Source organism: Marinobacter litoralis (assembly GCF_016427555.1).
Classification (GTDB): domain Bacteria; phylum Pseudomonadota; class Gammaproteobacteria; order Pseudomonadales; family Oleiphilaceae; genus Marinobacter; species Marinobacter litoralis_A.
Genome location: NZ_JAELVS010000002.1, coordinates 230,687 through 288,357, shown reverse-complemented (window position 1 = coordinate 288,357; position 57,671 = coordinate 230,687). Strand labels below are relative to the sequence as shown.

At 54.5% G+C, this 57,671-nt stretch carries 58 protein-coding genes (2 of these 58 running past the window's edge); 26 read left to right on the top strand and 32 right to left on the bottom strand.

Annotation, left to right across the window (positions count from 1 at the left end; translation table 11 throughout):
* From tolB to aspS, 9 genes are all read right to left on the bottom strand, one after another.
* On the bottom strand, positions 1-343 hold the 5' portion of the coding sequence (gene tolB, locus JAO79_RS08945; protein WP_265091658.1) for a Tol-Pal system beta propeller repeat protein TolB. Its footprint begins 914 nt before the window's first position; 343 of the gene's 1,257 nt are visible here — the first part of the coding sequence; the start codon lies at positions 341-343; its stop codon lies off the left edge, out of view.
* 80 nt (positions 344-423) lie between these two features.
* Positions 424-1,404, bottom strand: a complete 981-nt coding sequence (gene tolA, locus JAO79_RS08940) for a cell envelope integrity protein TolA (protein ID WP_199007145.1) — start codon at positions 1,402-1,404, stop codon at positions 424-426.
* A gap of 75 nt (positions 1,405-1,479) precedes the next feature.
* Entirely contained in the window at positions 1,480-1,926 is a 447-nt protein-coding gene (gene tolR, locus JAO79_RS08935; RefSeq protein WP_199006911.1) for a protein TolR, read from the bottom strand.
* A 31-nt stretch (positions 1,927-1,957) separates the two neighbouring features.
* On the bottom strand, positions 1,958-2,647 hold the full coding sequence (gene tolQ / locus JAO79_RS08930) for a protein TolQ (RefSeq protein ID WP_199006910.1): 690 nt from the start codon (positions 2,645-2,647) through the stop codon (positions 1,958-1,960).
* Between the two features lie 35 nt (positions 2,648-2,682).
* Positions 2,683-3,108: a tol-pal system-associated acyl-CoA thioesterase gene (gene ybgC / locus JAO79_RS08925; RefSeq protein WP_199006909.1), complete on the bottom strand. Its 426-nt coding sequence runs from the start codon at positions 3,106-3,108 to the stop codon at positions 2,683-2,685.
* Positions 3,101-4,132 (bottom strand): Holliday junction branch migration DNA helicase RuvB, encoded by a 1,032-nt coding sequence (ruvB, locus tag JAO79_RS08920; RefSeq protein WP_199006908.1) that lies wholly within the window; start codon positions 4,130-4,132, stop codon positions 3,101-3,103. The genes ybgC and ruvB overlap by 8 nt, the downstream gene beginning before the upstream one ends.
* A gap of 143 nt (positions 4,133-4,275) precedes the next feature.
* Positions 4,276-4,905 (bottom strand): Holliday junction branch migration protein RuvA, encoded by a 630-nt coding sequence (gene ruvA, locus JAO79_RS08915; protein ID WP_199006907.1) that lies wholly within the window; start codon positions 4,903-4,905, stop codon positions 4,276-4,278.
* A gap of 33 nt (positions 4,906-4,938) precedes the next feature.
* Positions 4,939-5,466: a crossover junction endodeoxyribonuclease RuvC gene (gene ruvC / locus JAO79_RS08910; protein ID WP_199006906.1), complete on the bottom strand. Its 528-nt coding sequence runs from the start codon at positions 5,464-5,466 to the stop codon at positions 4,939-4,941.
* Positions 5,467-5,539: 73 nt separating this feature from the next.
* The gene (gene aspS / locus JAO79_RS08905) at positions 5,540-7,339 is read right to left on the bottom strand and encodes an aspartate--tRNA ligase (RefSeq protein ID WP_199006905.1); all 1,800 of its coding nucleotides are present in this window, start codon (positions 7,337-7,339) and stop codon (positions 5,540-5,542) included.
* Between the two features lie 333 nt (positions 7,340-7,672).
* On the opposite strand from aspS, the gene fabR reads away from it, so the two are divergent.
* Complete coding sequence (fabR, locus tag JAO79_RS08900) at positions 7,673-8,299, top strand: HTH-type transcriptional repressor FabR (RefSeq protein WP_199006904.1); 627 nt, start codon at positions 7,673-7,675, stop codon at positions 8,297-8,299.
* Here the strand turns inward: fabR and JAO79_RS08895 are convergent, their stop codons facing one another.
* The 7 genes from JAO79_RS08895 to guaB form a co-directional block, all read right to left on the bottom strand.
* Entirely contained in the window at positions 8,300-8,722 is a 423-nt protein-coding gene (locus JAO79_RS08895) for an HIT domain-containing protein (protein ID WP_199006903.1), read from the bottom strand. It abuts the gene before it with no gap.
* A gap of 14 nt (positions 8,723-8,736) precedes the next feature.
* Positions 8,737-10,083 carry a UDP-glucose dehydrogenase family protein gene (locus JAO79_RS08890; protein WP_199006902.1) on the bottom strand — a complete coding sequence of 449 codons (1,347 nt, stop codon included), beginning with the start codon at positions 10,081-10,083 and terminating at the stop codon, positions 8,737-8,739.
* Between the two features lie 32 nt (positions 10,084-10,115).
* Entirely contained in the window at positions 10,116-11,105 is a 990-nt protein-coding gene (galE, locus tag JAO79_RS08885; RefSeq protein WP_199006901.1) for a UDP-glucose 4-epimerase GalE, read from the bottom strand.
* Between the two features lie 6 nt (positions 11,106-11,111).
* Entirely contained in the window at positions 11,112-11,615 is a 504-nt protein-coding gene (gene tadA, locus JAO79_RS08880; RefSeq protein ID WP_199006900.1) for a tRNA adenosine(34) deaminase TadA, read from the bottom strand.
* 114 nt (positions 11,616-11,729) lie between these two features.
* Positions 11,730-13,793, bottom strand: coding sequence for a bifunctional diguanylate cyclase/phosphodiesterase (locus tag JAO79_RS08875; protein ID WP_199006899.1), 2,064 nt, complete (start codon positions 13,791-13,793; stop codon positions 11,730-11,732).
* 165 nt (positions 13,794-13,958) lie between these two features.
* Positions 13,959-15,536, bottom strand: a complete 1,578-nt coding sequence (gene guaA / locus JAO79_RS08870) for a glutamine-hydrolyzing GMP synthase (protein ID WP_199006898.1) — start codon at positions 15,534-15,536, stop codon at positions 13,959-13,961.
* Between the two features lie 65 nt (positions 15,537-15,601).
* Positions 15,602-17,065, bottom strand: a complete 1,464-nt coding sequence (guaB, locus tag JAO79_RS08865) for an IMP dehydrogenase (protein ID WP_199007144.1) — start codon at positions 17,063-17,065, stop codon at positions 15,602-15,604.
* Between the two features lie 214 nt (positions 17,066-17,279).
* Here guaB and xseA point away from each other — a divergent pair, with 214 nt between their 5' ends.
* From xseA to JAO79_RS08850, 3 genes are all read left to right on the top strand, one after another.
* A complete protein-coding gene (gene xseA / locus JAO79_RS08860) occupies positions 17,280-18,629 on the top strand; it encodes an exodeoxyribonuclease VII large subunit (RefSeq protein ID WP_199006897.1) in 1,350 nt (449 codons plus the stop codon).
* Positions 18,630-18,737: 108 nt separating this feature from the next.
* Complete coding sequence (locus JAO79_RS08855; RefSeq protein ID WP_199006896.1) at positions 18,738-20,612, top strand: propionyl-CoA synthetase; 1,875 nt, start codon at positions 18,738-18,740, stop codon at positions 20,610-20,612.
* A 310-nt stretch (positions 20,613-20,922) separates the two neighbouring features.
* The gene (locus JAO79_RS08850) at positions 20,923-21,132 is read left to right on the top strand and encodes a cold-shock protein (protein WP_199006895.1); all 210 of its coding nucleotides are present in this window, start codon (positions 20,923-20,925) and stop codon (positions 21,130-21,132) included.
* Positions 21,133-21,235: 103 nt separating this feature from the next.
* Here JAO79_RS08850 and leuA read toward each other — a convergent pair whose 3' ends face one another.
* Positions 21,236-22,930, bottom strand: coding sequence for a 2-isopropylmalate synthase (gene leuA, locus JAO79_RS08845; RefSeq protein WP_199006894.1), 1,695 nt, complete (start codon positions 22,928-22,930; stop codon positions 21,236-21,238).
* A gap of 137 nt (positions 22,931-23,067) precedes the next feature.
* Here leuA and JAO79_RS08840 point away from each other — a divergent pair, with 137 nt between their 5' ends.
* A complete protein-coding gene (locus JAO79_RS08840) occupies positions 23,068-23,565 on the top strand; it encodes an Lrp/AsnC family transcriptional regulator (RefSeq protein ID WP_199006893.1) in 498 nt (165 codons plus the stop codon).
* Here JAO79_RS08840 and JAO79_RS08835 read toward each other — a convergent pair.
* Positions 23,553-24,176 carry a TetR/AcrR family transcriptional regulator gene (locus JAO79_RS08835; protein ID WP_199006892.1) on the bottom strand — a complete coding sequence of 208 codons (624 nt, stop codon included), beginning with the start codon at positions 24,174-24,176 and terminating at the stop codon, positions 23,553-23,555. The two genes, JAO79_RS08840 and JAO79_RS08835, sit on opposite strands and share 13 nt — an antisense overlap.
* A 125-nt stretch (positions 24,177-24,301) precedes the next feature.
* Between JAO79_RS08835 and JAO79_RS08830 the strand changes: the two genes are divergently transcribed.
* Positions 24,302-26,035 carry a proline--tRNA ligase gene (locus JAO79_RS08830; RefSeq protein WP_199006891.1) on the top strand — a complete coding sequence of 578 codons (1,734 nt, stop codon included), beginning with the start codon at positions 24,302-24,304 and terminating at the stop codon, positions 26,033-26,035.
* Positions 26,036-26,089: 54 nt separating this feature from the next.
* Here JAO79_RS08830 and murB read toward each other — a convergent pair whose 3' ends face one another.
* The 9 genes from murB to JAO79_RS08785 all read right to left on the bottom strand — a co-directional run bounded on the left by murB (position 26,090) and on the right by JAO79_RS08785 (position 34,920).
* Positions 26,090-27,121 carry a UDP-N-acetylmuramate dehydrogenase gene (murB, locus tag JAO79_RS08825; protein ID WP_199006890.1) on the bottom strand — a complete coding sequence of 344 codons (1,032 nt, stop codon included), beginning with the start codon at positions 27,119-27,121 and terminating at the stop codon, positions 26,090-26,092.
* The gene (locus tag JAO79_RS08820; RefSeq protein ID WP_199006889.1) at positions 27,118-27,597 is read right to left on the bottom strand and encodes a low molecular weight protein-tyrosine-phosphatase; all 480 of its coding nucleotides are present in this window, start codon (positions 27,595-27,597) and stop codon (positions 27,118-27,120) included. The genes murB and JAO79_RS08820 overlap by 4 nt, the downstream gene beginning before the upstream one ends.
* The gene (kdsB, locus tag JAO79_RS08815) at positions 27,590-28,375 is read right to left on the bottom strand and encodes a 3-deoxy-manno-octulosonate cytidylyltransferase (protein ID WP_199006888.1); all 786 of its coding nucleotides are present in this window, start codon (positions 28,373-28,375) and stop codon (positions 27,590-27,592) included. The genes JAO79_RS08820 and kdsB overlap by 8 nt, the downstream gene beginning before the upstream one ends.
* Positions 28,376-28,400: 25 nt before the next feature.
* A complete protein-coding gene (locus tag JAO79_RS08810) occupies positions 28,401-28,589 on the bottom strand; it encodes a Trm112 family protein (protein ID WP_199006887.1) in 189 nt (62 codons plus the stop codon).
* Complete coding sequence (gene lpxK / locus JAO79_RS08805; RefSeq protein WP_199006886.1) at positions 28,582-29,640, bottom strand: tetraacyldisaccharide 4'-kinase; 1,059 nt, start codon at positions 29,638-29,640, stop codon at positions 28,582-28,584. The genes JAO79_RS08810 and lpxK overlap by 8 nt, the downstream gene beginning before the upstream one ends.
* On the bottom strand, positions 29,637-31,409 hold the full coding sequence (msbA, locus tag JAO79_RS08800; RefSeq protein ID WP_199006885.1) for a lipid A export permease/ATP-binding protein MsbA: 1,773 nt from the start codon (positions 31,407-31,409) through the stop codon (positions 29,637-29,639). Before msbA ends, lpxK begins: the two co-directional genes overlap by 4 nt.
* A complete protein-coding gene (locus JAO79_RS08795) occupies positions 31,406-31,831 on the bottom strand; it encodes an ExbD/TolR family protein (RefSeq protein ID WP_199006884.1) in 426 nt (141 codons plus the stop codon). Before JAO79_RS08795 ends, msbA begins: the two co-directional genes overlap by 4 nt.
* Positions 31,832-31,836: 5 nt before the next feature.
* Positions 31,837-32,463: a MotA/TolQ/ExbB proton channel family protein gene (locus JAO79_RS08790; protein ID WP_199006883.1), complete on the bottom strand. Its 627-nt coding sequence runs from the start codon at positions 32,461-32,463 to the stop codon at positions 31,837-31,839.
* Between the two features lie 72 nt (positions 32,464-32,535).
* Entirely contained in the window at positions 32,536-34,920 is a 2,385-nt protein-coding gene (locus JAO79_RS08785) for a DNA internalization-related competence protein ComEC/Rec2 (protein WP_199007143.1), read from the bottom strand.
* 137 nt (positions 34,921-35,057) lie between these two features.
* Between JAO79_RS08785 and JAO79_RS08780 the strand changes: the two genes are divergently transcribed.
* On the top strand, positions 35,058-35,603 hold the full coding sequence (locus JAO79_RS08780; RefSeq protein ID WP_199006882.1) for a DUF2062 domain-containing protein: 546 nt from the start codon (positions 35,058-35,060) through the stop codon (positions 35,601-35,603).
* On the opposite strand, the gene lolD is transcribed toward JAO79_RS08780, so the two are convergent.
* On the bottom strand, positions 35,591-36,301 hold the full coding sequence (lolD, locus tag JAO79_RS08775; protein WP_227664476.1) for a lipoprotein-releasing ABC transporter ATP-binding protein LolD: 711 nt from the start codon (positions 36,299-36,301) through the stop codon (positions 35,591-35,593). The genes JAO79_RS08780 and lolD overlap by 13 nt on opposite strands.
* The gene (locus tag JAO79_RS08770; protein WP_199006881.1) at positions 36,294-37,538 is read right to left on the bottom strand and encodes a lipoprotein-releasing ABC transporter permease subunit; all 1,245 of its coding nucleotides are present in this window, start codon (positions 37,536-37,538) and stop codon (positions 36,294-36,296) included. Before JAO79_RS08770 ends, lolD begins: the two co-directional genes overlap by 8 nt.
* 96 nt (positions 37,539-37,634) lie before the next feature.
* On the opposite strand from JAO79_RS08770, the gene JAO79_RS08765 reads away from it, so the two are divergent.
* From JAO79_RS08765 to infA, 9 genes are all read left to right on the top strand, one after another.
* On the top strand, positions 37,635-38,222 hold the full coding sequence (locus JAO79_RS08765) for a PilZ domain-containing protein (RefSeq protein ID WP_199006880.1): 588 nt from the start codon (positions 37,635-37,637) through the stop codon (positions 38,220-38,222).
* 90 nt (positions 38,223-38,312) lie between these two features.
* Positions 38,313-38,618, top strand: a complete 306-nt coding sequence (locus JAO79_RS08760; RefSeq protein WP_199006879.1) for a hypothetical protein — start codon at positions 38,313-38,315, stop codon at positions 38,616-38,618.
* 100 nt (positions 38,619-38,718) lie between these two features.
* On the top strand, positions 38,719-39,771 hold the full coding sequence (locus JAO79_RS08755; RefSeq protein ID WP_199006878.1) for an agmatine/peptidylarginine deiminase: 1,053 nt from the start codon (positions 38,719-38,721) through the stop codon (positions 39,769-39,771).
* Positions 39,768-40,691 carry a carbon-nitrogen hydrolase gene (locus JAO79_RS08750; protein WP_199006877.1) on the top strand — a complete coding sequence of 308 codons (924 nt, stop codon included), beginning with the start codon at positions 39,768-39,770 and terminating at the stop codon, positions 40,689-40,691. Before JAO79_RS08755 ends, JAO79_RS08750 begins: the two co-directional genes overlap by 4 nt.
* A gap of 7 nt (positions 40,692-40,698) precedes the next feature.
* Positions 40,699-41,607: an AAA family ATPase gene (locus JAO79_RS08745; RefSeq protein WP_199006876.1), complete on the top strand. Its 909-nt coding sequence runs from the start codon at positions 40,699-40,701 to the stop codon at positions 41,605-41,607.
* Between the two features lie 151 nt (positions 41,608-41,758).
* The gene (trxB, locus tag JAO79_RS08740; RefSeq protein ID WP_199006875.1) at positions 41,759-42,712 is read left to right on the top strand and encodes a thioredoxin-disulfide reductase; all 954 of its coding nucleotides are present in this window, start codon (positions 41,759-41,761) and stop codon (positions 42,710-42,712) included.
* 15 nt (positions 42,713-42,727) lie between these two features.
* Positions 42,728-43,432, top strand: coding sequence for a leucyl/phenylalanyl-tRNA--protein transferase (gene aat / locus JAO79_RS08735; RefSeq protein ID WP_199006874.1), 705 nt, complete (start codon positions 42,728-42,730; stop codon positions 43,430-43,432).
* A gap of 9 nt (positions 43,433-43,441) precedes the next feature.
* Positions 43,442-44,155 (top strand): arginyltransferase, encoded by a 714-nt coding sequence (locus JAO79_RS08730; RefSeq protein WP_199006873.1) that lies wholly within the window; start codon positions 43,442-43,444, stop codon positions 44,153-44,155.
* A gap of 80 nt (positions 44,156-44,235) precedes the next feature.
* Positions 44,236-44,454, top strand: coding sequence for a translation initiation factor IF-1 (infA, locus tag JAO79_RS08725; RefSeq protein WP_044386042.1), 219 nt, complete (start codon positions 44,236-44,238; stop codon positions 44,452-44,454).
* Between the two features lie 51 nt (positions 44,455-44,505).
* On the opposite strand, the gene clpA is transcribed toward infA, so the two are convergent.
* On the bottom strand, positions 44,506-46,776 hold the full coding sequence (gene clpA / locus JAO79_RS08720; protein WP_199006872.1) for an ATP-dependent Clp protease ATP-binding subunit ClpA: 2,271 nt from the start codon (positions 46,774-46,776) through the stop codon (positions 44,506-44,508).
* An 18-nt stretch (positions 46,777-46,794) separates the two neighbouring features.
* Positions 46,795-47,154, bottom strand: coding sequence for an ATP-dependent Clp protease adapter ClpS (gene clpS, locus JAO79_RS08715; protein WP_114333516.1), 360 nt, complete (start codon positions 47,152-47,154; stop codon positions 46,795-46,797).
* A gap of 288 nt (positions 47,155-47,442) precedes the next feature.
* On the opposite strand from clpS, the gene JAO79_RS16410 reads away from it, so the two are divergent.
* The 8 genes from JAO79_RS16410 to JAO79_RS16405 all read left to right on the top strand — a co-directional run bounded on the left by JAO79_RS16410 (position 47,443) and on the right by JAO79_RS16405 (position 54,383).
* On the top strand, positions 47,443-47,730 hold the full coding sequence (locus tag JAO79_RS16410; protein WP_199006871.1) for a cold shock domain-containing protein: 288 nt from the start codon (positions 47,443-47,445) through the stop codon (positions 47,728-47,730).
* 133 nt (positions 47,731-47,863) lie between these two features.
* On the top strand, positions 47,864-48,511 hold the full coding sequence (locus tag JAO79_RS08705; RefSeq protein WP_199006870.1) for a pseudouridine synthase: 648 nt from the start codon (positions 47,864-47,866) through the stop codon (positions 48,509-48,511).
* Positions 48,508-48,957, top strand: coding sequence for an NUDIX hydrolase (locus JAO79_RS08700; RefSeq protein ID WP_199006869.1), 450 nt, complete (start codon positions 48,508-48,510; stop codon positions 48,955-48,957). The genes JAO79_RS08705 and JAO79_RS08700 overlap by 4 nt, the downstream gene beginning before the upstream one ends.
* A gap of 51 nt (positions 48,958-49,008) precedes the next feature.
* Positions 49,009-50,187 carry a tRNA 2-thiouridine(34) synthase MnmA gene (gene mnmA / locus JAO79_RS08695; RefSeq protein ID WP_199006868.1) on the top strand — a complete coding sequence of 393 codons (1,179 nt, stop codon included), beginning with the start codon at positions 49,009-49,011 and terminating at the stop codon, positions 50,185-50,187.
* The gene (hflD, locus tag JAO79_RS08690) at positions 50,184-50,804 is read left to right on the top strand and encodes a high frequency lysogenization protein HflD (protein WP_199006867.1); all 621 of its coding nucleotides are present in this window, start codon (positions 50,184-50,186) and stop codon (positions 50,802-50,804) included. The genes mnmA and hflD overlap by 4 nt, the downstream gene beginning before the upstream one ends.
* 75 nt (positions 50,805-50,879) lie before the next feature.
* Positions 50,880-52,247, top strand: a complete 1,368-nt coding sequence (purB, locus tag JAO79_RS08685; protein ID WP_199006866.1) for an adenylosuccinate lyase — start codon at positions 50,880-50,882, stop codon at positions 52,245-52,247.
* 15 nt (positions 52,248-52,262) lie between these two features.
* On the top strand, positions 52,263-53,414 hold the full coding sequence (locus JAO79_RS08680; RefSeq protein WP_199006865.1) for a cupin domain-containing protein: 1,152 nt from the start codon (positions 52,263-52,265) through the stop codon (positions 53,412-53,414).
* Positions 53,415-53,417: 3 nt separating this feature from the next.
* On the top strand, positions 53,418-54,383 hold the full coding sequence (locus JAO79_RS16405; RefSeq protein WP_199006864.1) for a GNAT family N-acetyltransferase: 966 nt from the start codon (positions 53,418-53,420) through the stop codon (positions 54,381-54,383).
* On the opposite strand, the gene JAO79_RS08670 is transcribed toward JAO79_RS16405, so the two are convergent.
* Positions 54,372-55,373: a LysR family transcriptional regulator gene (locus JAO79_RS08670; RefSeq protein ID WP_199006863.1), complete on the bottom strand. Its 1,002-nt coding sequence runs from the start codon at positions 55,371-55,373 to the stop codon at positions 54,372-54,374. The two genes, JAO79_RS16405 and JAO79_RS08670, sit on opposite strands and share 12 nt — an antisense overlap.
* A 229-nt stretch (positions 55,374-55,602) precedes the next feature.
* On the opposite strand from JAO79_RS08670, the gene JAO79_RS08665 reads away from it, so the two are divergent.
* Entirely contained in the window at positions 55,603-56,373 is a 771-nt protein-coding gene (locus JAO79_RS08665) for a hypothetical protein (protein WP_199006862.1), read from the top strand.
* A 38-nt stretch (positions 56,374-56,411) separates the two neighbouring features.
* Positions 56,412-57,671: the 5' portion of an ATP-binding protein gene (locus JAO79_RS16245; protein ID WP_199006861.1), read on the top strand. It continues 732 nt past the right edge of the window; the window shows 1,260 of its 1,992 coding nt (coding positions 1-1,260); its start codon is at positions 56,412-56,414; its stop codon lies beyond the right edge, outside the window.

The window sequence follows — 57,671 nt, the reverse complement described above, 5'->3', positions numbered from 1 at the left end:
TCCGCTGCTCCCGATTCACATCAAAAAGCTCGTAACGTGCCTCAACCCGACCGCCATTGTTCGACAACTGGCCAACCAATACATATCGCTGACCCAGCATCCGCCAGTCTCGGAAGTACACTTCCGAACGCTCAGATGGAAGGCTCAGCATTTTCGAAGGATCTAACGGCTTGAACTCGCCACTCATCGTTAAGTCGGCTTGCACGATGCTGCTGACCTTGTCACCAGCTGGCATGGCGCCACTCTCTGCGAATGGAACAACCGCCACCGGAATAGCGGAGTTTGCGCCCTCAGTGATTCGAATCAGCAACTCTGCACGGGCACTCGATGCAACAAAACACATAACCAGCAACCAGCCAATCGCGGTTAGATGTCGTTTTGCCAGTCCATGTCTCGAATTATTGCTCTTATGCATGTTTTGCCTCACCGCCACCGTTTGGGGTTGAATTCAATCGTAAATTGCCGGAAATATCGTTCAAACGTATCCCTGTCGCCCGGCACCGGGTATCGATTCAAAGACCGCACAGCGCTCAGTGCCGAGTTATCGAACGCGGTATTACCACTGCTGCTGACCAAACTGACACTTTGCAATTCGCCGGTCGGCAGTAACGTAATTTGCAGTCGCGCTACCATGTTTTCAGTGGCCGAAGCCGGCGGATACCAAGCCTGAGCCAACCGGTCACGGATCAGCGCCTGATACTTCTCGCTGTCGGTCAGCATTTGCGCTTCCCGGGCCCGGGCTGCTGCCGCCTCACGTTTGCGACGCGCTTCGCTTTCGCGGGCTTTCTCAGCTTCTTCTGCCAGCGCATTGAGCTGTTGCTCTCTCAACTTGCGCTCGGCTTCCTTACGCTTTCGTTCTGCTTCTTTGCGGGCCTGCTCTTCTTTGCGCTTACGCTCAGCCTCTTCCTTCCGGCGCTGTTCTTCCTGCCGCTTTTTCTCTTCTTCGGCTTTGCGCTTTGCTTCTTCCTTACGTTTTCGTTCCTGCTCAGCCTTCTGGCGTTCACGTTCTTTGGCTTCAGCTTCCGCCTTTTTCCTGGCAGCTTCTTTGGCGCGTGCCTGTTGCTCGGCTTTTTCGCGAGCCTTGGCTTCTTGCTCTTTGCGCTGCTGTTCTAGCTTTCGTGCTTTTTCCTGCGCAGCTTTTTCAGCGGCTTTTTTTTCAGCCTCACGCTGAGCTTGTTTACGTTCTTCCTCTGCCTTCTTGCGCTGTTGCTCTGCCGCTTGTTCGCGCTTCCGAGCCTCATCCCGCTGATCTTCTTCATCCACCACCGGGCTCGGCTTCGGTTCCGGGCTAATCAATCTAGCCGAGATACTGCGCGGCTCAGGTTCCTGAACAGGGCTGGACCACGACCAACCAGCCAACGCCACCACAACAATCAACAGGTGCAAACCAAGAGACATCGCCACAGGCGATTTCAATGAGGTGCTGTCTTTATTTACGGTTTCCCGTTCGTGACCCTTCACAACAATCCTGCCATCCGATTAAGGCTGATTTTGGGGTGCATCGGTGATCAGGCCGATACCAGAGGCACCCGCCGCCTGAAGCTCTGCCATCAAGCGCACAACCACGCCATAATCGACAAACTCGTCTCCGCGAACCAGCACCTCGCTGTTAGCGCGCTGAGACAAGATTTTCGAAACCTGTGCCCGCACCTTTTCCAGCGACATAGGTTCGCTGCTGTCATCGCCTACTTCCAGGTAATAAGCGCCATTACTGTCAACAGAAACGGTAATGGTTTCTACGTCTTTGTCCTGAGTGATCGGGTCAGACGTTGTTTCCGGCAAATCTACCTTCACGCCTTGGGTGAGCATGGGTGCAGTTACCATAAAGATCACAAGCAGAACCAGCATGACGTCAATGTACGGCACCACGTTAATTTCCGACATCGACTTGCGCGGTTCACGAGACATCATCCCCATGCCTTTCATCGGTCTAGCCTCCCCTTACCGTCAAAAACCATTACGAGCCGGCCTTTTCAGAGTTGTGAACCCGACGATGGAGAATGCTGGAGAACTCGTCTGCAAAGGTTTCATAGTTCTTCAGCAGCGCATCAGACATGGTCGAGAACCGGTTGTAGGCGATAACAGCGGGGATCGCTGCGAACAAGCCCATTGCTGTCGCAATCAATGCTTCCGAGATACCTGGAGCAACGGTGGCCAAAGTAGCCTGTTGCACCTGAGCCAGCCCGCGGAAAGAGTTCATGATGCCCCATACGGTGCCGAACAAACCTACATAAGGGCTGGTAGAACCCACCGTCGCGAGAAATGGCAGGTGCAGATCCAGGCGTTCATGCTCTCGGGAAAAGGCAACACGCATCGCACGCTGGGTGCCTTCCATAACGGCATCTGCATCACGACTTTGTTGGCGAAGTCTGGAAAACTCTTTGAAGCCTGCCCGAAACAGCGATTCCATACCCGAATTCGGCGTAGGGTTAGCATTGACATCTTTGTACAGCTGACCGAGATCCATGCCAGACCAGAAGCGCTCTTCAAACGCCAACTGGGCCTGTTTCGCCTGGCGATACACCTTCACCCTTTGAAAGATCAGCGCCCAAGACACCACAGAAGCCAAAACCAGCAACAGCATGACAAGCTGCACCAGAAGCCCTGCGTTCGCAATCAGATGCCAGACTGATAGTTCGGATCCCACTGTACACTCCCAAAAGTTTCTATGTTTTCAGCTAATTAAAGCACGTTCTTTAGAATCACACTCATATTTTCTGGCAAACGCCGTGGCTTGCCGGTATCCAGAGCAACGCAAGCCACCCTCACCTCAGCCTCGCACAACAAGACGCGGCTATCGGCCTTCAAAACCTGCTGGCGAAAGGTCATCCATACCCGGGATGACGCAATCGGTTCCGCGGTTACCAACAGTTGATCGTCCAGCCTGGCCGGCGCTGCGTAGTGCAATGACATTTTCTGCACCACGTAACTGACGTTTTGCTCGAGCCCGGCCCGCAATTCCACACCCTGACTGCGAACCCATTCCGTGCGTGCCCGCTCCATGTAGTGAAGGTACTTGGCATGAAACACAATGCCGCCGGCGTCGGTGTCTTCTATATAAACCCGAATCGGCAACTCCAGAACAGGGGCTCTAGCCTTCTCACTCAAAACTACTATTCTCTTTTTCGGAGTTGGGCGGCACCACGCCGAAATGCTGGTAGGCACTCGATGTGACCATACGCCCTCTTTGTGTCCGCACCATGTACCCTTGCTGAATCAAAAACGGCTCAAGCACGTCTTCAATGGTGCCTCTCTCTTCACTGATCGCTGCCGCCAGACTTTCTACACCGACCGGGCCGCCATCAAACTTCTCGATCATGGCTAACAGCAGCCGGCGATCCATGTGGTCGAAGCCTTGGCTATCCACCTTCAACATATTCAACGCCTGATCAGCAATCTCGGCGGTAATCCGGCCGTCTGACCGCACTTCGGCGAAATCGCGCACCCGGCGCAACAAACGGTTGGCAATTCTCGGAGTGCCACGAGAACGGCGAGCGATTTCAAAAGCGCCGCCATCATCAAGGGTTACCGAAGACAATCGGGCTGACCGGGAAATAATGTGAGTCAAATCGGCGTTATTGTAGAACTCAAGGCGTTGAACAATGCCAAAACGGTCCCGCAACGGCGATGTGAGCAATCCAGCTCGCGTTGTGGCTCCAACCAGCGTAAACGGCGGCAAATCCAGCTTGATTGAACGTGCAGCCGGACCTTCGCCAATCATGATGTCCAGCTGATAGTCTTCCATTGCCGGATACAAGACCTCTTCAACGGCTGCACTGAGGCGATGGATTTCATCGATGAAGAGAACGTCGCCTTCTTCAAGGTTGGTCAACATCGCGGCCAGGTCACCTGCTTTTTCAAGCACCGGCCCCGAAGTGGTTTTGATGGCAACACCCATCTCATTGGCAATGATATTTGCCAATGTGGTCTTTCCAAGGCCTGGCGGGCCAAATATCAAGGTGTGATCCAAAGCTTCCTGACGGGCCCTCGCAGCAGAGATAAAGATCTCCATTTGCTCGCGCACCGTCGGCTGACCAACGTACTCAGACAACAGCGTCGGGCGGATGGCGCGATCATGCACCTCTTCATATTCTCCGGCTTTGGCCGTTATCAGTCGGTCCGATTCAATCATGGCATTATCCGCTTACTGGGAATATACAACGTGCCTGCTGGTCGCCCTTGGCAATAACTGCCCTAATTGTACAAAGGGCACGGGCTGAGTCACGTTAAGCTCTATACACATTAGTGTCATCATACGACACAAAAAAGCCGGGCTTACCCGGCTGGAATCATGTTTCTCAGTGCAAGCCTGATCAACTGCTCGCTGTTCATATCCGGCTCAGCCACCCTGCTGATGGCTTTCGCGGCTTCCTGGGGCTTATAACCTAGTGCAATCAGTGCGGCTTCCGCCTCTTCTCTGGGGTCAGACCCCGCTGCGGGTCCGCTACTGGCCGCCCCGGCTGCCAATTGTTCCGGCGCCGAGGGCACAAACTGGCCTTCCAGCTGCTTGATTCGATCAGCCATATCAATCAGCAAACGCTCGGCAGTTTTCTTGCCTACGCCGGGCAGCTTCACCAACGCATTGACATCCCGAGCTTCCACACACTGAATAAACTGCTGCGCATCCAGCCCCGACAATATGCCAATGGCCATTTTAGGCCCCACGCCGTTCACCTTAATCAGCAATCTAAACAGATTACGATCAAGCAAAGAAGCAAAGCCAAACAGGCTTTGTGCGTCTTCACGCACAGCAAAATGGGTATGGAGCGTCACCTCGTGGCCGGTTTCCGGCAGGTGAAAGAACGTGGTGTAGGGAATATCGACTTCATAGCCAAGCCCGGCACATTCCACCAGCGCCTGACCCGGCGTCTTCTCAACCAGCAAACCTCGAATACGACCTATCAAAGCCCGTCTCCTTTGGCTTTCATCAATCTTTGTTTATTGTCGGCGGGCGCGGCCGCCTCGAACTTTGCCGCCAACACCGGCAAGCTTTAATGTACTTTGATTCATATGGGCATGACACAGCGCTATGGCGAGTGCATCCGCCGCATCTTCCTGGGGCCTGCGGGACAATCCCAACAATGCCTGAACCATATGCTGCACCTGTGATTTATCGGCACCTCCGGTGCCCACCACAGCCTGCTTCACCTGCCTTGCCGAGTACTCATGAACGGCCAGCCCACTGTTAGCCGCGCTGACGATTGCCGCTCCTCTGGCTTGCCCTAACTTCAGTGCAGAGTCAGGGTTACGAGCCATGAACACTTGCTCGATGGCAAATTCTTCCGGACGGTACTCACCAATCAACAACGCAAGACTTTGAAAAATGGTCTGTAAACGCTCGGCCATAGGCTTCTGCCCAACCCGAATACAGCCACTGTCGAGATACTCGGTTTGGCGACCTTCCACGCGGATGATGCCGTAACCGGTAATTCTGGAACCGGGGTCTACACCCAGAATGATTGGCATCCGCCTACCTTCAATTCCGTCAGAGGATCACCAAAACAAAGAGGCGGCCGAAGCCGCCTCTCGTCGCTTCCACTTACGCTTTGTCTTCAGCTTTACCGCCATCAGCGGCTTTGGCTGACCGGCGCAAGCGGATGTGCAGCTCTTTCAATTGCTTCTCGTCTACTTCCCCTGGCGCCTGAGTCATCAAGCAAGTGGCGCTCTGGGTTTTCGGGAACGCGATTACGTCACGGATAGACGCTGAGCCGGTCATCAACATCACCAGTCGATCCAGACCAAAGGCCAGACCGCCGTGCGGCGGGCAACCGAACTTCAGTGCATCCAGCAAGAAGCCAAACTTCGCACGGGCTTCTTCCTCACCGATACCCAGAATGCGGAATACCGTGTCTTGCATCGCGCCGTCGTGGATACGGATGGAACCACCGCCCAGCTCAGTGCCATTCAACACCATATCGTAGGCACGGGAAAGAGCATTCGCCGGGTCAGCTGCCAGCTCTTCCGGTGTGCACGATGGTGCGGTGAACGGGTGATGGATGGCAGTCAGGCCGCCGTCGGAGGTTTCCTCGAACATCGGGAAATCAACCACCCACATCGGAGCCCATTCGCAGGTCAGCATGTTCAGATCGTGGCCCACCTTAATGCGCAGCGCGCCCAAGGCTTCGTTCACAACGGTGGTTTTGTCTGCACCGAAGAATACGATATCGCCATCTTCCGCACCTACGCGCTCCATAATCGCCATGGCAACGTCGTCACCCAGGAACTTAACGATCGGAGACTGCAAGCCCTCAACGCCCTTGGCCAACTCGTTAACCTTGATGTAAGCCAGACCTTTGGCACCGTAGATACCCACGAACTTGGTGTACTCGTCAATCTGCTTACGGCTCAGCTCGCCACCTTTCGGTACACGCAGCGCGGCAACACGGCCCTTTGGATCTTTTGCGGGGCCGGCGAAAACTTTGAAGTCAACGCTCTCAACCAGATCGTTCACGTCCTGCAGTTCCAGCGGGATACGCAGATCCGGCTTGTCGCTGCCGTAGCGCTGCATCGCTTCTGCGTATGGCATGCGCGGGAATTCAGGAAGCTCCACGTCCAGCACGTCTTTGAACAGAGCGCGGATCATGTCTTCGTTCAGGTTCATCAGGCTTTCTTCATCGACGAAAGAAGCCTCGATGTCTACCTGAGTAAATTCCGGCTGACGGTCTGCACGAAGGTCTTCGTCACGGAAGCACTTGGCGATCTGGTAGTAACGATCAACACCCGACACCATCAACATCTGCTTGAACAGCTGCGGGGACTGAGGCAATGCGAAGAAGGAACCATCGTGAGTACGGCTAGGTACCAAGTAGTCGCGGGCACCTTCCGGCGTTGCACGGGTCAGGATGGGCGTTTCCACATCCATAAAGCCCCGGCTGTCCAGGAAGTTGCGAATGTAACTGGTTACCCGAGAACGGAAACGCAGGCGGTTGATCATTTCCGGACGACGAAGGTCAACAAAACGGTAGCGCAGACGAACGTCTTCACCAACGTCGACGTGCTCATCCAGCGGGAACGGAGGCGTAGCGGCGGCATTCAGAATAACCAGATCTTTACCCAGCAGCTCGACCTGACCGGTAGGCATATTAGCGTTTTCAGTGCCGGCAGGGCGACGACGCACGCGACCGGTTACTTTGACAACGTATTCGCTGCGAACTTTTTCCGCCAGCGCAAAACTTTCTTCGGTATCCGGGTCAACAACGACCTGAGAAATACCATCCCGGTCCCGCAGATCCAGGAATATAACCCCACCGTGGTCACGGCGGCGATGTACCCATCCGCAGAGTGTAACTTCCTGATCAATGTGAGATTCGTTGATCCCACCGCAATAATGACTGCGCATACCGGTTCCCGTAGTTTCTGAATGTGTGCGTTAAATCGTTAAGTCTGGGCAAGCAGGTGGAGATGGCTTTCCGAAACCGTGCGTAGCCATGGATGGCGGAGCCGAGCGTACACGGACGTATTCACAGCGTGTTTCGGAAAGCCATCTCCACCTGCTTGCTTGCAACAAATCTTGGCCGCTGGAAATTTTTGCGACCTTACTGGAAAAGCCGCCCATTATAAACACAATGACGCTGAAAATCAGGCGTACAACAACGCATTTAAGCCACGCTGATGACTCTGTGTAGACAGGCGGCTAGAATGGCGGTCTTTAGCCGCAATTGGAGCAGCCGTTTTGGCCACCAGAGCAGAACAAAAACTTAAAACCCGGCGGGCATTGATGGACGCTGCCTTGGCCCAGCTAAGTGCAGACCGGGGCTTCGGCAGTTTGAGTTTGCGCGAAGTGGCCCGGGAAGCCGGCATCGCCCCCACCTCTTTTTATCGGCATTTTTCTGAACTGGACGAGCTAGGCTTGGCCCTTGTCGATGAAGGCGGCGTTGCCCTGCGACAACTGATGCGTCAGGCCCGAAAGCGGATTGTTCGAGACGGCAGCGCCATCTCGACTTCTGTGGACACCTTTATGGAGTATCTTGGCAACAACGCCAATTTGTTCCGTTTGATGTTGCGCGAACGCACCGGCGTCTCCAAACCGTTCCGCACTGCCGTAAGAGCTGAAATCGAGCACTTCGTCACCGAATTGGCCGCCGACCTGCGCCGTTTCGCCGAAGAACAAAACAAGCCCATCTCCGACGCCCGGATTGTCGCGGAAGCCATGGTCACTCTGGTATTCAATCAAGGCGCCGAAGCACTGGATGCCACACCCAAAGAGCGGGAAGAGCTTAAAGCAAAACTAAAAATTGAACTGCGGATGATACTGGTGGGGTCCCAAACCCTGGCTCAATGGCAACAGGGCCGGGAGTAGTCAAATAGAGGGTAACGCCAACAACTCGAGAACTGGCTGGAGCTTTTCAATGACAAGCTCCAGTTCTTCATCACTGTACGGAACAGGCGCCTGCGTACCCCAGACCGGCCCCGGCCATGCCGGATCGTCCTGAAACCGGACAATATGGTGAAGATGCAGTTGCGGCACCATATTACCCAGCGCCGCCACGTTCATCTTGTCACCCTCAAAGAGCTCCATCATTCCTTTGCTCAGTGCTGACGACTCTTTCAATAACTGCGCCTGCTGATCAGCGGTAAGCTGATAGATTTCCCGAATGCCACACACTGCCGGCACCAGAATAATCCATGGCCAGGTGCGATCGTTCATAAGCCGCACTTCGCACAGCGCCGAACGACCCAGGCTATGGGTGTCGGCGGCAAGTCGTTCGTGAAGCTCAAACATACAACACCCCCGGGTCAACCCGCTGAATGAAACTGATTTTGCCCGCGACCGATGGCGTAGTACGTCAAGCCGAAGCGCTCCAGCATTTCCGGCTCGTAGAGATTACGGCCGTCAAACACCGCAGGCTCTTTCAGGGCTCCCGAAATGGCATCAAAGTCCGGAGAACGGAATTCCTTCCACTCGGTGCAGATCACCAGCACATCCGCGCCTTTCAATGCCTGCTCTTTGGTGCCACACAAGGTGAGCCCGTCATGGTCGCCGTAAATGCGCTGTGTTTCGTTCATCGCTTCCGGATCAAAGGCCTGAACCTTCGCTCCCGCTTTCCACAAACTTTCCATCAAGGTTCTGGATGAAGCTTCACGCATGTCATCTGTGTTCGGTTTGAACGCCAAACCCCAGAGGGCGACTACTTTGCCTTCCAGATTCCCCTGGAAGTAGTGACTGATCTTGTCGAACAGCACATGCTTCTGAGCGTAATTGACCGCTTCAACCGCGTTCAACAGCTTGGCGTCGTAATCGCAATCACGAGCGGTTCGGGCCAGCGCCTGGACATCTTTCGGGAAACAGGAGCCGCCGTAGCCACAGCCGGGGTATATGAAGTGGTAGCCGATGCGGGGATCCGAACCAATTCCGCGACGGACGGCCTCAATATCGGCCCCCAACCGCTCCGCGAGATTCGACATCTCGTTCATGAAGCTGATTTTGGTCGCCAACATGGAGTTGGCGGCATACTTGGTCAATTCCGCTGATCGAATGTCCATGAAGATCATGCGATCCCGGTTTCGATTAAACGGGTAATAGACCTCACGAAGCAAGTCCGCCGCTTGCTCGCTATCAGTTCCAATCACAATGCGGTCCGGCTTCATGAAATCGTTAATGGCCGCACCTTCTTTCAGGAATTCAGGATTGGAGACAACATCGAACTCAAGCTCAAGCCCGCGCTTGTCCAGTTGAGCACGAACGGCCGCCTTCACCTTGTCACCAGTGCCTACGGGTACGGTGGACTTATCGACGACAACTTTGTATTCATCCATGTATTGGCCGATCGATTTTGCCACGGCCAGCACGTATTGGAGATCCGCCGAACCATCTTCATCCGGAGGCGTTCCAACCGCGATAAACTGCAAAGAACCGTGCTTGACGGCCTCCTCTACATTCGTGGTAAAGGACAAGCGACCGGCTTCATAGGTGTGCGCAACAATCGACTCCAGGCCCGGCTCATAGATCGGAATCTGTCCGTTCTTGAGCTTGCCAATCTTGCCCTCATCAACGTCCATGCACAGCACATCATGCCCGACATCTGCCAGGCAGGCACCTGTCACCAGACCGACATACCCCGTCCCGAAAATCGTAATCTTCATGAAGTCTTTCCCGAAACCAATAGATTAAAGCGTTATTTCGCTGATTTTTTCTGAAGCCAGATCTTTTCCCAAGCCAGCGCAGTGCGCACGATTGTGTTGAGATCATCGTAATCGGGCTGCCAACCTAACACTTCCTTGATTCTGGCATTATCGGCCATAAGCGCTGCCGGGTCGCCCGGGCGCCGGCCCGTAGTTTCAACCGGGAAATCAATTCCAGATTCTTCTTTGACTACATCGATCACTTCGTTAACCGTAAAGCCGCTGCCATAGCCACAGTTAAGCACCTGCGACTCACCGCCTTCTGCCATGTAACTCAGCGCCATCACGTGAGCTTTAGCCAAATCTTCTACGTGAATGTAGTCGCGAACACAGGTGCCATCACGGGTTTCGTAGTCTGTTCCGAAAACGCTCATGCCTTCTCGTTGGCCGGTCACACACTCACAAGCCACTTTGATAAGGTGAGTGGCTTCGGGTGTCGCCTGCCCCAGAAGACCATCCGGATTGGCGCCGGCAACGTTGAAGTAGCGCAAAACCACGTAATTGAGGCCGGAAGCGGCGGCCAGATCCATAATCATCCGCTCGCTCATCATTTTCGATGCGCCATAGGGATTGATCGGTGCCAGCGGCATATCCTCAGTCAGTACCGTCTGCTCAGGCATGCCATAGACCGCCGCTGTGGACGAAAACACCATGTAAGGTATTTTATGGCGCTCAATTGCCTTGAGCAGATTCAGAGTATTGCGTGTGTTATTGCTGTAGTACTTCAGCGGGTTGCTGACCGACTCGGGCACCACAATGTTCGCTGCAAAGTGCAAAACAGCCTCAAAGTCGTGAGCTGCGAACAACGCTTCGATCGCATCCTCATCGCAAAGATCGCCTACTACCAACTCACCCGCCGTCACCGCCCATCGGTATCCGGTGGACAGGTTATCAAACACCACGATGTCATGGCCTGCCGCGGCCAACTGACGGACAACGTGACTACCGATATAGCCGGCACCGCCGGTCACAAGTACTTTCACGTGGGATTACTCCTTCCCTGAATTTTGTTTGCGCTTCCGGCGTATTTCATCACGCCGGCGGCTGAAAAAATCGCTGATCATTTGACCGCATTCGTCCGCCAGAACCCCTCCAAGAGCGTCCACCTGCCAGTTAAGGAACGGCTCGTCCAATGTGCGCCGTGCGGATTCAACGGCCCCGGCCTTGGGCTCTTTCGCCCCATAAACAATGCGGCTAACACGGCTGTGCACTATCGCCCCCACGCACATGGTACAGGGCTCCAAAGTTACGTAAAGCGTTGCCCCGCTCAGCCGGTAATTACCAGCCCTTGCGGCCGCATCACGCAATGCGCGAACTTCCGCATGGGCCGTCGGGTCGCAGCCGGTGATAGGCGCATTATAGCCTACCCCCAACTCCCGACCATCACGAACGACCACAGCCCCTACGGGTACTTCATCTTTCGCAGCGGCATGAGCCGCCAGCGACAGCGCCCGCGCCATCCAGTATTCGTCATTGGCTTGTAAATCTGACATATAAAGAGGGTCGTCTGATAGGAACTTGAACCAGCGCGGTAGCAGGCAATCCGGAAGTTCGACAAAAATACCACTATTCAGCATCTTAACCAAACAAAGGAGCTTCGCCTTTGTTTAGCCGCCGGGTATACAAGTATCGACTAACCGGAAATCCATCAAATCATTCGCCGGAATCGGCTTACTGAAATGGTACCCCTGCGCCACATCACATCCCAGCTTATGCAAAAGATCAAGCTGATCGCCGGTTTCCACGCCCTCAGCAACCACCTGCAAGTTCAGACTATGGGCCATGGCAATCGTTGCCGTAACAAGGTCACGGTCTTCTTTAATGGTAGTGATACCCGCGACAAAACTCCGGTCAATTTTGAGGAGGTCAAAATCGTACTGCCGCAGATAACTTAATGATGAATACCCGGTTCCGAAGTCATCCATTGACAGCTTCACGCCTAAACCATGCAACCCTTTCAAAATATCATCGACGCACCCCTGGCCTATCAGCAACACGCCTTCGGTAATTTCGAACTCCAATCGATCTGGCGCGACGCCAGACGCATTGAGCGATGTTTTTACAAACTCGATAAAATCCGGGTCCCTGAACTGTCGAGGAGAAAGATTTACCGCCATCGTATAGTCTTGGCCATCGCCCCAACTTTTCAGACACGCCAATGACTGGGCGAGCACATACTTTCCAATCGGAACGATCAACCCTGTTTGTTCAGCAATGGGTATAAATTCATCCGGCGCGATAGTCCCCATCACCGAACTGTGCCATCGAAGCAAAGCCTCAGCACCCATAATTTGCCCGCTGCGCAAATTGATCTTAGGCTGGAAGCAAACCTCAAATTCGCCACGCTCTAGCGCGCCGTACAGCTGCTCTTCAATCTCCAAGCGGTGCAAAATCATGGCGTTCATTTGCTTCGTGAAAAACGAATAGGTGTTACGCCCCGCTTCTTTTGACTGATACATCGCCGCGTCAGCATTGCGCAATAAATCGGTGGCACACTCGCCGTTATCCGGAAATACGGCAACCCCAATACTGGTCGTCAGGATCAGCTCTCGACCATCAATCGTGAACGGTTCTCTGAATGCACCCAACAATTTCTCTACCGTGCCGACGGCATCAAAACTTTCAGCCAACGCCCCCAGCAACACGATAAATTCATCTCCCCCCAATCGCCCCACGGTATCCGAGTCCCGCACCACCGAACTCAGGCGATTGGCCGCTTCAACGAGAACCTTGTCACCTACCTCATGACCAAGCGAATCATTAATCTTTTTAAAATCATCAATATCAAGAAACACAACGGCCGCTTTCTCGCCACTGCGATCCATCTCTTTAACCATCTGCGATAGGCGATCAAGTGACAGGAGGCGATTGGGTATCGAAGTCAAAGAGTCGAAATAAGCCTGCTTTCGGATAAGCTCTGCGGCTTCGTGGGCCTCTGTAATATCGCGTGCGATAACGACGATCTGCTTCTGGCCAGACAAATGGCTGAGCCTCGCTTCAAAATAGATCCTGCCAATCGGTAGATCTAAATAATATTCAAGGCTCAGGACACCGCCTTCTGCTATTGCTTTTGCAATGGAAACCTTGAACTTGGCCGACACCTCTTCCGGCAGAAAATCGACCATATGTTTGCCAACGATTTTCTCATACTGCACGTAGAGCTTCTGACTATCCCCTGCGTGGCAGTCAATAATTCTCCCGTCTTCCGTCAACAAAAAAAACAGATCCGGGATAGACTGGAAAACGCTGTTCAGCAATTCGTCTTTTGAAACCGCCTGGCGCTGAGCTTTTTTTACATCGCCCAGGTAAACGTCGATGCAATACATTTCGTATTCATCGCTCGCATTCCGGAACATGACGTGACTTGAATAGACGCTTACATCCTCGCCATTTCTATTTCTCAGGGTAAGCTCGGAGGCGGGTATTTCAACACCGCTGATCACCCAGTTCCGGTGCGCCGTAACAACATCCTCGCGCATGTGTTCAGGAATGATCAATTCATCCAAGGTTCGCCCTACCGCCTCATCGGCGGTATAGCCGTAGAGTTTCTCGCTGCCTATATTCCAGTAAACAACTTTCAGCTCCTGATCGTATCCCTGGACAGAAATCGCATCGACCGTATCAAACAACTGGCGTACAGCATCCCTTGTATCCGCGTGATGATTTTCCATATCTCACTCTTTCTCTATCGCACGACTAACATTAGCTAAGCTTAGGAAAAACCGCAGAAATCACCAGTTTTTTCTTCACGATTGTGAAAAACCAAAAAGCCCACAACACGGTGGGCTTTTCAGTTACTTAGATTTCACTGTCCATTAGACTCGGGGGTGTACTTATCACTCCCACTCAATCGTCGCCGGGGGCTTGGATGAAACATCATAAGTCACCCGGGAAATGCCGCTGATCTCGTTAATAATTCGGTTGGAAACCGTTTCCAACAGCTCGTATGGCAAATGAGCCCAACGAGCGGTCATGAAGTCGATGGTTTCTACCGCACGCAGTGCCACAACCCACTCATAGCGACGCGCATCGCCGACCACACCCACGGATCTCACCGGCAAGAAAACTGCAAATGCCTGACTGGTTTTGTGGTACAAATCGGCACGATGAAGCTCTTCCAGGAAGATAGCATCGGCATGGCGCAGAATATCAGCGTACTCTTTTTTCACCTCGCCCAGAATCCGGACACCAAGACCCGGTCCCGGGAACGGATGGCGATACACCATGTCGTAAGGCAGACCCAGCTCAAGCCCGATTCGGCGAACTTCGTCCTTGAACAATTCACGCAAGGGCTCAACCAGCTTCAGCTTCATGGTTTCTGGCAAACCGCCTACGTTGTGATGCGACTTGATCACATGAGCCTTGCCGGTCTTGGAGGCCGCTGATTCGATCACATCTGGATAGATCGTGCCCTGAGCCAGCCAGTTCACGTCTTTGATCTTCGCGGCTTCCTCGTCGAATACCTCGATAAAGGTGTTACCGATGACTTTTCGCTTCTGCTCGGGATCGCTGACGCCCTTCAGCTTGGACAGGAAAAGATCTTCGGCATCCGCGCGAATGACCTTTACACCCATGCTGCTACCGAACATATCCATAACCTGGTCGCCCTCGTTCAGGCGCAGCAGGCCGTTATCAACGAACACGCAGGTCAGCTGATCACCAATAGCTTTGTGCAACAAAGCAGCCGTAACCGACGAATCAACACCGCCAGACAGGCCCAGCAGCACTTTATCGTTACCTACCTGCTCGCGAATCTGACGCACGGCATCGTCTACGATTTTGGCCGGGGTCCATAAAGCTTCGCACTCACAGATATTCAGAACAAAGTGCTCAAGAATCCGCTTGCCCTGCAGCGTATGAGTGACCTCCGGATGGAACTGAACGCCGAACAAATTGCGCGACAAGTCCTGCATTGCCGCAATCGGTGCGCTTTCGGTCGATGCGAGAAGTTCAAAGCCTTCAGGCATGGCAACTACTTTGTCGCCATGACTCATCCAAACATCCAGTAAAGAATCGCCGGCGGGTGTCAGGTGATCAGTTATGTCGTTCAGCAACGGCCCTTTTGCGCGCACTTTTACTTGTGCATAGCCAAATTCGCGCTTCTCCGAACTGGCAACCCGGCCGCCCAACTGCTCGGCCATGGTCTGCATGCCGTAGCAAATGCCGAGCACCGGAATACCTTTTTCGAACAGGCCCTCGGGCGCACGCGGCCCGCCCAGTTCGGTAACCGATTCAGGCCCACCGGCCAGAATGATGCCTTTGGGGTTGAAGTCGCTGAGTTCATCTTCGGTGATATCAAAGGCTTTCACCTCGCAGTACACGCCAATCTCCCGAACACGGCGAGCAATGAGTTGGGTGTACTGGGAGCCGAAATCGAGAATCAGGATACGGTGATCGTGAATGTTCTGAGCCATGGAGTCCTCGGGCTGAAAAGAAACAACACAGCCCGGAAACCGGGCTGTGTCAAATCAAGCAATAATTAACCGATGCGGTAGTTTGGAGCTTCTTTAGTGATGGTCACATCGTGCACGTGACTCTCACGCATACCCGCATTGGTAATACGGACAAATTCCGGTTTGGTGCGCATCTCGTCGATGTTCGCGCTGCCGGTATACCCCATCGAGGCACGCAAGCCGCCGATCAACTGGTGAATAATGTTGCGCATCGGGCCTTTGCAAGCAACGCGACCCTCAATACCTTCCGGCACCAGCTTTTCAATACCCTTGCTGGCATCCTGGAAATAGCGGTCACTGGAGCCTTGCCCCATAGCACCAAGAGAGCCCATGCCACGGTAGGCCTTATAGCTACGACCCTGGAACAATTCGATCTCGCCCGGCGCTTCGTCAGTACCCGCCAACAGGCTACCGATCATGACGCAGTTCGCGCCCGCTGCGACTGCTTTGGCGATGTCGCCGGAGAAACGTACACCACCATCCGCGATCAGCGGAACGCCGCGATCTTTCAGAGCAGCCGCAACATTGGACACCGCTGAAATCTGGGGAACACCAATACCCGCCACGATCCGCGTGGTACAGATTGAACCCGGGCCAATCCCAACTTTCACCGCATCGGCGCCGGCATCTGCCAGGGCAATGGCCGCGTCTGCAGTGGCGATGTTGCCGCCAATCACCTGCACCTGCGGATAGTTTTCTTTAACCCAGCGCACGCGATCGATAACGCCTTTCGAGTGGCCATGGGCGGTGTCTACTACAATCACATCAACGCCAGCTTCAACCAGCGCCTGTACACGGGCTTCTGTATCGCCACCGGTGCCAACCGCAGCACCTACCCGCAAGCGGCCCTGATCATCCTTACAAGCCATTGGGTAATCTTTGGCTTTCTGGATATCCTTTACGGTAATCAGGCCACGCAGCTCGTAGTTATCGTTAACAACCAGAATCTTCTCGATGCGGTGCTTGTGCAGAAGCTCTTTGACCTCAACCAGATCGGCACCCTCTTTCACGGTTACCAGATCTTCTTTTCTGGTCATGATATCCCGTACCGGTGTATCCATCCGGCTTTCAAAGCGGATGTCACGGCCAGTCACGATGCCAACCAGGTCATTGCCATCTACAACAGGCAGCCCTGAGATGTTGTTCGCCATGGTAATATCAACCAGCTCACGAACGGTGGTGTCCGGCGTTACAGTAATAGGGTCTTTAACGACACCGCTTTCGTGCTTCTTGACCCGGCGCACTTCTGCGGCCTGCTGCTCTACCGTCATGTTTTTATGCATGATACCGATACCGCCTTCCTGGGCCATCGCGACCGCCAGTTCAGCGTCAGTCACCGTATCCATGGCGGCAGAAATCAACGGAATATTCAGAGTAATCCCTTTGGTCAGCTGAGTTTTCAGGTCAACCTGATGGGGAAGCACTTCGGAAAATCCGGGCACAAGCAGAACGTCGTCAAACGTGAGGGCTTCTTCGGCAATACGCAGCATTTGGGTCCGCCTTTTGATCATGCTAAGTTGGGTGCTCCTGAGCCACACCAGACGCGGTGTGGCAGAGCGAAATCCTTAATCGATCTATTATAAAGTGGTGACAGAACACAGTAAACCACGGGGTTCTTACCATCAGGTTGCATCTTTCTGAATTTCCGTTATTTTTACCCGTCACCTTCTCGGCTATTGCGTATAAATTCCACGGAGCCCGACATTGACCCCCGCCTATCCGGACACCCGCCCCCACGCTCTGAGCGTCAGTGAACTGAACCGTCAGGCTCGTCGCCTGTTGGAAACCAGCTTTATGCAGGTATGGGTCGAAGGCGAAATTTCGGGGCTGTCGCGACCATCTTCCGGGCACTGGTATTTCTCGCTAAAAGACCAAAAATGCCAGATTCGCTGCGCTATGTTTCGAGGCGCCAACCAACGCATTCGCACCCTGCCCCGCGAAGGCGACCAAATTCGCATTCGCGGCAAGGTCACCCTCTACGAAAACCGGGGCGATTTCCAGATCATTGTCGAGCACATGGAACCGGCTGGCCTGGGCGCGCTGCAGCAAGCGTTCGAAGCACTTAAAGTAAAGCTTCAAGCAGAAGGCTTGTTTGAGCCAACCGGTAAAAAACCACTACCGCCGACGCCAAGACACATTGGCGTGATCACCTCGCCCACGGGCGCGGCAATTCACGACATCCTGACCGTACTTGCGCGACGCTGTCCTGCCATTCCCGTGACACTTTATCCAACTGCCGTTCAGGGCCAGGCGGCTACCGCTGAAATTGTCAACGCCATCGAGCGCGCGCAAAGGCACAATGTCGCAGATGTTCTGATCATCGGTCGGGGCGGTGGTTCTCTCGAAGATTTGTGGTGTTTCAATGAGGAAGCGGTAGCCAGGGCAATTGCCAACTGCCCTATCCCCACGGTCAGCGCTGTTGGTCACGAAGTTGATGTCACCATTGCCGACTTCGTTGCCGATTTGCGGGCTCCGACCCCGTCAGCCGCCGCCGAGAAAATCTCTCCGGACCAACAAGACTGGCTTCGCCGCCTGAATGAACAACAGGTGCGCTTGGGTCACTCGGCACAACGCTTGTTTAAACGACTGGAAAACCAACTGGGACACCTTAGCGCTCGCCTTCGGGACCCTCGCCGGGAACTGCAGGACAAAGCACAACGCATGGACGAGCTCGACATGCGCCTGAACAAGGCCATGCGGCAAAAAATGGAACACCAGTCGCTTGCAACCAGCCACCTGGCCCAGCGGCTGAAAACCCAATCTCCCCAGAAACTCCTCTTCAGCACACAAGAGCAAGTGGTCAGACTGAGTGAACGCATGCATGCGGCGATACAGCACAACCTGAGACTGCAACAAGACAAGCTCCAGCTGCAGGCGCAAACTCTGAATGTTGTCAGCCCCCTCGCCACGCTCGGCCGAGGTTACGCCATTGTCAAAAACGAATCCGGCGACATCGTCCGAAACGCAAACCAACTCTCAACAGGCGACACCATTCGCACCCAATTCGGCCAAGGGCATGTTTCGGCGAGCGTTACAGAGATTGAGCCACGGTAAACTAATCGCCCCTTACTACGCCTATGGTCTACTAGCTCAGCCCCTCAAAACTCCTACAGTTGACGGAACCAAACATAAAATAAAAACCGCTCAACTAAGGTGGAGCTTATGAGCTACAACTCCGCATTTCGCCATTCCATCGATCAACGTGACGACTTCTGGCGCGAACAAGCCCGCCACATCGATTGGACCTCGGCACCCAACACCATCTGGCGGCCGCTCGAAAACGGTCACGGCGAATGGTTTCCAGACGGAACACTGAACACCAGCGATGTTGCGCTGGATGCCAACATTCGCGCTGGCCGTGGCGACCAGGCCGCCCTTATTTACGATTCGCCGGTCACCAACACCCAGAAAACCTACACATACAACGAGCTGCGCGACGAGGTCGCAATTTTCGCAGGCGCATTGAAAGCGCAAGGCATACAAAAAGGCGACCGGGTCATTATCTATATGCCGATGATCCCCCAAGCCGCCATTGCCATGCTGGCCTGCGCACGTCTTGGCGCTATCCACTCGGTGGTATTTGGCGGGTTTGCGGCTCATGAACTGGCTGTGCGAATTGATGATGCCACTCCAAAAGCTGTCATCACCGCCTCTTGCGGTATCGAAATCAGCACCGTAATTGAATACAAGCCGCTAGTAGATAAAGCCATCGAGCAATCGAGCCATAAGCCCGAGATCTGCGTGGTGTTCCAACGCTCTCAAGCAAAAGCCAGCATGGAAGCCAGCCGGGACCGGGACTGGTACGATCTATGCGCAAGCGCCACGCCCGCTGACCCCGTGCCAGTGAACGCCACCGATCCGCTCTACATCCTCTACACCTCGGGGACCACGGGCAAACCCAAGGGCGTAGTTCGGGATAACGGCGGCCATGCTGTTGCACTCAAGTACAGCATGGGCCTGGTCTACGATGCGAACCCCGGGGATGTGTATTGGGCAGCCTCCGACGTTGGCTGGGTTGTTGGGCACAGCTACATTGTTTACGGTCCGCTGTTCGCCGGCTGCACCACGGTGCTTTACGAAGGCAAACCCATTAAAACGCCCGATGCGGGGGCCTTCTGGCGAGTCATCCAGGACCACAAGGTAGACATACTGTTTACCGCCCCCACGGCCTTTCGCGCGGTTCGAAAGGAAGACCCCGAAGCCACACAGCTCAGCAAATACGACACCTCGTCACTGAAGCGGATTTATCTGGCCGGCGAACGCTTGGACCCGCCTACCTACGAATGGCTGAAAGAGAACACCAACCTTCCAATTCTGGATCATTGGTGGCAAACCGAAACCGGATGGGCAATCTGCTGCAACCCGGCCGGAATCGAAATGATGGCCACCAAACCCGGCTCTTCAACCGTACCGTCACCGGGCTACGATGTGCGCGTGGTCAACGTGGATGGCTCTGTCGTTCCCGATGGTGAGCAAGGCCAGATCGCCGTAAAACTTCCGCTGCCCCCCGGCTGCCTGATGACCGTTTGGGGCGACGACGAACGCTTCCTGAACAGTTATCTCCGCCCGATTCCGGGCTACTACAGTTCAGGCGATGGCGGCTACATTGACGAAGATGGTTACGTTTTCATCATGGGTCGAACCGACGATGTCATTAACGTGGCAGGCCATCGCCTCTCAACCGGTGAAATGGAAGAAGTGGTCGCCTCTCATCCGGCAATCGCTGAGTGTTGCGTTGTTGGCGCCCACGACGACCTCAAAGGCCAGTTACCCATTGGCTTGGTGCTCATTAAAGACGGCGCGACCATCGACCCGGATGAGCTCGAAGAAGAGCTTGTAGAGATGGTGCGAGAAAAAATTGGCGCGATAGCCTGTTTCCGGCGCGCGATCGTGGTTGAGCGTCTGCCCAAAACGCGATCAGGCAAAATTCTGAGGAGAGTCATTCGTCAGATTGCCGATCAGGAAGAATACAGCGTACCAAGTACGATAGATGATCCGGCCATTCTGGAAGAAATCAGCGAAGCACTCAGGCACTGACCTGCCAAACGCACCTTCGCAGAAACGATTCGAGACTACCTCCATTGCGGAGGTGGTCTTGTGCTTCCCAAGAAGTCACAATCAATTGTTTTTTATGACAAAAAAACTTTCGAATGCGACAAATAAAAAATTGACGGACGGTAAAGTCGGTCTATACTGAAATTGCTGTGTAATTCTGCAGCGGTATTTGGCGAATGTGCACCAACGTCCTGCCCCGGCTTTTCGTTGCCCCTTTCATCAGTACGCCCCGAATTATTCAGCATGCATGGTCCCGTGAGGGCAAACCTTTTAGTAAGTACAGGAAAGATCAATGTCTGATACAAAAACTGGCCAGGTCAAATGGTTCAACGAAGCAAAAGGCTTTGGCTTTATTGAGCAGGAAGGCGGCAGTGACGTTTTCGTTCACTACAGCGCAATCAACTCAGGTGGCTTCCGCACTCTGACCGAAGGTCAGCAGGTGCAGTTCACCGTTACTCAGGGCCCGAAAGGCCCGCAGGCAGAGAACGTAACGCCGCTGTAATCGGCTTATGTTGATTGCCTGATGCCCCTCACGGGCAGACGGAACAAAACAGCCGGCAATATCGCCGGCTGTTTTGGTTTTGGTTCAAACTTACAGACAAGCCTCAAGCCGAAACCGACTCCTCGCTGACTATTACTTCCGGCATTTCTGCGCCAACTTCCTGAGCCACCGCTGAGAACAATGCCTGCAAGGTCGCCGAAGTTGTATCTTCAGCCAGTGCGGCCGCACTACAAAGCCTGCCGTTGGCATTCAAACGAATACACGCCAAAGCATTCGCTTTCGTCCCCTCACCCAACGCAAACTCATCGTAGGCCTCAACCGCGATGGATACGCCGAATCGACGAGCCAGCGCATCCGAAACTGCTTCGACAGCGCCCAGACCTCGACCTTCCAAGGCAACAGACGATTCACCTGCGCCAACGACCACATCGGCTCGAACGCCTTCATCGTCACGATGCAGGTTGTAAGTGCGCAACGCCCAGTCTTTCGCTACCTTCAGGTACCGCTCTTCGAAGAGGCGATGAATGGTGTTTGAGTCAATCTCGCCACCGTTGGTCTCGGCTTCCGACTGGACCACCTTGCTGAACTCAATCTGCAACCATCTAGGCAAGCTGATATCGTAATCCCGCTCCAACACGTAGGCCACGCCACCTTTACCCGACTGGCTATTAATCCGTACCACCTCTTCATAGCGCCGGCCCAGATCCGAGGGATCAATTGGCAAGTAGGCAACGTTCCACACATCCCCGTCTTTGCGGCGTGCCAGACATTTTCGGATCGCGTCCTGATGGCTGCCCGAAAATGCGGTGAAAACCAATTCTCCGGCGTAGGGATGACGCGGATGAGTCGAGATCTCGGTGCAGGCTTCCACCACCTCGGTTATCTCGGCCATGCCCGACAAATCCAATTTTGGATCAACACCTTGCGAGTACAAGTTCATGGCCATGGTGACCAGATCCATATTGCCCGTACGTTCGCCATTACCCATCAGGGTGCCTTCAACCCGGTCCGCACCAGCCATTACGGCCAACTCGGCTGCCGCCACGCCGCAGCCGCGATCGTTGTGGGTGTGAACGCTGATGCTCACCGAATCCCGGCGTTGAATGTTTTCGCAAATCCACTCTATCTGATCGGCGAATACGTTCGGTGTTGACATTTCAACGGTCGCCGGCAGATTGATGATCACCGGCTGCCCCTGATCCGGGCGCCAAACACCTGTTACCGCATCAATCACGTCCTTGGCAAAATCCAGCTCCGTGCCGGTAAAGCTCTCAGGAGAATACTGAAAGGTCCATTCGGTATCGGGATAACGGCTGGCAAAATCTCTCACCAGCGCTGCGCCATTTCGGGCAATATCGCAGATTCCCTCACGATTCAGCCCAAACACTTGTTCACGCTGCACCGTCGAGGTGGAATTATAGACATGAACAATCGCTTTCTTTGCGCCATCCAAGGCCTCATACGTACGCTCAATCAACTCAGCGCGAGCCTGGGTCAGTACCTGGATGGTGACATCGTCCGGAATCCGGTTCTCTTCAATCAGTTTTCGACAAAAATCAAAATCCGGCTGACTGGCGGCTGGAAAGCCTATTTCAATTTCTTTGAAACCCAGCTTGACCAGCAAATCAAACAAACGCTGCTTTTGGGCAACGGACATCGGCTTGATCAATGACTGGTTACCATCCCGCAGATCCACCGCACACCAGGTTGGCGCCTTTTCAATAATCTGGTCCGGCCAACGGCGATCTTTCTTGGCAACGGGTTTGAAGGGTGCGTATTTTCGATGATCAAAAGCCATGTCTGACAATTCCTTTCACTGATCGAAGAGATAACGCCAGTGTAACCAATTTAATGCGCTATCCGATTGCGAATTTTAGCTGGAAACATAAAATGCATGGCATAATATTGCCAATCATACAAAAATGGTGACATCTTGTGCCTAGCAACGACAAAACGTTAGTTAAATTAGACAAAACTGACCGGAAGATTCTCGAGCAATTGCAGAAAGATGGGTCACTAACCAATCAGCAGCTCGCCGAAAAGGTCGGTTTGTCGCCCTCTCCGTGCCTGCGCCGGGTTCGGTCACTGGAGGATTCGGGCATCATTGTCAGAACCGCCACCATTCTTGACCATAAGAAACTGGGATTGGCCCTGACCGCCGTCATACTGATCGGAATGGACCGGCACACCCCGGAGCGGTTCGCAGATTTCGAGGAACAGATCGCCAACTACCCAGAAGTACAGGAATGCTATCTGATAACCGGGCAGAGCGCAGATTACATGTTAAAAGTTGTGGTACCTGATATGGACCACTATCACCAGTTCCTGCTCAACCGCATTACCCGTATACCCGGAGTCAGCGGGGTGCATTCAAGCTTTGTATTACGACGAGTTATCGACAGTACCGCCCTACCCCTGGGTTACTTGTCCTGACGAATTAGCTCCATCAGATAGGCTCGAGCCATGCATTTAAGCTCGTTTGCCAGCAAAGCCCCCTGAGACTCCGGCAAAGTAGCGGCCAACCGAAGAATGGAGCCGGCAGAACGCGGCAGTAACAAGCTCGCCGTCCAACGGCGCTCTTCCGGGATGCCGGGGAACTCCTGTTTCAGCCGCGCATCAAAATCCCGGGCATTGCTGTAGAGTTCCCGCAAATCCAGCTCGCGAAGTTCCGGCATTGATTCGACACCGCTCCAGATCGCCGAGTAAGCCGGTTCAGTCCGATAAAACTCGTAAAACAAGTCGATCAGCACGTCCACGGCTTCCGACAACCCGACTTGCTCCAAGCGCTCGCGCAACGCGTTTTCCATTTTTTCAACATGGCCTTCAGCGAGCGCGTGAACGATGGCGGCTTTGTTCGGAAAATAGCGATAGAGCGAGGCGAGCGACATCCCGGATTGCCGGGCAATGGCTGACATACTGGTGCCATCCACGCCGTTCTCGTGAAAGATCGCGGCCGCGTGGCGGAGAATACTGTCTACACGCTCTCGGCTGCGCGCCTGCACCGGCTTCCGGCGTGGTGCTACATTTATAGATTCGTCTGTCATCATCTGTACCTTATGGGGCAGGCTCCGTACAATAACGCTCACTTTAAGACAATGAAAGGCAGTTTCGGGCCAGTCCCCCCTGCCAATTAGTCCAATCCCCACTTTTCAATAAAGCGGAAGACACGATGCGAGCTAGCCGTTATCTGATTGCCACCCAAAAAGAGACCCCTGCAGACGCGGAAATCATCAGCCACCAGCTGATGTTGCGTGCAGGCATGATCCGTAAACTGGCCGCCGGCCTCTACTCCTGGCTTCCATTGGGCCTGCGGACCTTGCGCAAAGTAGAACGGATTGTACGCGAAGAAATGGACAAAAGTGGAGCTCAGGAAGTTCTGATGCCCGCCGTTCAGCCGGCTGAGCTTTGGCAGGAGTCTGGTCGCTGGGAGCAATACGGCGGCGAATTGCTGCGCCTGCACGACCGCCACGGTCGCGATTTCTGCGTGGGCCCGACTCATGAAGAGGTGATCACGGATCTGGTTCGTAACGAATTGAAGAGTTATAAAGAACTGCCCGCCAACTTCTACCAGATTCAAACCAAATTCCGTGATGAGCGCCGGCCACGGTTTGGTGTGATGCGTGCCCGCGAATTCATCATGAAGGACGCATACTCCTTCCACATTAACGCGGCATCACTGGACGACACCTACCAGCTTATGCACCGCACCTACTGCAACATTTTTGATCGCCTGGGCCTGGATTACCGCCCGGTGCAAGCAGATTCCGGCTCCATCGGTGGTAGTAGCTCTCACGAATTCCACGTGTTGGCCTCTTCCGGCGAAGACGCCATTGTGTTCAGCACAGGCAGTGATTACGCGGCGAACATTGAAAAAGCCGAAGCCGTTGCTCCGGCCGGCGATCGCCCTGCGGCTTCCGAAAACATGCAAGAAGTGCACACCCCGGATCAGAAAACGATTGATGCAGTCTCCGAGTTCTTGGGCTTGCCCGCCGAGCGCAGCGTGAAAACTCTGATTGTGAAAGCCGAAGCCGACGAAAACGGTGAATCCGGCTTGGTTGCGCTAATTTTGCGCGGCGATCACACGCTGAACGAAATCAAAGCTGAAAACCTGCGCGGTGTGGCAGAACCGCTAACCATGGCCACCGACGAAGAAATTGAGAAAGCCATTGGCTGCAAAGCCGGCTCTATTGGCCCGGTTAATCTGCCCATTCCGACCATTGTCGATCGCAGCGCAGCCCACCTGGCTGACTTCGTGTGCGGTGCCAATAAGGACGATTACCATCTGACCGGCGTGAACTGGGAGCGTGATGTTGCCGTGGGCCGTGTCGAAGATATCCGCAACGTTGTCGAAGGCGACCCAAGCCCGGACGGCAACGGCACTCTGGAGATTCGCCGCGGCATTGAAGTTGGACACATATTCAAATTAGGCAACAAGTACAGCTCGGCCCTGAACGCCACGGTGCTGGATGAAAACGGAAAGTCGGTGATCATGGAAATGGGCTGCTACGGCATTGGTGTGTCGCGCATCGTTGCCTCATCCATCGAACAAAACCATGACGACAAAGGCATCATCTGGCCCGACGCCATTGCCCCGTTCCAGGTTGCCATTGTGCTGCTGAATGGCCACAAGGCACCAGCGGTTGCCGAAGCGGGTGAAAAGCTCTACAACGAGCTTCTGGAAGCGGGCTACGATGTGCTTCTGGACGACCGAAACATGCGCCCTGGCGTGAAGTTCGCAGATATGGAATTAATGGGCATTCCGCACCGGTTTGTTATTTCGGAGCGCGGCCTGAACGCTGGCACACTGGAATACAAAGGCCGTCGTGATGAAGACAAACAGGATATTGCGGTAGAAGATGCACTGCCTGTGCTGATGAAAGCTTCGTCTGAAGCGGGGCTGTAAGATGCGAACATTCCGGGTAGCCGTAAGTCGCTGCCCGGAATGTTTCAATTCTGTTTAACGTGCTCCGACGATCCCCGGCTCGACCTCCAGTTCGACCCCGAACTTCTCCCGCACCGATTGCCGCACATCCTCTGCCAATGCCAGCACATCCTCACCTGTGCCCTTGGAATGATTGATCAGCACCAAAGCCTGCCGATTATGTATTCCCACCCGTGCGTTGCGAAAACCTTTCCAGCCCGCCTGATCTATTAACCAAGCCGCCGCCAGCTTGACACCGTCGGTCAGCGGATAATGCACCACATCCGGAAAACGCTGTTGCAAACCTTCGAACTGCCCTTGATCAACCACCGGATTCTTAAAAAAACTTCCGGCGTTCGGCAAGGTATCAGGATCCGGCAACTTTCGTCGCCGTACCGCCATAACCGCTTCAGCGACTTCCAGCGGGCTGAGCTTCGCCCCATCGACATCGCTCAGATAGTCCTGGAGATCCCTATACCCCAACTTGAGAGGTGCACTACGAGACAACCTCAGGCGTATTTCCAGGATGACATATCGCCCTGGATTGCGTTTGAAAAAACTGTCTCGATAAGCAAACTGGCAATCTTCCGGGCTCAACGTGACCACTTGCCGTGATTCACAATCCAAAGCGGTTACGCTCGCCAGCGTATCGCACAACTCCACGCCGTAGGCACCGATGTTCTGAACCGGTGCGGCTCCCGCCGTTCCCGGTATCAAAGCCAGATTTTCTATACCCCGATAACCCGAACGCGCTGCGTAAAGCACGGCATCGTGCCAGTTTTCACCAGCAGCGAGCGCCAGCACGGCGGTATCGCCATCGACCTTTTCCCAGCGCCTCCCGCGCAGGGCTATGTGCAGGACAAGACCCTCAACGTCGCCTGCAAATACCAGATTGCTTCCACCGCCCAAAACCAGGGTTTCGAGCTTCTGGTCAGCCGCAATCTCTAACGCCTGCACGAGCTGGTCGGCACTTTCGATAGTCGCAAACTGTTTTGCGTTAACCGCGATCGCCATTGTATTCAGATCTTTCAAGCCGACCTGTTTGCGAATCTGCAGCCCGTAGCTCAAGCCAGCCGCCTCCGAATATCTTCCAACAATCCTTCGCCAGCCTCTTGAATCAAATCGAGAACCTGCTCGAAACCCTGCTCACCGCCATAGTAAGGATCGGGCACTTCCAGTTCATCGGACCGTCCAAACTCAAGCAGCAACTGTGGTTCGGTGCCGCCATTCTGGCGCCAGATATCTCGCACGTCGGCGAGATTCGAGCGGTCCATTACCAACACATAATCGAAGGTATCAAGGTCATCTGGCTTGATTTGCCTTGCCTGCAGCCCCGAAAGATCAATGCCTCTACGCGCTGCTGCCTCAATGGATCGGGAGTCGGGCGCCTTGCCGGTATGCCAATCTGCTGTGCCGCAGGAATCGATAAACACTTTCTCGGCCATGCCTTGGCCGGACACAAGCTGCCGAAACACACCCTCGGCACTGGGCGAACGACAAATGTTCCCCAAACAAACAAAAAGAACCCGAACGGATTCAGACATTGCGCCCTCCGGCTTCCATCAACTTTCTGATTCTTTGCAAATCTTCTTCCGTGTCCACACCAGGCGCCGGGGGACGCTCAGCGACATCCACATGAATACTGGCACCGTTATAAAGCGCTCGCAGTTGCTCCAAAGCTTCCACTTGCTCGGTTGGCGCTGGCGCCCAGCTGACAAAATCGCTCAATACACTGGCCCGGTAACCGTAGATACCAATGTGACGGAAGTACCCTATTCCCTCAGGCAAATCGATTTCTGCACCGTTGGCATTTTGAGGCCATACATCACGAGCCCAGGGAATCGGTGCCCGGCTGAAATAATGGGCGATACCACGGGCGTCAAACACCACTTTAACGACGTTCGGGTTAAACACCTGCGGAGCATCGTGTATACGTTCGCACAGTGTCGCTATCTCAACATCCGGATACAGCTCCAGATTGTCAGCGACCTGATTGATCAAATCAGGCGGCAAAAGTGGCTCGTCACCCTGAACATTGACCACACGATGGTCGGGTCCGAGTTCCAGCTTGCGGGCCACCTCTTCCAGCCGGTCGGTACCACTGGCGTGATTTGGAGAGGTCATCACCACCTCGGCTCCAAATGCCTGACAAGCTTCTTCGATACGTGAGTCGTCAGTTGCGATCACGACACGCCCTGCCCGGCTGTCTTGAGCGCGCTCATGCACATGCTGAATCATCGGCTTGTCAGCAATCATAGCCAGGGGCTTGCCCGGCAGACGGCTAGAGGCATAGCGCGCGGGAATCACCACAGTAAAAGACATACAGACAGTCCTGCTAACGGTTAACTCAGTGCTTTTCCAGACGCTCGTCTGTACTCAATGTGCGTGCTTCAACAGCGATCATCACCGGAATGCCTTCGCGAATCGGAAACGCCATGGCGTCCTGGTAGCACACCAGCTCTGTGCGAGCCTCGTTGAGTTTCAGTTCACCCTTACATACCGGGCAAGCCAGCATAGACAGAAGTTTCTTATCCATGGTTTGTTCTCTCAGTCGTTTGAGTCTGCAACTGCTCAGCACATTCATTGAGCCGTTCCAGAAAGCGTTGTTCAAAAGGTTCGGACAGGCAGGCATCCACGGTCAATACCCAGGCATTATCGGGCGCAAATCCACGACATTTCACCGCGTCTTTGGCGGTCATCACCAGCCATTCTCCGGCGCCTGATGCCAGGTCCTCGGGGCGAAACCGGTGATGATCCGGAAACGCCTGTTCCTGCACATGAGCGCCCAAATGCCTCAACGTGTCGAAAAAACGCCCCGGATTGCCGATACCGGCAACCCCTCGCACCGGTTTTCCGTTCAGATCTTCCGGTGCACGGACTTCTCCTGAATTCAGATTTACCAAAGACGCAGGCCGTAAGGTCATGGCGTGGATATTGGCGTGCTCTGCACCGGCAAATTCGTCGATACACTCGCCGGCTGCCGGAAATTCGCCCCCATTCAAGACCACGAAATCGACAGAGCTGAGTCGGTCAACGGGTTCCCGTAAGGGGCCGACAGGCAGGATGGCTCCGTTTCCGATTCCTCGCTGCGCATCAAACACAGCCAGTTCAATATCTCGGGGTAAACGGTAGTGCTGAAGGCCATCATCGCAAATCAATACGTTACCGAGATCTTGCTCTAAAGCCCAACGCGCACCGCGAAGGCGCTGAGGGTCTACTACCACAGGACAACCGGTTGCGAGTGACAGCATAAGAGGCTCGTCGCCGCATACGCCGGCCGGCGTACCCTCTTTCACCAGTAACGGGTAACGTTCACTTTTACCGCCGTAACCGCGGCTCAAGATGACCGGGCGCCAGCCCTGCTGACGCATACATTCGACCAGCCGAGCCGTTAGCGGCGACTTACCGGTTCCACCGACGGTTATGTTACCCACCACAACCACGGGCACCGGCAAGCTCTCATCACGCGCCTGCCAAGCCTTTCGGCGTTTCGATTCAGATATGGTGCGATAAAGCCATGCAAGCGGCGCCAAAATACTCAAGGGCCGCGACTGGCTATACCACAACCGGTCTATCACATTGCTCATGAATGCTCACTGAACTGCACCTGGTGCAGCTGCGCGTATGCACCACCTGCCGCCAGCAGTTCGTCGTGGGTCCCGGATTCGACAATGCGGCCGTTATCCATCACCAGAATGCGATCGGCCTTTTCGATCGTTGAAAGCCGGTGCGCAATCACCAACGTAGTGCGCCCTTGCATAACGGTTTCAAGTGCCTGCTGAATATGACGTTCTGATTCCGTATCCAAAGCAGACGTGGCTTCATCCAAAATCAGAATGGGGGCATTCTTAAGCAGAGCCCGGGCAATGGCCAAACGCTGCCTCTGACCGCCAGACAGCATCACGCCATTATCACCAATCACGGTATCCAGGCCTTCGGGCATGCGGTCAATAAACTCAAGTGCATGAGCCTTTGCTGCCGCCTCGCGGATTTCTTCCCGACTGCAATCCCGCAGCGAGCCATAAGCGATGTTTGCGGCAATGGTGTCGTTAAACAGCACCACATTCTGGGTTACCAGAGCAATCTGGGACCGAAGCGCTGTGAGCGAGAAATCCATCAAGGAATGACCATCAACCCGGATATCTCCGCCGGTGAAGTCGTAAAACCTCGGCAGCAGGCTCACCAAGGTGGATTTACCACTTCCTGAGCGCCCTACCAACGCCACACTCTGGCCGGCCGGAAGATCAATCGAAATTCCGTCCAGAACGTTATCGAGCTGGTCACGGTAGCGAAACGACACCTGATCGAACTCGATACGCCCTTCGACGCGGGCTGGCGCATGGGTGCCGCCATCTTTCTCGGGCTGCTCATCCATGGTTTCAAACACATCGTAGGCGGCCGCCACACCCTTCTGAATCTTGGAATGGATAGACGTAACCTGCCGTATCGGCTTCGCCATAGTGGTCGCCGCTGTAATAAAGGCGATCAGCTGACCGGTGGTCATTTCTCCGCGGATTTCAGGGGCGAGCATGGTCCAAACCAATGCTGCGATCGCGATAGCGACTAACACCTGTATCACAGGTACGCTGATGGCTTGTGTAGACGCCATTTTCAGGCTTTGTTTCAGGTTGCGCGCACTTACCTGACGAAAACGATCACGCTCGTAGTCGGCGCCGCCGAAGGTGCGAACCACTCGATAGCCCGAAATCGATTCCGTCGCGACATGGGTAATGTCCCCCATTGAACCCTGAATTCGCTTACTGATCTTGCGAAAACGCTTACTGGCGTAACTGACAACAAAACCGATCACCGGCCCGACGGTCAGGAACACAAGCGTGAGTTTCCAGTTGGTATAGATCATGAAACCCAGCAAACCGACGATGGTCAATCCTTCACGGAGCGTAATGGTGATTGCGTTGGTCGCCGCTTCCGCCACCTGCTCAACGTTGAAGGTCAATTTGGAAACCAGCCGGCCCGCCGCATTCTCGTCAAAATAGCGCGACGGCAGCGTCATCATCCGGTCAAACACATCGTTCCGCAGAGCGTTGATTACATTGCGCCCCACGTAGCTGATGAAGTACTGGCTGAAAAAGGTACCCAGCCCTCGCAGGGCAAACACACCGACGATCAATCCGGTCAGGAGTATCCGGTTTTGCGAGGTTGGATTTTCGATCGCTGTGATCACGTACTCCATGGCGGCAGCCATGCCAGTGGAGGCGGCAGCGTAGAGCACGTTTCCCAAAACAGCTAACGAAAACGCCAGCCAGAAGGGTTTTACGTAGGTCAACAGACGCTTGTACGTGGTCCAGCTGCCAGCTGGAGGCGTTTTAAGGGGCTCGGGGATGGAGCTGCTCACTGGGATTCAGCCTCCCGCTCGGTGGTGATGCTTAATTTCGCAAAGCCCAAACGGCCTGCAACATCCATTGCACGAACAACAAACTCATGCGGCGTGCGAGCGTCTGCAGTAATGATATACGGCAAGCTGTTATCCCCTTCGGCCAACTCGCTGACACCTCTTTCCAGAGTCTCTCGCCGATTATTCACCAGCGTTCTATCATTCAGAATGTATTGGCCCTCAGCATTGATGACCACATCAATCTGACGGACTTCAGCCGGCTCTGCCGGGTCACCACTGGCTTCCGGCAACTCCACCTCAAGATGACTTTCTCGGGTAAAGGTTGTGGAAACCATAAAGAAAATCAGCAGCAGGAACACCACATCGATCAATGGCGTCAGGTCTACCCCGACTTCCTGGCTTCTCTGGCGCTTGAACTTCACGGTGTTCAGGCTCCTTCCACGTCAATTTCGCGATCGCCATGAACCACTTCAACCAACTTAATGGCTTCCTGCTCCATGTTAACCACCAGCTCATCGACCCGGCGAATGAAATAGCGATGGCCAATTAACGCAGGAATAGCGACACTCAGCCCTGCCGCCGTGGTGATCAGCGCTTCGGAGATACCCCCTGCCAAATTACCGGCATTGCCAACGCCCGCCAGCTGAATCTCGGCAAACACTTTGATCATACCGATCACAGTACCCAAAAGCCCAAGCAGCGGTGTGATCGTCGCAACCGTACCGAGCGGATTCAGAAAACGTTCGAGTTCGTGTATGACCTGGCTGGCTTCGTGTTCGATGCTTTCCTTCATGATCTCGCGACCATGTTTCGCATTCATAAGACCACTAGCTAACACCCGTCCCATCGGGGATGAGCCTTGAAGCGCTTTCAGCTTCCGGCCGTTGAGCTCTTTCTTTTTAATCCAGCGCCAAAGTTCGTTAAGCGATTGGCTGGGTGCGACTCGTGAAGCACGCAACGACCAAAAACGCTCAAGAATAATCGCAAGCGCTAATATGGAACAGGCAACAATGGGCACCATCAGGATGCCACCAGCTTTCAACAGCTCAAACACGCTTGATCTCCCTGATTAATGACAAGCCGCGCTACTTTAGCATAGCTGCCGGTGCAGGCCACACCTGCAATGTCACGGTATTTTACATTGATCCCGGGCAAGGCCCGGACCGGCAATCCAGAATGGTGCCTGTTGCTTCGCTTCGACAATGTTCAGGCTCTCCGGGCCAAAGCGCACGGATAACTGCCCTGAACACGCGGTATTCAACGGCACCGCGCCGGTTTTTTGATAGCGTTCGACAACGTCCTCATGCGGGTGACCATATCGATGCTGATATCCCGCGGTGTAGATCACCCAGTCTGGGGCTACCCCGGCCACCCATTCCGTCGAAGAGGATGTTTTACTGCCATGATGCGGAGCGACTAAAATTCGCCGCCCCGAAAAGGCTGACAGCCAACCCAACCGGGGATCTGCAAGCATTTCCGCTTCCACACTGCGGCTAATGTCCCCCGTCAGGAGCAGATCGACGTTCAACTTAGGGTGAAACAGCCTGAGCACACAAGAAGCATCGTTTCCGGAGACCCCTGAACTGCTGCGCCAGAAACTCAATTCGAACTCGCCGAAAGTCTGCGTCATTCGAGGACAGTCTTGAATCAATGGGGCTGGATGGCGCGCCAGTTTCTCCCCAACCAGCACAGGCTCACCAGATGAAATAGCCCCTAACGACACCTCATTCAGCAATGCAGACAACCCACCCGAGTGATCGCTATCGCCATGACTGACTACAAGGTGTTCAATATGTTTCACACCCAGTGCTCTCAGATTCGGAAGCAAGACCGACTCCACGGCCGAATACACACCCTTTACTTCCGGCCCCGTGTCATACAGCAAGACCTTTCTGCCCGAGCGAACTAACACCGACAGCCCTTGCCCGACATCCCAGATACGCACCTCGGGCATCTTAACCGCTGGATTTACCGGTGGCTCGGGGCTCCGCCACCCCAGCCCTACCCAGCCGAGTAAAACGATGATACTGACGGCCCGAAATAACCGATCCGGAAATCGCAACACCAGCAGAATAACCAAGGCCAATGCGACGAGCGCAGCTTGCGTCAGGCGCGGCAGTGGGTCAAACGGGATTGCCTCTACAGATTGCAGCAGGTACCACAGCACCCCCAACACCGCATCGAAAACCGCAATTACATGGCCCACCACCATATCCCCGGTGATGAACACCAATACGGCCCCGGCAAACAGCACCGGCATCACCACAAACGACACCCAGGGGATCGCAACCAAATTCGCCACCACGCCCACCAAAGGCTGAGTTTGATCAAACGCCTGAAGCACGGGCCAAAGACCAACAAATACGGCACATTGGGCCAACATCAATCCCGCAAGCCACCCCACCCTTCTCAACCGGCCTGAAAACACCCAAACCAGCAGTGCGACTGCCAAAAAGGATAACCAAAAGCCCTGATCCAGAGGCGCAGAAGGATCGAACACAAGCACGCAGGTCAAAGCGATAACGAAAGGCCGCCACGGACTGACGTCCCGGGCTTTGAGCAGAAACCATCCACCGACAACAACCATCACCAGCGCACGACGGGTGGGAACGGTCATTCCGGCTACCAAAGCATAAAACAGACTCGCGAGAATTACGGTGCAATAGACAGTCTTGCGCAGATTCTTTTCAGACAGCCAGCCCGAGGGCAGCAACAATAGAAATCGACGACAGAGCAGCCCGGCGGCCAACGCCACCAGACCGAGATGCAATCCTGAAATAGCGACCAGATGGATGGTGCCGGTTGCTTTTAGGGTTTGCCAGTGTATACCAGTGAGGTGACCTCGATTGCCGATCAACAACGATGCCAGCAAAGGGTATTGCGCTGCGCCGCCAAAATAGCCCTCAACAACCGTCGCCATTTTCCGGTGCCAGGCATGGTAGGAACAAACTAGCCCACAGGCCCCGTTCGTAAGCTTAGCCACACCCCGAACGCTCCCGGTTGCTCGCACACCGTGTCTGAACAACCAATCTTCGTATCGAAAGCCTGCGTCATTGAGATTACCATGCGGACGCTTGAGCACCACCTCAAGCAAGATCGCCCCCGAAGGCAGCACCTTCTCGCCCGAACCATACCAGGCCACTCGAATTTTCTCCGGGTGCGCGCCACCATCGGGCAAATCAATGGATTCGGGCCAACTCTCTACGCAAAAACTGAAACGTATACTGTTAAAACTTCCTGGTTGCGGTAGATCACAGACATACCCCGCAACTGTTAATGGCACGCCCTCCTGTAACGGCGAAAGCCGTTGTTGCAGATGGGCGTCTGCATGCCACGCAGCCCATCCCAGCCCGAATACCCACGCAATCAACAAAAGAACAACAACACGAAAACGGGTTGCTTTTGCTATAAAAAATGTCAGTAGTACAAATAGGGATAAAAACAGCCACGGATAAGGTGGCAAAACCGAGAACCGATACAGTAAGATAACGCCGCAACTAAATGCGAACATGGCCGAAGGGCCAAGAATAGATCTTTCAGCTTTGATGCTGAACTGGGTGTTTCTGGACAATCCTTGTCCTCCGATCAAAATCGACGCCTCTCATGCGCCGGTTACCATCCATACCGAGAGAACAGGCCGAACGTCCAATGCCGAAGAGGTTTATGAAACGGTATTTGCCGACTCCAGAAAAAGTGCAGTCTATGAAGAGCCTGCACTTTCTAGGCGATATCCTTCACGAGCCCAACCTGTGGCACATCAATCGGCACTGTGTGGCACGGGCCTTCCTGATCGGCATCTGGTTCTGCTTTATCCCGATGCCTTTTCAGATGGTTGCCGCTGCTTTTTTCGCGATCTGGTTTAACGCAAACCTGCCGCTTTCCGTTGCGTTGGTTTGGATCAGCAACCCGCTGACCATGCCGCCTATTTTTTACTTCAACTACAAAGTCGGCGCCTGGATACTGGACCGGCCCGTATTGCCCTTCGAGTTCCACGCAAACTGGCACTGGGTCAGTGACCGGCTGTTCGAAATTGGCATTCCGCTGTATCTGGGTTCGCTTCTGCTCGCTACGATCAGCGCCTGTATCGCTTATCTCGCCGTGCAATACCTATGGCGTCGAAAAGTGCGCTCGGACTGGCAACTACGCCGCCGCCTGAGAACCAAACAGCAGCGCAGCCAAGCTCAGGATTCCTGAATCAGGGTTCCTTGCTCTAATCGCAACACCCGCCCCAAGCTTTTTGCCATTCCCATATCGTGGGTCACCATAATGAAGGCGGTACCCGAGTTATCGCGCAAATCCTGAATCAAAGCTCTTATCCCTTCTCCGGTATGTTGGTCCAGGTTGCCTGTGGGCTCATCCATCAACACGCAATTTGGCTCGTTGACCAAGGCTCGTGCTATAGCCACTCGCTGGCGCTCCCCTCCGGAAAGCTCGCCGGGTTTGTGCCGCAGACGCTGCCCCAACCCCACACGTTCCAGCAGCGCTTCCGCCTTGGGTTTCGCCTGCCGGGGAGATCCTCCTCCAAGTGCCAGTGGCATCATGACATTCTCAAGCGCCGTGAATTCCGGCAGAAGATGATGAAACTGATAGACAAAACCCAGATGTCGATTGCGGAATCGTGCACGCCCCGCTTCCGACATACCATGAATGTTCTGGCCACAGATCTCTATCTGGCCGGATGACGGCTTGTCCAAACCACCCAGAAGATTCAGTAAAGTTGTTTTACCGGCACCACTGCTACCCACAATCGCCACAGTCTCGCCGGCCGACACTTCCAACGAGATATCGGAAAATATCGTGAGCTTTTCAGGGCCTTCACTGTAAGTGCGCGTAACCTTCCGGCAATCAATCACTAACGGCGTGGCTGAATTTGTCATCGTTGCATCACTCATAGCGTAAAGCCTCCGCCGGTTCGACACGCGATGCCCGCCAAGCCGGATAAATCGTTGCCAACAGGCTCATTGCCAGTCCGGCACCACTGATTATTGCCACATCCTGCCATTGCAATTGAGACGGCAGATAACTGATAAAGTAGACATCGGCGCTCAGGAACTGATGCCCCATCGCAGCCTCAAGCCATGCGATGAAAGCACTGATGTTGAGCGCCCCCAGCACACCCAACGCGGTGCCAATCAAAGTGCCAAAAACACCGATCACGGCGCCTTGAATAATAAAGATGCGCATAATCCGGCCCGGAGTTGCCCCCATGGTGCGCAGAATGGCGATATCTGCGGTTTTATCGGTAACCACCATGACCAACGTAGAAACAATGTTGAAAGCGGCAACCGCAACGATAAACATCAGCAACAGACCAATCATGGTCTTTTCCATGCGAATAGCATTGAACAGATTGCCGTGGGTACGCGTCCAGTCCGACACGTAATATCGGCCGCCCAAGCCAGAGGCCACATCGTTAACAACCCGCGGGGCGGAGAACAAATCGTCCATTAACAGGCGCAGCCCTTCAGCCTTTCCGCCGGTGCGCATCAATCGAGCCGCGTCGTCCATGTGAATCAGCGCGTAGTTACCGTCCAATTCCGCGCCCACACTGAAAATACCCTTAACAGTGAAACGTTTGAGCCTGGGCAACACGCCGGCCGGTGTTACCGAAGCCTCGGGCAACACGACCGTCAGTTTGTCCCCGACACCCAGCCTGAGACTGTTCGCCATAAGGCGGCCTATGATGATTCCGAACTCACCGGATTTGAGATCACCCAACCCGCCTTCAACAAAGTGGTTTTCAATGATTGAAACAGAGGCTTCCTGCTCCGGCAAAATGCCGTTCAGCATCACACCTCGCACGTTACCACCGCCGGTAACCATGCCCTGCCCCTGAATAAACGGCGCTGCCGCGAGTACGTCAGGATTCTGCTCCACACGACGATCAAGCTCTTCCCAATCGTTCAGCGGACCGGAAGCGCCCTGGATGGTGGCATGGGGAACCATGCCCAAAATGCGCTGCTTAAGCTCCTGATCAAAACCGTTCATCACAGACAGCACAATAATGAGCACCGCCACCCCCAGCATCAGGCCAATCATGGATGTGAGAGAGATAAACGAAATAAAGTGATTACGACGCTTGGCCGCGGTGTACCGCAAACCAATGTAAAACGATAAGGGTCTGAACATGGGGAGGTGCCTGTCGCTACCTTCGGGTCTGTCGTGGTTTAAGAAACTGCTAAACTACTTTGTACTATCAACATTTCTTAGCTATCCGGAGAAAGGATGCCAAGCCAAGATACTACGGGCTCAGTGCCCCGGCCGCCACAAGATCGTCGGGAGTTCTTCCGGATCCAGGATCGTATTGGGCTGGAAATCCGGCGACTCGAAGAGAACCATCCGGCAGATCCCGACCTTTTTAACAACACACCGCTGGATTCCCTGAAAGCCGAATACCGGCGCCTAGACCAAGACATAAAAAACCACTTGGCCAACCTTGCCGAACGTGACCGCCTGCTAACGGGCCTTATAACCACGCTGAATAGCAAGCTGGATGCCTTGGCGCGCATTATCGCCTTTGAGCAAAATCCGTTGCAACCGGAGGACTGGCAAGATGTGACGCTGAGCGAAGGTGGGCTGGCCTTTTTTAGCCCCTCCGTCGCCTGGCAAACCGGAGATCGAATGGCCGTGCGGATGACACTCCCCCCCGAGCTCTACCAGCCACAGGCGATTGCGCAGGTGATTGACCTGGAGCGCGACACCGCTGGCGGCGCATGGGTTCTGGCGGCATTTACCGAGCTGGAGGAAAGCGATCGCCAACAAATTGCTCGTCATGTGATGCGATGGCAAATACGGCAGAAACAAAACCAGTAAACTCGCAATAAAGTGTTGGCTTTTAGTAAGCTTTTCACCATATTACGCTTTATCCATGTGCCCAAAAGGCCGCCATCAACGGAGTCGAAGATGAAAAAGAATCACACCCTGCGAACCGCATTCGGCCTTGCAGCCCTGCTAACCGCCGGAATGGCACCGGCCGTTCAGGCAGAAGATCTGGCGATCCCGGTTGGAAGCCAAGCGGATCGCAGCGCCATCAGCCTACCTGGCAACGGCATGAACCAGGCATCGGTGCGCCAGCGTTGGGGCAACCCTTTGAACATCAGCGGCCCCGTTGGCCAGCCGCCGATTAGCCAGTGGCACTACGCAGACTTCGTGGTCTACTTCGAACGCGACCTCGTCATGCACACCGTCGTGAAACGCCAGAAAAACTGATGTCATAGTTTTCAATGACAAGTTTCTTCGCTCTTGGCCTGACGTTCCGATAACGGTCAGCTAGAATGGCAGTTTTTGCGAACTAAGGTGGCTTAATACAGTGAGTTCCAAACGAGTTTTGCCTGCCGAGTGGGCACCCCAGAGCGCCGTCCTGCTAACCTGGCCACACCCTGGCACCGATTGGGCCAGCGTGATGTCCGAGGTAGAGCCAGTCTTTCTGGCAATCGCCAAGGCCACTCTCCGTTTCGAGCACCTGATTATCAGCTGCGAATACGTTGCGCGGTTACAAGAGCTCGGCAGCGAACTCAATACCTGGGCAGAGGACAACCAATTGCCGGGCAGAGTCATCACCGTGCCCGCTCCCGCTAACGACACCTGGGCGAGAGATCACGGCCCAATCACCGTTGCGACAGAAGACGGCCCCACCCTGATCGACTTCAAGTTCAATGCCTGGGGTGGAAAATTCAACTGGGAAAAAGACAACGCGCTCAATATGCACCTGGCAGGTGCACGCGTGTTTGGCAAACATCCGATGCAGTCCGTGGATTTCGTGCTGGAAGGCGGTTCTATCGAATCCGATGGTGCGGGAACACTGCTCACCACCAGCGAATGCCTGCTGACACCATCCCGCAATCCGACGATGGATCGAACCAGTATTGAGCAGCTTCTAACAGAAATGCTCGGCGCTGAGCGTATCCTGTGGCTCAACCACGGCTATCTTGCCGGCGACGATACCGACAGCCATATCGATACCCTTGCCCGCTTCTGCGCGCCCGATCACATCTGTTACGTCGCCTGCCCGGATGTGGCCGACGAACATTACAGTGCACTTGCTGCAATGGAAGAAGAATTACAGGGCTTCACCCAGAAGGATGGCACGCCTTACCGGCTCACCCCACTACCTTGGCCGGACGCGATTTTCGACGAAGACGGCGAGCGCCTCCCGGCCACCTATGCCAACTTCCTGATCATCAATGGTGCCGTGTTACTGCCAATTTACGATGTGCCGCAAGATCAGGAGGCCATACGCGTGATGGGCAACATCTTCCCTGACCGGGAAATCATTCCCATCAACTGCCGCCCTCTGATTTATCAGCACGGCAGCCTGCACTGCGTCACCATGCAGATTCCTGCAGGAGCCGTAGAAGTATGACCCAGACACCAAGCCGCAACGAGCTGACTGTCGCCGCCATTCAGCAAAACTGCAGTGACGATAAAGCGGTCAGCCTGGCCACTTCTGAACGGCTCATTCGAAACGCCGCAAAGAGTGGCGCACAACTCGTTGTTTTGCAGGAACTGCATGCCACCCTGTATTTCTGCCAAACAGAAGATACCGATGTTTTCGAGTTGGCCGAACCTATCCCCGGGCCAAGCAGCAGGCATTTATCTGCGCTGGCAAAAGAACTCGGGATTGTATTGGTGGGCTCGATTTTCGAGCGCAGAATGAATGGCGTGTACCACAATACCGCGGTTGTTTTTGAATCCGACGGCAGCCTTGCAGGCCTGTACCGGAAAATGCATATTCCGGACGACCCCGGCTTTTACGAGAAGTTTTATTTCACCCCGGGCGATGCCAACTTTAACAACGGCACCAATGGGTTTACGCCCATCCAAACCTCCGTTGGCAAATTAGGCGTTTTGGTGTGTTGGGATCAATGGTACCCGGAAGCAGCACGCTTGATGGCGCTGGCTGGCGCCGAAGTTCTGATCTACCCAACAGCGATTGGCTGGGACATCACCGACGACAAAGACGAGCAGGCCCGCCAGCTCGATGCCTGGATCACCGTTCAACGCGGCCACGCCGTAGCCAATAACCTGCCCGTGATCGCACCCAACCGGGTAGGCACAGAGCCCGACCCTTCCGGACAAACCGATGGCATTCGTTTTTGGGGTAACAGCTTCATCTGTGGCCCGCAGGGCGAATTTCTTGCCCGTGCCGACGAGCAGCAAGAAGACATCCTGATCACCACACTGGACCGCAACCGCTCGGAATCCGTTCGCAGAATCTGGCCGTACTTCAGAGACAGGCGAATCGATGCCTACGGTGACATTTTAAAGCGGGTCAGGGATTAACAAAGGTATGAAGCAAAAGCTGGACACGGTTGTTAACGAACTCAATACGATTTTGTTGGGTAAAGAGCCACAGGTACGTCTTGCCTTGTGCGGCCTGCTCGCTCGCGGCCACTTGCTGATCGAAGATATTCCCGGCATGGGCAAAACGACCTTGTCCCATGCGCTGGCCAGCATCATGGGGCTAAGCTATCAGCGGATCCAGTTCACCAACGACTTGCTGCCGGCCGACGTACTTGGCTACTCCATGTATGACAAACAGGCCAACAGCCTGGTGTTTCATCCGGGCCCCATTTTCGCGCAGGTCGTGCTGGCTGATGAAATCAACCGGGCTTCGCCGCGTACCCAGAGCGCGTTATTGGAAGCCATGGAGGAACGGCAAGTCTCGATCGAAGGGGAGACCCGCCCTCTGCCTTCACCGTTTTTCGTGATTGCCACTCAAAACCCCATCGAGCAAGGCGGCACCTTTCCGCTCCCCGAATCTCAACTTGACCGGTTTCTGATGCGGCTGAAACTGGGCTACCCGGATCCCAAAGCTGAACGGGAACTGTTGGAGGGCGAAGACAGAAGAGCGTTAACTGCGCGCCTTGAAGCCATACTACCGCAAGCGGAGCTTGAGCAGGCCCAAGGCGCCGTTGAAAAAGTGTCTGCCAGCCCCGCCCTGCTCGATTACCTACAACGGTTACTGGAACAAAGCCGGCGAATGTCGGGCCTGATGTACGGCCTGTCCCCTCGCGCAGGCCTGGGATTGTTGCGCGCAGCGAAAGCCTGGGCGCTCATGGCAGGTCGAGATCATGTGCTGCCAGACGACCTTCAAGCGGTGTTCCCGGCCGTGGCTGAACACCGGCTTGAGCAAGGCGAAACCGGCAAGAGCCATGAGCGTGTTCGCCAGCTTCTGAGCACGGTTTCCGTTCTTTAAACCCGGACAACCTCTGCATAGCCAGCGTCAATGAACAGTATATTGTGAAACAAATGGCAGCCAATCAAATTCATGGTAGCCTTCTACCACACTTCGAACACTGAGCTCGTGCATTGAGCTCAAACCAGACCTAACTATTAGCGAGATTTCGATGAGCACAACCCAACACCATCGCCTGATCATCCTTGGCTCCGGCCCGGCCGGCTATACCGCTGCAGTATACGCAGCCCGCGCTAACCTGAATCCGACATTGATTACCGGCATTGAAGTGGGCGGGCAGCTTACCACCACCACCGACGTCGACAACTGGCCAGGCGACAACGACGGCGTACAGGGCCCCGAGCTTATGCAGCGCATGCAAAAGCATGCCGAGCGTTTCGAAACGTCCATCGTTTACGACACCATCAACGAAGCCGACCTGCAAAACCGCCCTTTCCGCCTGAAAGGCGACAACGGCGAGTACACCTGCGATGCCCTGATCATCGCCACAGGTGCCTCAGCAATGTATTTAGGCCTGGAATCTGAAGAAAAATTCAAAGGCCAAGGTGTTTCAGCCTGTGCAACCTGCGATGGTTTCTTCTACCGCAAGCAGAAAGTCGCGGTTATCGGTGGCGGTAACACGGCCGTTGAAGAAGCGCTTTACCTGTCGAACATCGCAGACGAAGTCACGCTGGTACATCGCCGTGATAAGTTGCGCGCTGAAAAAATCCTTCAGGACAAGCTCTTCGAGAAAGCAGAAAACGGCAACGTTAACATCGTCTGGAACCACACTCTGGACGAAGTGCTGGGCGATGGCACCGGCGTTACCGGCATGCGCATCAAGAGCACCGAAAACGGCGACACCCGGGATCTCGATTTGGCGGGCGTGTTCATCGCGATCGGCCACAAACCGAACACCGATTTGTTTGCCGGCCAGCTCGACATGGAAAATGGCTATCTGAAAATCAAATCCGGACTGGAAGGCATGGCCACTCAAACCAGCATTCCCGGCGTTTTTGCTGCGGGCGACGTGGCAGACCACGTATACCGTCAGGCGGTAACCTCTGCAGGTTTTGGTTGCATGGCCGCCCTGGATGCCGAGAAGTTCCTGGACCAGCAGGACTAAGGCGAAGCCGTCGATATGACGTCGTTACCATGGATCGAGCCAGACAAGCTCTGGTTCCCTCCGGCGGACGAAGCCCTGGACGACCCCGACGGCCTGCTGGCCGTTGGTGGCGACCTGTCACCAGAAAGACTGCAACTGGCCTACCGCAACGGCATATTTCCCTGGTTCAGCGATGACCAGCCTATCCTTTGGTGGTCGCCTGATCCGAGATGCATCTTGATTCCCGGACAGGTTCATGTCTCCCGAAGTCTGCGCCGCACGCTCAACCAGCGGCGCTTTCGCATCACCGCCGATCAGTGTTTTGGTCGAATTATCCGGCTGTGCGCCTCTAATCGATCAGAAGGCACCTGGATCACCGATGAAATGATCGACGCCTACAGTGAGCTCCATCGCTTGGGCATTGCCCATTCTATCGAGGTATGGAACCAGAACGGCGATCTGGCCGGTGGAATGTACGGCGTTGCATTGGGCCGGTGCTTCTTCGGGGAATCCATGTTCTCGCTGCAAACGAATGCCTCAAAAGTACTCATGGTTCATCTGTCCCACCAGCTGCAACAATGGGGCTACGAACTCATGGACTGCCAGGTTGAGAGCAGCCACTTGTTATCCATGGGTGCAACAACCATTTCCCGCTCCGAATTTTTATCTATACTCAAGGCAGGAGTAGACGCGCAGCCAAAAGCGCTCAACTGGGATTTTACATGGCAGTGGCCTCGTTAGGAGAAGCGCATGAGTAATCTCCGAACGCTCGTTTTCTTTGCAACCCCCGCCCACGATTGCAGCTACCTTCCTGATCGTGAAGCCACCACCATGTTTGTGGATCCACGGGCGGACATCGACAAAAAACTTTACAGCCAACTCACGGCCCTTGGCTTTCGGCGCAGCGGCTCACACTATTACCGGCCTCACTGCGATTCATGCTCAGCTTGCGTTCCTGTGCGCCTGAAGGTCGATCGTTTCCAACCGGACCGCAGTCAGCGTAGAGTACTGAAAAAGAATGCCGACCTTGAATGCCGTCTGGTCCCAACAGCTTACAGCGAACGCTATTACCGTTTGTACGCTCACTATATCGAAGAACGCCACCAAGATGGCGACATGTACCCGCCCACCCGGGAGCAGTTCACATCGTTTCTGGTTGAAGGCTCTACCGATTCCTGGTTTCTGGAAATCACTCTGCATGATGAATTGATCGGATTGGCCGCTATCGATTTACTGGATGACGGCCTGTCTGCAATCTATACCATCTTCGCGCCGGAACAGGAGCATCGAAGCCTCGGCACGTATGCGGTGTTATGGCAAATTCAGGAAGCCAAAGCACGGGAATTGCCTCATCTGTATCTGGGCTACTGGATCAAAGCCTGCAAGAAGATGAATTATAAAACCCGCTACAAACCTATTGAAGCGCTTCAAGATGGCCAGTGGCATGAAATGAGAAGTACCTGATTTTTGCCAAACGGCAAGAATTCAGGCAGAATTGCGCAATTTAAAATCACCGAAAGTATTCCGAACGAGGTTTTTTCTGAATGGCGAAATCAGATGTCATTGAAATGGAAGGCGTTATTCTAGACACCCTTCCTAACACCATGTTCCGCGTTGAGCTGTCTAACGGCCACGTTGTGACTGCACACATCTCTGGAAAGATGCGCAAGAACTACATCCGCATCCTGACTGGAGACAAGGTCAAGGTAGAGTTGACTCCCTATGACCTGAGCAAGGGCCGCATCGTTTACCGCGCCCGTTAATGCTCTCGTGACATCTGAAAAGCCCCGCACGAGCGGGGCTTTTTTGTTACGTCAGATGGCTTCTGCCGGTTCGTCTTCGTACTCAAAGACAAGCTCGTCGTTCTCGAGCTGGATGTGGACATCCCCGCCCTTCTCCGACAATTTCCCGAACAGTATCTGCTCTGCCAGAGGTCGCTTGATCTTATCCTGAATCAAACGCGCCATTGGCCTGGCCCCCATGGTCGCATCGTAACCTTTCTCTGCCAACCACGACTTGGCCGCCTCACTTACATGCAGTACCACATGTTTCTCGTCAAGCTGCGCCTGCAGCTCCGTCAGGAACTTATCGACAACGTGGGTAATCGTCGCCTTCTGCAGATCACCGAACTGGATAATGCCGTCCAGACGGTTTCTGAACTCAGGCGTGAAGGTTTTGCTGATGACTTCCATGCCGTCGGTGCTGTGATCCTGCTCACTGAACCCGATTGAACGACGGGCCATATTTTCGGCACCCGCATTGGTGGTCATCACCAGAATCACATGACGGAAATCCGCCTTGCGGCCATTGTTATCAGTCAGCGTACCGTGATCCATAACCTGCAGCAGCAGGTTGAACACTTCCGGGTGCGCCTTTTCGATTTCGTCCAACAGCAGAACACAGTGCGGATGCTTGTTTACCGCTTCCGTCAGCAGCCCGCCCTGGTCATAACCCACGTAGCCCGGAGGCGCGCCAATCAAGCGAGACACCGTGTGGCGCTCCATGTATTCCGACATATCAAAGCGTACCAGCTCGATACCCAGAACCTTGGCCAACTGCTTGGTCACCTCGGTTTTACCAACCCCGGTCGGACCCGCAAACAGGAAAGCGCCTTCCGGCTTCTCGGGCGCTTTCAAGCCTGCACGGGCCAGCTTGATGGCGGTAGACAGAGATTCGATGGCAGGGTCCTGCCCGAACACAACCATTTTCAGGTTGCGTTCCAGGTTACGCAGAAGATCTTTATCGCTGGTGGACACGTTCTTCGGCGGAATTCGGGCAATACTGGCTACCACGTCCTCGATATCGACAACCTCAACCGACTTCTTGCGCTTGTCCTCCGGCTGAAGACGCTGGCGCGCGCCAGCCTCATCAATCACATCAATAGCTTTGTCGGGCATATGCCGGTCAGTGATGTAACGGTCCGCCAGCTCAGCCGCAACCCGCAGCGCCTGATCGGTGTAGGTCAGGTCGTGGTGTTTTTCAAAACTTGGTTTCAGCCCTTTAAGGATCTGGTATGTGTCTTCAACGCTAGGCTCGTTCACATCGATCTTCTGGAAACGACGCGCCAAGGCACTGTCTTTCTCGAAAATGCCGCGGAATTCCTGGTAAGTGGTAGAACCAATGCAACGCAGCTCGCCGGAACTGAGCATAGGCTTAAGCAGGTTGGACGCATCCATCACGCCGCCCGATGCGGAACCCGCACCGATGATGGTGTGGATCTCATCGATGAACAGAATCGCGTGCTCCTGCTTTTTCAGATCGCCCAGCAGACCTTTCAGGCGCTTTTCAAAATCACCGCGGTATTTGGTGCCCGCCAGCAGAGCCCCCATATCCAGGGAGTAGACCACCGCGTCCGAAATAATATCCGGCACTTCGCCGTCCACAATACGCCGGGCGAGGCCTTCCGCAATCGCCGTTTTACCCACACCGGCCTCACCGACCAGCAGTGGGTTGTTTTTCCGCCGCCGAGCCAGAATCTGCACAACCCGCTCTACCTCGACTTCGCGGCCGATCAAGGGATCAATACGACCCTCTCTCGCCTGCTCATTCAGGTTGGCTGCGTAATTCTCTAACGGGCGGGCATGACCACTCTCCTCACCCGCTTCTTCTTGCGCAGCATGGTCAGCGCCGTCCTGGTCCTCAGCTCCCTGTACTCGGGAAATACCATGGGATACGTAGTTCACCACATCAATGCGGGCAATGTTCTGTTTCTTGAGAACATAAACCGCCTGGCTTTCCTGTTCACTGAAAATCGCAACCAGCACATTGGCACCGGTTACTTCTTTTTTTCCGGAAGATTGCACGTGAAATACCGCCCGCTGCAGCACACGCTGAAAACCGAGTGTTGGCTGGGTTTCCCGGTCGCCGTCGCTGGACGGAATCAGAGGTGTGGTGGAATCCACAAACTCTATCAGTTCATCCTCAAGCTGTTTGAGGTCTGCACCGCAAGCTTTCAACACTCCCACTGCCGATTCATTATCCAAAAGAGCCAACATCAAATGCTCCACGGTCATGAATTCATGGCGCTTGTCGCGGGCATTTTTGAAGGCTGTATTCAGCGTAAGTTCAAGATCTTTACTCAGCATGGGCTACCCCTAGGTCTGTCAGTCCGCGCGTTCTATCTCGCAAAGCAACGGGTGTTCACATTCTGACGAATATTGATTCACCTGCGCCGCCTTCGTTTCTGCGATGTCGCGGGTATATACCCCACATACGGCCTTTCCTTGCGTATGGACGAGCAGCATCACCTGCGTCGCCTTTTCTTCGTTCATGCCGAAGAACGTCATCAACACTTCCACCACGAAATCCATCGGGGTGTAATCATCATTCAGGAGCAGCACCCTAAAGCGGGCGGGACGCTTCAGGGCCGGCTTCTCGGGCGCTACACTCACCCCATCTTGACGCCCGGGCTGGTCGTCCTCCCCCTGATTAAATATTAGTAGAGAATTTTCAATTGTCCGCATGGTTCTGTGTACCGATTATTCGGATGGCTATCTTAATGTGGTTACCCGGCCAGACATTTTCAAGGCTGGCGCCCAAGCAAGCGCGGGTTAACAAATCCTGTGAACATGATACCGATTCCATACCCTGATGAAACACTTATTCAAACAGCTGTGATCCTTGACTCAGAAACCTGATTGGTCGACAGTTAACATTGTATGTAATTTAATGTAACGGAATGCAGCGAAAGTTTATCAACGGATAAACACTCCAATAATAAAAGAGACAGCAAAGGGACGGGGGAGTTCATCATGCCGAGGGGCAAGGTTAAGTGGTTCAACAACGCCAAGGGATACGGCTTCATCATCGAAGATGGCTGCAGCGATGATCTGTTCGCGCACTTTTCTTCCATTCAGATCGAAGGCTATAAAACCCTGAAGGCAGGCCAGGCGGTTACGTTCGAGAAAAAACCGAGCGATAAAGGCGTTCATGCCGTGAACATCGTGCCGGATACTGCACCCGGCGACCGGCCCGCCAGCCGGGAGGCCCAATCCGGTAATAATCGCGACGGATATCCATCCAGAGCCGCCAACGCCTGAGCCAATTTCGGCCCGGCTCAACCGCCAGCCTGCCGGTATTTACCGGTGGGACCCCGCATCGGTGCTTTTTTCAATGCCTGCATTGCAGTAGGCTTGTCAGCTCGGTAAACCCGCAACTGACAGGACCCTGTGAATGGCGGACATCATCCTGTTTAACAAACCCTTCGAGGTTCTCAGCCAATTCACGGATGAGCGCACTCAAAACCCCCGGTCAACACTGGCTGAATGGATCAAGATGCCGGGCTATTACCCTGCCGGGCGACTCGACTACGATTCCGAAGGTCTCCTGCTGCTCACCAATCACGGCCCGTTACAGCACCGCATAGCGTCACCCCGCAACAAAATGCCCAAAACCTATTGGGTACAGGTGGAAGGCGATATCTCTGGCGTTGCAATCGACAACCTTTCCCGAGGGGTAAATCTGAAAGACGGCCCTACCCGTCCGGCTAAAGTTCGGAGAATGACACCACCCAAGCTTTGGCAACGCACCCCTCCGGTTCGGCATCGCGAAACAGTGCCAACCAGCTGGATTGAACTGACCATCAGTGAAGGCCGCAACCGGCAGGTGCGCAGAATGACCGCAGCCGTTGGCTACCCAACGCTTAGACTGGTACGTTATCAAATTGGCGACTGGACCCTCGACAAGCTACAGCCGGGCGAGTTCCGAATGGAGCAGGTGCACCTTCCCGATGCCCCGGCTTCGCCGTCCAAGCAGGGGCGCCGCCCCGGACCCCGCTCAACGAAAGCGCGCCGACCCAACAGGAGATCTGCATCAAAATGATCTGGAAGCCTCACGCAACAGTGGCTGTTATCGCCGAAGATGATCGCGGCCGCTTTTTATTGGTGGAAGAACTCAGTAACGGCCAGGTAGTCTTCAATCAACCGGCCGGACACATCGAAGAAGACGAACCGATTCTTGACGCGGCCTGCCGGGAAACCCTGGAAGAAACCGGATGGGAAGTGGAGCCCACCTATTTCCTGGGCATTTACACCTACAAGGCACCGACAAACGGCGTTACCTATCACCGTTTTTGCTACGCCGCCAAGCCGCTTCGAAAAATCACGGACGAACTGGACGACGGAATCATCGCCCCGCACTGGCTAACACTGGACGAGATCCGCGAACTCGGAAGCAAATTACGCAGCCCTTTGGTTCTGCAATGCATCGAGGATTACCGAAACGGCCGGCAATTCCCCCTTGAGGTCGTGATCGACGGACAGACGTAACCGTTACAAAGTGCTAAAATCGCCGCTTTCTAACCGGTTACCAGTAGGCTCATGATCCCAAATCCTGATTCCAAAGCCCCAGAAAACACCCGTGTCATTGTCGGCATGTCCGGCGGTGTCGACTCATCGGTTGCCGCTTGGTTATTGAAAGACCAGGGTTACCAGGTGGAAGGCCTGTTCATGAAGAACTGGGACGAAGATGATGGCACGGAATACTGCACCGCGATGACCGACCTTGCTGACGCGCAAGCGGTGGCCGATGCCATCGGTATCACATTGCACACCGCGAGCTTTGCCGCAGAATACTGGGATCGCGTATTCGAGCACTTTCTTTCGGAGTACAGCGCTGGCCGAACGCCCAATCCCGACATCCTGTGTAACAAAGAAGTTAAGTTTCGGGCCTTTCTGGACTATGCCATTACTTTGGGCGCGGATTATATCGCGACCGGGCACTACACCCGCCAGCGCCCGCTGAATGATGGCAGCGGCAAGGCCGAACTGCTGAAAGGTCTGGACCCAAACAAAGACCAAAGCTATTTCCTGCACGCCGTGTCTGGTGATCGCATCGCCCGCACCCTGTTCCCGGTCGGTGAACTGGAAAAGCCTGAAGTTCGCCGTATCGCGGAAGAGCAAGGGTTTATCACTCACGACAAAAAAGATTCCACGGGCATCTGCTTCATCGGCGAACGCAAGTTCACCGATTTCCTGAAACAATATCTGCCCGCCCAGCCCGGCAACATTGAAACCCCGGATGGCGAAGTGATCGGTAAGCATCAGGGTTTGATGTACCACACCATTGGCCAGCGCCAAGGCCTGGGCATTGGTGGGCTGGCCAAATACGGCGATGACCCCTGGTACGTCGCCGAAAAAGACTTGAGTCGAAACGTGCTGGTTGCAGTGCAAGGCAAACACCATCCGCTGCTGTTCTCCCGTGGGCTGGTATCCGGCCCGATAGACTGGATTGCCGGCGATGCACCGTCCACGCAGTTTCGCTGCAAGGCAAAAACCCGTTATCGCCAGCCGGACCAAGATTGTGAGGTCACGGTTATCGACGGCGGCGTGAAAGTTGTGTTTGACGAGGCCCAGCGGGCGGTGACACCCGGTCAGTCGGTAGTGTTTTATGTCGACGACGTGTGCCTCGGCGGTGGTGTCATCGAAGAAACCTGGCGCGACAACGAAGAGCTGCCAGCCCGTTTGGATCAAAACCATACGGCTGAGGCGCGTTCATGAGCCGCACTCTGCACGACCAGACTTTAGCTTTGGCCGGATTGTTTCAGGCGGCCTCTTTGGTTCAGCAGGTTGCGCATAAAGGAACGTGCGACGAAGAGAGCCTAGAAACCTCGCTGCGCTCACTGTTTGCCACCGACCCCGCATCTACTCTCGACGTGTACGGTGGCGAGTTGTCCGATATACGGGAAGGCCTGAAAGCACTGTCAACCTCTCTGGCTCAGCAAAGTGGCGCGAAGGATGTTGAAACACTTCGCTATGTGCTGAATCTGGTGCAACTGGAATCCAAGCTCAAAAGCAGCCCGGACCTTCTTGACGTGATCGGTAGCCGCATCGAACAAGCACGGCATACTGCCAGCCATTTTGGTTACAACCACAGTAATCTGATTGGCAACCTGGCCTCGATCTACACCGATACTATCAGCACCTTCCGTTTGCGCATTCAGGTCAGCGGCAATCCGCAAGTCCTGCAGCAAGACGAGAATGCCGCCAAGGTTCGCGCGCTGCTCCTTGCCGGTATTCGTTCCGCGGTGCTTTGGCGACAATGCGGCGGCCGTCGCTGGCAACTGATTTTTGCCCGTAAAAAAGTGATCAACCACGCCCGCGAGTTGTTGCGCTGATTCGCGACGCGGGCTGGTGTATCATAGACCCCCTACTATTCTTATCCGATTCTTTGATGAACTGAGAGGTTTTCGATGGAACTCAACGCCCTGACCGCCATTTCCCCGGTCGATGGACGCTACGGCAGCAAAGTCAGCGTATTTCGCAGCATCTTCAGTGAATACGGACTGATCCGTAACCGGGTAACCGTCGAGATCCGCTGGTTGCAGAAACTCGCTGAACACCCGGCCATTACCGAAGTGCCTGCCTTTTCAGCGGAAGCCAATGCCTTTCTGGACAAAATGGTCAGCGAATTCAGTCTGGCCGACGCGGAACGCATCAAAGAAATCGAGCGCACAACCAACCACGATGTAAAAGCGGTTGAATACCTCATCAAAGAAAAGATTGCTGACGTTCCCGAGCTGCACGCCGTTACCGAGTTTGTTCACTTCGCGTGCACCTCTGAAGACATCAACAACCTGTCTCACGCCCTGATGCTGCGTGAAGGCCTGGATCATGGCCTGCTACCGGGCATGGAAAAAGTGATCGACAAACTCGCCGAGCTTGCCAAAGAACACGCTGATCAGCCCATGTTGTCGCGCACGCACGGTCAGACGGCTTCCCCCACAACGGTCGGCAAAGAATTGGCAAACGTGGTGTACCGCCTGCGCCGTCAGCTCAAGCAGATCAAAGCTGTGGAACTGCTGGGCAAAATCAACGGTGCCGTCGGTAACTACAACGCGCACCTGTCTGCCTACCCGCAGGTAGACTGGGCCACCAATGCGAAAGAATTCATCGAACGCCTCGGCCTCGACTGGAACCCGTACACCACCCAGATCGAACCCCACGATTACATCGCGGAACTGTACGATGCCATCGCCCGCTTCAACACCATCTTGATCGATCTGGATCGTGACATCTGGGGCTACATCTCTCTGGGTTACTTCAAGCAGAAGACGGTTGCCGGCGAGATCGGCTCTTCTACCATGCCGCACAAGGTCAACCCGATCGACTTCGAAAACTCCGAAGGCAATCTGGGTATCGCCAACGCCATCTTCGGGCACTTGTCGGCCAAGTTGCCGATTTCCCGCTGGCAGCGCGACCTAACCGATTCGACCGTGCTTCGGAATCTGGGTGTTGGCTTTGCTCACAGCCTGATTGCTTACGAAGCCACCCTGAAAGGTCTGGGCAAGCTGGAAATCAACCCGGTTCGTTTGGGTGAAGACCTGAACAGCGCGTGGGAAGTATTGGCGGAACCCATCCAGACGGTGATGCGTCGCTACAACATCGAAAAGCCTTACGAAAAACTGAAGGATCTGACCCGCGGCAAAACCATGTCAGCGGAAGTGATTCAGAACTTCGTGGAAACACTGGAGATTCCGGAAGAAGCGAAAGCCGAGTTGCGCGCGCTGACGCCGGAAACCTACATTGGTAACGCCGTCGAACAAGCCGGCAACATCTAAATCTGGAGCAGCACCATGGATATGCTTGGCGGACTGACAGCCTCTGAATTTCTGCGCGACTACTGGCAGAAGAAGCCCCTCGTCATCCGTCAGGCATTCCCCGGCTTCCAGTGCCCGGTCAGCCCGGACGAACTGGCGGGTCTGGCCTGTGAAGAAGCCGTGGAATCCCGCATCGTTCTTGAAAACGAATCGGGTAAGCCCTGGCAACTACACAACGGCCCGTTCACACCGGAACGGTTCAGCACCCTCCCGGATCAGGATTGGACTTTACTGGTTCAAGGCCTCGACCATTGGGTGCCGGAAATATCCGATTTGCTGGAAGCGTTTCGTTTTGTGCCCAACTGGCGGCTGGATGACATCATGGCCAGCTATGCGCCCAAGGGCGGCAGCGTAGGCCCTCATTACGACCAATACGATGTATTTCTGCTGCAGGCAGAAGGCCATAGGCGCTGGACCTTTGGTGGTCATTGCGATCACACCTCCCCCAGAGTTGAAGGCACGCCATTAAGAATTCTCAGCAGCTGGGACGGAGAAGAAACCGTCACACTGGCACCGGGCGACATGCTTTACCTCCCTCCCGGAGTGGGCCACCATGGCGTTGCTGAAGATGACTGCATTACCTTGTCGATCGGCTTCCGGGCGCCAACGATCGATGACGTGTTAACCGGTTTTACCGATTACCTGTGCAATCAGGAAAAAGCGGCAGAACATCTAGGCGACCCGAATCTGACCGTTCAGGACAACCCCGGCACCATTGCACCGGAAGTGATTGACCGCCTTGATCAAGTAATTCGCGAACAGATCAGTGACCGACGTGCACTGGCACTCTGGTTTGGCCAATACACTACGGCCCCGAAAAGTTTGGACATTGTCGTGCCGGCGGAAGAACCCGCAACGCCTGAAGACCTCGCTACGGCCATTGAAGCCGGCGAGCAACTGCGCTGGAACGAAGGCTCCCGCTTCGCGTACCACGAGTTTGAGGGCGAAACCGCCCTGTTTGTAGATGGTGAACAGTATTTGCTGAAAGGTGACGCTCAACCCATCGCACCTCTACTGTGCGCCGGCGCCCGTATCAATCAATCCAAACTGGCCACCTTTGCTCGCGATGAAGCGCTGGTTGGTCTGTTGACCACGCTTTACAATCAAGGCTCTGTGTACTTTGAGTAAGCAATGACTCCACGATTCCGAAAATACAGTTGGCAATTGGCGCCCGGCTCCATTCGCGATATCCGCCAACGGGTGTTTATCGACGAACAGCAAGTGCCACCGGAGCTGGAGTGGGATGACACAGACGAGATAGCTGATCATTACCTGGCCGTAGGCCGCGACAACCAACCCATTGCTACCGCCCGATTGTTCTCGGCTCTGGAAGAAACCGGCTATATCGGGCGCATGGCCGTGCTGCCGGAATACCGTGGGCGCGGCATTGGCGAAGCCCTCATTCAGCACCTGTTAAAAGAATCCGCCGGCCGTTATCAGGAGCTCAGGCTTTCGGCCCAGCAACACGCTATCGGCTTTTACCAGCGTTGCGGTTTTCATGTTTGCTCGTCGCTATACGACGATGCAGGTATTCCCCACCTCGATATGCGATGCCTGTCCCCGGCGCTGGCTCATCACGGGCTTGGCCATCGCTCTCAACCGCTCATCCTCGGCGTTGATGCGGAAAGCTGGATATTCGATCAGGAAAGCACTTTTTTAGAACTGATGGATTCGTTAGTTGGCCAGGCACGACAGCGCCTGTGGATTTATGATCGCCTGCTGGATCACGATCGGTACGACCGCCACCAACTGCGAGAACTGATTTCTGCTGTGGCACGCCAGCACCGCCTCAGCGAGGTTCGCATTCTGATACACGACGACAAACCGCTGGTACAAAAACGCCATCGTCTGATCGAGCTGATGCGCCGATTACCCAGCCGCATCGAGCTTCGTGTGCTCAACCACGATTACCCGCAAGAAGACCAACCCTTTGTTCTCGTAGACCGTGACGGCCTGCTCTGCCGCCACGACTTTAATAAACCCGAAGGATTCGCCAATTTCACCGCCGGGCGGCGCCTGAAGCTCAAAGAAGAGGCGTTCCAGCGCATGTGGGAGACAGCACAACCATCTCTCGAACTGCGCGAACTACCGATCTGATCCCAGCGCCTGAGGCGATTCGAACTGAGCTCCGAAGGGCGCAAACTCATCGTCTACTTCCTCGGCGACTTCCGCTATCAGCTTTCTTAGCCACTGATGATCCGAGTTGTGCTGTAGCAGCGGACTCCACGCCATCTTGAGCTCGAACGGCGGGATCTCAAACGGGGGCACCTTCACCACAAGGTTCGGATTGTCTTTCTGGAGCCAGGCAGCGCGTGACGGCAAGGTTGCGATCAAATCGTGTTGTTCAGCCAGCAACATAGCCACCTGATAATGTCGTGTGAATACCGAGATCTGGCGTTTACGCCCCATCAAACCCAGCGCTTCATCCACCCAGCCCAGGCGCTGCACATCCTTCGGGTTCACCCCCACGCCCACACCAAATCCGGTTTTGCTGACCCAGATATGGCTTGCATCCAAATAGGTGTCCAACGTAAAGGGTTCCACCAGCACCGGATTATGGGCATTCATCAAGCACGCGAAGTATTCCGTCCACAACGTTTTCTGGTGAAACGATTGTGGAATCTTGTCGAACCGGTTGATTGCCATATCCAAACGGCCCTGTTCGACATCCAGAAAGCTGACATCACTCGGCGTCAGCACATCCAGCGTAACGTGCGGCGCTTCCTGCCGAATGCGCCGCAATACCCGGGGCATAAGGCAGGATTCCGCATAATCACTGGCCATGATTCGGAACACTCGTTGGCTGTTCTCTGCGGCGAATGGCGTTTTTTCCTGCACTGCCTGTTCAATGTTCGAGAGAATCGAACGCACTAACGGCTGTAATTCTTGTGCTCGCTCTGTCGCCGTCATCCCCTCGCTGGTCCGGACCAGAATCGGATCGCCGAATAGATCCCGCAGGCGCCTCAAGCCATTACTCATGGCCGGTTGTGTGATCCCCAGATGGTTGGCGGCTTTGGTGACGTTCCTCTCCCGCAACAGTACATCGAGGTACACCAGCAAATTAAGGTCCACTCGGGAAATATCCATCAACAACTCCTCTAATTCGGAAAACCGGAACGCGGACAGGGCGCACATTCACACGAACAATATACCCGGTTACAAGAATTCATCAAATTTATGAAACTTTCACTGATACAGGCGCCTTTCGGACGGATCAATAGATTTCTGCTAGTCTTTCAGGCTGTTATAACGCAGAATTCATGGGCTAACTGACGCAGCCTCGTTCGCAACCTTTACTTGGAGCCACGTCCGGAACATGGAAGCAACCACCATCGTCATCATCCTTGCCGCCATCGTTGCTCTGTCTTTGGTGATTATCGTGGTCAGCCAAATGCGCGAAAAGTCTCGCATTGAGCGCCTGCGAAAGATCCGCGCGCTCCAGGACACCTACAATCGGGCCGACCGTCTGCTGACCGAAATTCCCGGGCAATACCTGAACACCGGGCTAAAGCTTATTCTGCTCAAACAAATGGAAGATGCGTGCAAGAATCTGGCCGCACTCAAGACCGAAAAGCCTGTGACCCAATGGCTTGAAACCGTCAAACAGAGCCGGCAGCACGTTGTCGACAAGACTGACAACCATCCTCCCGTTAAGATCGATTCGCCTGAAAAAGCGCAACAGGTTAAAGAGCACTTGAACAGTTTGTTCAAACTGATTGAAAGCATGCATAAAAGCGGTCGAATCGATGCGCCCACGGCCAAACAACATCTTAAGTATGTGCTGTTTCTGGTCCACAAAACCCACGCAGACCTGTACGTATTCCAGGCGAGGGAACAGATTCGCCAGAACGAAATTCGCAAAGCCATTCACTCGTATCATTCAGCCAGCATGGAAATGGTTAAGTCAAAGGACAATCCACTGGCGTTGAAGGCTGTGAAAAGCTTCAGAACCCGGATCAAAGAACTCGAAGCAAGCCTGCAGGACGAAGACGCGACTGCCGAGCACGGCACCAAGCTGGATCAGGAGTGGGACGACATGCTGCAAGATGAAGAGTCCTGGAAAAAACGAAAAGACTTCGATAACTAAAACAAAAACAGTGCGCGAGACAAGGATTCCCGGCCACCGTGTTTAACAGGTTCAAACAACGGCTTTCGTATCGACTGACCCGTGATACCGTTCTGGTAGCCATGGCGTTGGGGTTGCTGTTAAACCTGATTCAAATAACCCTGGACTACTTTACCGCCCGGGACGCAATGGATCAGGAGGTTCACGCACTGCTCGAAATCAGCCGTAGCCCCGCTTCACAGATTGCCTACAATATAGATGTCCGCCTTGCGGAAGAACTTCTGGATGGCTTATTGCTGCACCCGGCTACCATCGATGCCCGGATTATCGATAGCGACCATAAAACCATGGCGGCGTCGAGCACACCCAGCGTCAGTTCGCCCTACCGATGGATCAGTGATTCGTTATTCGGGCACAGCCGCACGTTCGCCGAACCCCTGCAAGTACCCCAGCTCAGAGATTTATCCCTTGGCCGGCTGGTGCTCACCATCGACACTTATCACTATGGCCTGCAGTTTCTGAAACGGGCGGGCAACACGCTGCTGATTGGTTTGCTGAAAAGCCTGGTGTTAACACTGGCGCTTCTGGCTATTTTTTACCTGGTGCTGACACGCCCGATGATGGGGCTGATTCGTGCCTTGGGGCAGGCAAACAACCGGCCTTTGGAGAAGGTCCGGCTCCCTGTCCCTGAGAACCATGAGGACGACGAGATCGGTGCGATGGTCGGGATCATCAACGAGCACCTTCATAACATGGAAGTCAGTGTTGAAAGGCTCCGTTCGGCAGAACGCACCATGAAGAACTATTCGACTCATCTGGAGAATGAAGTCGAGGAGCGAACTCGCGAGATATCCGAGAAAAACACCGCCCTTCAGCGCGGCAATCGGGCATTGGTGAAAGCCAAAGAAGATGCAGTACGACGAGCCCGTGCACGGGCTAACTTTCTGGCCAGTATGAGCCATGAGATACGAACACCGCTGAACGGCATGCTGGGTATGCTTGGGTTGGCGGTCGAAGACGAAAGCGACCCACGCCAGAAAAGTCGTATAGAAATCGCGTCAAAAGCAGGCCAGAACCTGCTCGAACTCCTCAATGACATCCTCGATATATCAAAAGTCGAAGCCGGAAAGCTGAGCCTTGAAATCATACCGTTTTCAGCCCGAGAGCTAATCAACGAGTGCACAGCCCTGCACGCGCAACAGGCCCGCAGCAAGCGCATCGCCTTGGTCAACCAGATCGACGGGGATTTGCCTGATTGCTTCTTGGGCGATCCGACCCGAACCCGCCAGGTACTTAATAACCTGCTCAGTAATGCCATC

Bases quoted from the DNA above. Each gene is read 5' to 3' on its own strand.
- clpA (WP_199006872.1), bottom strand. From the start codon at position 46,776: ATGCTGAGTAAAGATCTTGAACTTACGCTGAATACAGCCTTCAAAAAT.
- JAO79_RS08830 (WP_199006891.1), top strand. From the start codon at position 24,302: ATGCGAGCTAGCCGTTATCTGATTGCCACCCAAAAAGAGACCCCTGCA.
- tolR (WP_199006911.1), bottom strand. From the start codon at position 1,926: ATGAAAGGCATGGGGATGATGTCTCGTGAACCGCGCAAGTCGATGTCG.
- guaA (WP_199006898.1), bottom strand. From the start codon at position 15,536: ATGGCTCAGAACATTCACGATCACCGTATCCTGATTCTCGATTTCGGC.
- JAO79_RS08810 (WP_199006887.1), bottom strand. From the start codon at position 28,589: ATGGATAAGAAACTTCTGTCTATGCTGGCTTGCCCGGTATGTAAGGGT.
- JAO79_RS16405 (WP_199006864.1), top strand. From the start codon at position 53,418: ATGACTCCACGATTCCGAAAATACAGTTGGCAATTGGCGCCCGGCTCC.
- trxB (WP_199006875.1), top strand. From the start codon at position 41,759: ATGAGCACAACCCAACACCATCGCCTGATCATCCTTGGCTCCGGCCCG.
- JAO79_RS08835 (WP_199006892.1), bottom strand. From the start codon at position 24,176: ATGACAGACGAATCTATAAATGTAGCACCACGCCGGAAGCCGGTGCAG.
- JAO79_RS08855 (WP_199006896.1), top strand. From the start codon at position 18,738: ATGAGCTACAACTCCGCATTTCGCCATTCCATCGATCAACGTGACGAC.
- JAO79_RS08750 (WP_199006877.1), top strand. From the start codon at position 39,768: ATGACCCAGACACCAAGCCGCAACGAGCTGACTGTCGCCGCCATTCAG.
- infA (WP_044386042.1), top strand. From the start codon at position 44,236: ATGGCGAAATCAGATGTCATTGAAATGGAAGGCGTTATTCTAGACACC.
- aat (WP_199006874.1), top strand. From the start codon at position 42,728: ATGACGTCGTTACCATGGATCGAGCCAGACAAGCTCTGGTTCCCTCCG.
- guaB (WP_199007144.1), bottom strand. From the start codon at position 17,065: ATGCTGCGTATTGCCGAAGAAGCCCTCACGTTTGACGACGTTCTGCTT.
- kdsB (WP_199006888.1), bottom strand. From the start codon at position 28,375: ATGTCTTTTACTGTGGTGATTCCCGCGCGCTATGCCTCTAGCCGTCTG.
- JAO79_RS08785 (WP_199007143.1), bottom strand. From the start codon at position 34,920: ATGTTCGCATTTAGTTGCGGCGTTATCTTACTGTATCGGTTCTCGGTT.
- ruvC (WP_199006906.1), bottom strand. From the start codon at position 5,466: ATGCCAATCATTCTGGGTGTAGACCCCGGTTCCAGAATTACCGGTTAC.
- JAO79_RS08745 (WP_199006876.1), top strand. From the start codon at position 40,699: ATGAAGCAAAAGCTGGACACGGTTGTTAACGAACTCAATACGATTTTG.
- hflD (WP_199006867.1), top strand. From the start codon at position 50,184: ATGAGCCGCACTCTGCACGACCAGACTTTAGCTTTGGCCGGATTGTTT.
- JAO79_RS08760 (WP_199006879.1), top strand. From the start codon at position 38,313: ATGAAAAAGAATCACACCCTGCGAACCGCATTCGGCCTTGCAGCCCTG.
- ruvB (WP_199006908.1), bottom strand. From the start codon at position 4,132: ATGATTGAATCGGACCGACTGATAACGGCCAAAGCCGGAGAATATGAA.
- JAO79_RS08850 (WP_199006895.1), top strand. From the start codon at position 20,923: ATGTCTGATACAAAAACTGGCCAGGTCAAATGGTTCAACGAAGCAAAA.
- lpxK (WP_199006886.1), bottom strand. From the start codon at position 29,640: ATGAGCAATGTGATAGACCGGTTGTGGTATAGCCAGTCGCGGCCCTTG.
- JAO79_RS08680 (WP_199006865.1), top strand. From the start codon at position 52,263: ATGGATATGCTTGGCGGACTGACAGCCTCTGAATTTCTGCGCGACTAC.
- JAO79_RS08770 (WP_199006881.1), bottom strand. From the start codon at position 37,538: ATGTTCAGACCCTTATCGTTTTACATTGGTTTGCGGTACACCGCGGCC.
- JAO79_RS08895 (WP_199006903.1), bottom strand. From the start codon at position 8,722: ATGTTTGAGCTTCACGAACGACTTGCCGCCGACACCCATAGCCTGGGT.
- JAO79_RS08700 (WP_199006869.1), top strand. From the start codon at position 48,508: ATGATCTGGAAGCCTCACGCAACAGTGGCTGTTATCGCCGAAGATGAT.
- JAO79_RS08875 (WP_199006899.1), bottom strand. From the start codon at position 13,793: ATGGAAAATCATCACGCGGATACAAGGGATGCTGTACGCCAGTTGTTT.
- JAO79_RS16410 (WP_199006871.1), top strand. From the start codon at position 47,443: ATGCCGAGGGGCAAGGTTAAGTGGTTCAACAACGCCAAGGGATACGGC.
- JAO79_RS08670 (WP_199006863.1), bottom strand. From the start codon at position 55,373: ATGGATATTTCCCGAGTGGACCTTAATTTGCTGGTGTACCTCGATGTA.
- JAO79_RS08730 (WP_199006873.1), top strand. From the start codon at position 43,442: ATGAGTAATCTCCGAACGCTCGTTTTCTTTGCAACCCCCGCCCACGAT.
- aspS (WP_199006905.1), bottom strand. From the start codon at position 7,339: ATGCGCAGTCATTATTGCGGTGGGATCAACGAATCTCACATTGATCAG.
- JAO79_RS08705 (WP_199006870.1), top strand. From the start codon at position 47,864: ATGGCGGACATCATCCTGTTTAACAAACCCTTCGAGGTTCTCAGCCAA.
- JAO79_RS08820 (WP_199006889.1), bottom strand. From the start codon at position 27,597: ATGTCTGAATCCGTTCGGGTTCTTTTTGTTTGTTTGGGGAACATTTGT.
- clpS (WP_114333516.1), bottom strand. From the start codon at position 47,154: ATGCGGACAATTGAAAATTCTCTACTAATATTTAATCAGGGGGAGGAC.
- purB (WP_199006866.1), top strand. From the start codon at position 50,880: ATGGAACTCAACGCCCTGACCGCCATTTCCCCGGTCGATGGACGCTAC.
- mnmA (WP_199006868.1), top strand. From the start codon at position 49,009: ATGATCCCAAATCCTGATTCCAAAGCCCCAGAAAACACCCGTGTCATT.
- JAO79_RS08765 (WP_199006880.1), top strand. From the start codon at position 37,635: ATGCCAAGCCAAGATACTACGGGCTCAGTGCCCCGGCCGCCACAAGAT.
- JAO79_RS08665 (WP_199006862.1), top strand. From the start codon at position 55,603: ATGGAAGCAACCACCATCGTCATCATCCTTGCCGCCATCGTTGCTCTG.
- tadA (WP_199006900.1), bottom strand. From the start codon at position 11,615: ATGTCAGATTTACAAGCCAATGACGAATACTGGATGGCGCGGGCGCTG.
- JAO79_RS08890 (WP_199006902.1), bottom strand. From the start codon at position 10,083: ATGAAGATTACGATTTTCGGGACGGGGTATGTCGGTCTGGTGACAGGT.
- lolD (WP_227664476.1), bottom strand. From the start codon at position 36,301: ATGAGTGATGCAACGATGACAAATTCAGCCACGCCGTTAGTGATTGAT.
- leuA (WP_199006894.1), bottom strand. From the start codon at position 22,930: ATGGCTTTTGATCATCGAAAATACGCACCCTTCAAACCCGTTGCCAAG.
- JAO79_RS08780 (WP_199006882.1), top strand. From the start codon at position 35,058: ATGCCGAAGAGGTTTATGAAACGGTATTTGCCGACTCCAGAAAAAGTG.